Genomic DNA, 54,293 nt, shown 5'->3' with positions numbered 1-54,293 from the left:
ACTCCGGCTCGATGCTCCTGGGGCTGCTCCTCTCCGCGTCCGCACTGACCCTCAGCGGTCAGTTCGCGCCGCAGGAGGTGAGCCAGGGTGGTGCCGGGACCGAGTCCAGCCTGCTGCCGACCCTGTTGCCGATCATCGTGCCGCTCTCGATCCTGATCGTGCCGTTGGCCGACCTGGTGCTGGCCGTGATCCGGCGTACCAGGCGGGGTCAGCGCTTCTACCAGCCCGACAAGCAACACTTGCACCACCGGATGCTGGAGATCGGCCACAGTCACCGGCGCGCGGTTCTGATCATCTGGCTCTGGGCCGCGCTGATCGGCTTCGGCACGGTGCTGGCCTCGCTCTATGCGAGCCCGGCCGTCGCCGCATTGATCGGGCTCTGGTTCCTGCTTACCGTGGTGTTGACCTTCGTGGTGCCGAAGTTGAGCGGAATCGACCCGGTCTGATCGGGCTGAACCCACCCCGGTTGGAGCCGTTAGGTGAGCTTGTGCTAATTTTCACAAGCGCCCCGAGTTCGCTCGCGGCACCGAATCCGCCCTCCACCAGAACGGCCGCCATGATGACGACCGCGACGCAGAAGCCCGTAACTACGGGCCGTCGCGCGTTGTTCGCCGCGGCCGGTGCGGGAGCGTTGATCGGCCTGATCGCCGCCGTCGTCGGTGGCTTTGTGGCTGGCAGCGATGCCGCCTGGGGGGCTGTCGTCGGCACCCTGATGGTGCTGGTCGTCTTCGGTGGTGGGGCGCTGCTGGTCGATCTGGTGGCCGGCGTGCTGCCGCAGGCTTCGTTGCTGATCGCCCTGCTCACCTACGTGCTGCAGGTGGTCGTGATGGCGCTGATCTTCCTTGCTCTCAGCCGCGGTGGCGCCCTCGACGACGCCCTCGACCGACGGTGGCTGGGTGGGGCCGTGATCGCCGGGACCTTTGCTTGGTTGGTCTCTCAGATCGTGGTTTCCACGCGGCTGCGCCTGCCGGCGTACGAACTCACCGAACCGGGTGCGCGATGACCGCCCGCGACTGCTATTCTGCGGTGCGCGATGGCACACCAGAATCCCTCGTCTGCGAATCCAGGCGACCACAACGACGGCCCCAAGGGCGACCCTTGGCACGCTTTCGGCTACATGGTCTCCGGAGTCTTCGTCTACGGGCTAGCGGGTTGGGCCCTCGATCAGTGGCTGGGAACGACGTTCCTGGTGGCGATCGGGATCCTGCTCGGTGCAGGGTTCGGCCTCTATATGACCTGGTCCAGATTCAACCGGCCATCCGCAAACTAAGACTTGCCGCAGTGCAACTGACACAGGAGACACCGTGAGTTCGATCGCGACGTCCGTGACGCGTGCCGAGGGCTTCCAGGCCCCGGGCCCTGGAGACTTCAACCTCCCGCCGATCGGTCCGGACAAGACGTTTGAGTTCCTCGGCCAGGAGATGTACCTCGGCGTTACCAAGCCGATGCTCCAGCTGGTTCTCGTAGCCGGCGTCGTATTCGTCTTCTTCTGGGCCGCCTCGCGCAAGCGGGCCATGGTTCCGAGCCGCCTGCAGTACGTGGGCGAGCAGGGCTACGGCTTCGTGCGCAACGGCATGGCGCGGGACCTGATCGGCAGCAAGGACTTCTTGCCCTTCGTGCCGTACCTGTTCTCGCTCTTCTTCTTCATCCTGCTGAACAACCTGCTGGGCGTCATTCCGTTCTTCCAGTTCCCGACCATGTCGCGGATCGGGTTCGTCTACGCCCTCGCTCTGATCAGCTGGCTGGTCTACATCGGCGTCGGTATCAAGAAGCACGGCTTCCTTGCCTGGCTGAAGCTGATGTGTGTCCCCAGTGGCGTCAGCCCCGCGATGTACCCGCTGCTGATCCCGCTCGAGTTCATGTCGAACATCATCGTTCGCCCGGTCACCCTGGCGCTCCGTCTGTTCTGCAACATGTTCGCCGGCCACATGCTGCTGATCCTCTTCGCCCTCGGTGGCGAGTACCTGATCATGGAGATGTCGCTCGCCTACGCGCCGGTCGGCATCGTGGCGTGGCTCCTCTTCGGGATCGTGACTGTGTTCGAGATCCTGGTCCAGGTCCTTCAGGCCTACGTCTTCGTGCTCCTGAACGCCATGTACATCCAGGGTTCGCTCGCTGACGAGCACTGAGCTCCAGACGCTTCACCTCCTCACCCCAAGTTTTCCAACAAGGAAATAACCGAAAGGAAACAGCCGTGCTTGCTATGGCTATCGAAGGCAACTTCAACATGATCGGCTACGGCCTTGCCGCGATCGGCCCCGGTGTCGGTATCGGTCTGATCTTCGCCGCTTACATCAACGGTGTCGCCCGTCAGCCGGAGGCCCAGAGCCGCCTGCAGACCATCGCCATCCTGGGCTTCGCGCTCGCTGAGGCACTCGCGATCATCGGTATCGCCCTCGCGTTCGTTCTCTGACCCAGCTGACGTAGGACCCGGAAGAAGGACCTGCCCATGCAGACTCTGACCATCAGTGCGGCGGGGGGCGAGCTCAACCCGCTCATCCCGCACCCGATCGAGATCATCCTTGGTCTCGTTATGTTCGCGATCCTGTTCTTCGCGGCCAAGAAGTTCATCGTGCCGAACTTCGAAGCCACCTTCGCCGAGCGCACCACGGCGATCGAAGGCGGACTCGCTGCTGCTGAGACGAAGCAGGCTGAGGCCGACGCCAAGCTCGCCGACCTCGAGGCTCAGCTGTCCGAGGCCCGGCACGAGGCTGCTCGCATCCGCGAGGAGGCACGCGAACAGGGTGCCGCGATCGTCGCCGAACTGCGTGCTCAGGGTCTGAGCGAGCAGGCCCGCATCGTCGAGGCGGGCAAGGCACAGATCGAGGCCGAGCGCCAGCAGGCGGTCACCTCGCTCCGTGCCGAGGTCGGCTCCTTGGCCACTGGTCTGGCCGGTCGTATCGTCGGTGAGAGCCTGGACGACGAGGCTCGCCAGAGCCGCGTGGTCGAGCGCTTCCTCGCCGAGCTGGAGACCAACCAGAGCGGAGTCAACTGATGCAGGTTCGTGGTGCTTCCGCAGATGCCCTGGCCGCCCTCACCGGTGAGCTCGAGGAGCGTCTGCAGGGTGGGACCGACTCCGCCCGAGTAGGTGGGGACCTCTTCGGAGTCTCCCAGCTGCTCCGCGGCGAGCCGGGCCTGCGTCGGATCGCCACGGACGCATCGCTTGAGGCCGGCGCCAAGCAGGACCTGGTTCGCCAGGTTCTGACGGGCAAGGTCGACCAGGTCGCTCTTGACCTGGTCGCCTCGGCTGTCGGTCGTCGTTGGACCGCCAGCCGCGACCTCGCCGACGCCGTCGAGCGTCTCAGCGAGGTGGCTGCGGTCCGGACCTCCGGCGATGACTCGTCCCGGCTCTCCGATGAGCTGTTCGAGGTCGAGCAGATCGTGGCTCAGAACCCTGAGCTGCGTGACGCTTTGGCCGACGCGAACCGCTCGACCGACGACAAGGCCGCATTGGTGCGCTCCCTCCTCGAGGGTAAGGCGCTCCCGGCCACCGTCACGCTGGTCCAGCAGTCGCTGGCCGGTACGTACCGCACCGTCGGTGCCGCCTTGCACAGCTACCAGAAGGTGGCTGCCGAGGTGGCCGGAAAGAGCGCGGCGACCGTTCGGGTCGCTCACGCCCTCTCCGCAGCCGACCGCCAGCGCCTGGCCGATGTGCTGAGCGCTCAGTACGGGCGGGCGATCCACCTCAACGTCGTGGTCGACCCCAGTGTCGTCGGCGGCGTACGCGTGGAGATCGGTGACGACGTCATCGATGGCACCGTCGCCGGGCGTCTCGATGACGCCCGTCGCAAGCTCGTCAGCTGATCAGCACAGAGAACAGAACTTCAACCTAAGGAAGAGAGATGACGGAGCTTTCCATCCGTCCGGAGGAGATCCGGGACGCCCTGCAGCGCTTCGTGTCCGAGTACCAGCCCACCAGCGCCAGCAAGGAAGAGGTCGGTACGGTCGCAGAGGCCGCCGACGGCATCGCCCGCGTGTCGGGTCTGCCCTCCGTCATGGCCAATGAGCTGCTCGAATTCGAGGACGGCACCCTCGGCCAGGCCCTGAACCTTGACACCCGCGAGGTCGGTGTCGTGGTTCTGGGTGACTTCGACAAGATCGAAGAAGGCCAGAAGGTCCGTCGTACCGGCACCATCCTGTCCGTGCCCGTCGGTGACGGTTACCTGGGTCGCGTCGTCGACCCGCTGGGTAGCCCGATCGACGGCCTGGGCGAGATCGAGTCCGTCGGTCGCCGCAACCTCGAGGTCCAGGCCCCGGGTGTTATGCAGCGCAAGTCGGTCCACGAGCCGCTGTCGACCGGTATCAAGGCGATTGACGCCCTGGTCCCCGTCGGCCGTGGTCAGCGTCAGCTGATCATCGGTGACCGTGCCACCGGCAAGACGACGATCGCGATCGACACGATCATCAACCAGAAGTCCAACTGGGAGAGCGGCGACCCGTCGAAGCAGGTTCGCTGCATCTACGTCGCCATCGGTCAGAAGGGTTCGACCATCGCCTCCGTGCGTGGCGCGCTCGAAGAGGCCGGCGCGCTGGAGTACACCACCATCGTGGCGTCCCCGGCCTCCGACTCGGCCGGCTTCAAGTACCTCGCTCCCTACACCGGTTCGGCCATCGGCCAGCACTGGATGTACGAGGGCAAGCACGTCCTGATCGTCTTCGATGACCTCACCAAGCAGGCTGAGGCCTACCGTGCGGTGTCGCTGCTGCTCCGTCGTCCGCCGGGCCGCGAGGCTTACCCGGGTGACGTCTTCTACCTGCACAGCCGCCTGCTCGAGCGTTGCGCGAAGCTGTCCGACGACATGGGCGCGGGCTCGATGACGGGTCTGCCGATCATCGAGACCAAGGCCAACGACGTCTCGGCCTTCATCCCGACCAACGTCATCTCGATCACCGACGGTCAGATCTTCCTGCAGTCCGACCTGTTCGCCGCCAACCAGCGTCCCGCCGTGGACGTCGGTGTCTCGGTGTCCCGCGTCGGTGGTGCCGCAATGACCAAGGCGCTCAAGAACGTCACGGGTTCGCTCAAGGTCGACCTGGCGCAGTTCCGCGCCATGCAGGCCTTCGCGATGTTCGCCTCCGACCTCGACGCCGCTTCGCGTCAGCAGCTCGCCCGCGGTGAGCGCCTGATGCAGCTGCTCAAGCAGCCGCAGTACAGCCCGTACGCGGTGGAGGACATGACGGTCTCGATGTACCTGGGCACCAGCGGCAAGCTGGACGTCGTCCCGGTCGCGGACATCCTGCGCTTCGAGTCGGAGTTCCTTGACTTCGTCAAGCGGAGCCACCCGGGCGTGCTGTCGGCCATCGCCGAGTCGCTCAAGTTCGAGGACTCGACCGAGCTGGCCGTCAACGCCGCCTACGACGAGTTCCTCAACCAGTTCGAGACCTCGGACGGTTCCTCGGTCAAGCCGGGTTCCGCCAAGGCTGAGGCGCTGGCTGACGAGGACGTCGAGCAGGAGCAGATCGTCAAGCAGAAGCGGGGCTGACCCATGGCCGTTTCGCTGCGTGAGTACCGTGCACGGATCAAGTCGACCGAGTCGACGAAGAAGATCACGCGCGCCATGGAGCTCATTGCTGCGTCCCGCATCATCAAGGCGCAGAACCGGGCTCAGGCCGCGGCTCCGTACGCCCGCGAATTGACCCGTGCCGTGAGCGCCGTGGCCACGTTCTCCGACGTGAACCACCCGCTCACGACCGAGCCGGAGAACCCGAAGCGGGCCGCGATCCTGGTTGTCACCAGCGACCGCGGCCTGGCCGGGGCCTACGCCTCCAGCGTGCTCAAGGAGGCCGAAGGCCTTCGCGAGAAGCTGGTGGCCGAGGGCAAGTCGGTGGACCTGTACATCTCGGGCCGCAAGGGCGAGGCGTACTACAGCTTCCGTCGTCGTCCGGTCGTCAACGCCTGGACCGGTTTCTCCGATCGGCCCACGGTGGAGATGGCTTCCGAGATCGGTGCCACCCTCGTCGACGTCTTCACCGCTGACGAGGGTGCCGCCGGCCAGGTCGACGAGGTCCACGTGGTCTACACCCGGTTCAAGTCGATGCTCTCCCAGGAACCGACCGCTGTGCGGTTGCTCCCCTTGGAGGTCGTCGAGGGCACTGAGGCGCCTGACGCGGACGAGCTCCTGCCGCTCTATGAGTTCGAACCCTCGGCTGCCGAGGTGCTGGACTCCTTGCTCCCCAAGTACGTCAACAGCCGGATCTACTTCGCTCACCTGCAGGCCGCGGCTTCCGAGCTCGCTGCCCGTCAGAAGGCGATGAAGTCCGCGACGGACAACGCGGAGGAGCTCATCAAGAAGTACACCCGGATTGCCAACCAGGCCCGCCAGGCTGGCATCACCCAGGAAATCAGCGAGATTGTCGGTGGAGTCAACGCTCTTGCCGACGCCCAAGCCGGGAATGAGTGAGAAATGACTGCCACTGTTGAAGAGACTGTGAGCGTTGGGGGCGGCGTCGGTCGCATCACCCGCGTGATCGGCCCGGTCGTGGACATCGAGTTCGCGGCCGACGAGATGCCCGCCATCTACAACGCACTGAAGACCGACGTCACCATCGGCGACGTGACCACCGAGCTCACGCTCGAGGTTGCTCAGCACATCGGTGACGGCATGGTCCGTGCGATCTCGATGCGGTCCACCGACGGCGTCGTCCGGGGCGCGCAGGTGCGCGACACCGGCGACTCGATCACCGTTCCCGTGGGTGACGCCACCCTCGGCAAGGTGTTCAACGTCACCGGTGAGGTGCTGAACCTGGAGCCGGGCGAGAAGTTCGAGGTCAACGAGCGGTGGGGCATCCACCGCAAGGCCCCGTCCTTCGACCAGCTCGAGTCGAAGACCCAGATGTTCGAGACCGGCATCAAGGTCATCGACCTGCTCACCCCGTACGTGACCGGTGGAAAGATCGGTCTGTTCGGTGGTGCCGGTGTCGGTAAGACCGTTCTGATCCAGGAAATGATTGCCCGTGTGGCCAAGAACCACGGTGGTGTGTCGGTGTTCGCCGGTGTCGGCGAGCGCACCCGTGAGGGTAACGACCTGATCGAGGAGATGAAGGACGCTGGCGTGTTCGACAAGGTCGCCCTTGTCTTCGGCCAGATGGACGAGCCCCCGGGCACCCGTCTTCGCGTTGCGCTGTCGGCTCTGACCATGGCGGAGTACTTCCGCGATGTTCAGAACCAGGACGTACTGCTCTTCGTCGACAACGTCTTCCGGTTCACCCAGGCCGGTTCCGAGGTCTCGACCCTGCTGGGTCGGATGCCTTCGGCCGTGGGTTACCAGCCGAACCTGGCCGACGAGATGGGTCAGCTGCAGGAGCGGATCACCTCGACGCGTGGTCACTCGATCACCTCGATGCAGGCGATCTACGTCCCCGCGGATGACTACACCGACCCGGCTCCGGCAACGACGTTCGCCCACCTGGACGCCACCACCGAGCTCTCGCGTGAGATCGCCTCGCTGGGTATCTACCCGGCCGTGGACCCGCTCACCTCGACCTCGCGGATCCTGGACCCGCAGTACATCGGTCAGGCTCACTACGACGCCGCCATTCGCGTGAAGCAGATCCTCCAGCGCAACAAGGAGCTGCAGGACATCATCGCGATCCTCGGTGTCGACGAGCTCTCCGAAGAGGACAAGATCATCGTGTCCCGTGCTCGCCGGATCCAGCGCTTCCTGTCGCAGAACACCTACGTTGCCAAGCAGTTCACCGGCATCGAGGGTTCGACCGTGTCGGTCGCCGACACGATCGAGGCGTTCAACCAGATCGCCGATGGCGACTGGGACCACGTGGCCGAGCAGGCGTTCTTCATGTGTGGTGGCCTCGACGACGTCGAGCGTAACTGGGCCGAGATTCAGAAGAGCCTCTGATGAGCGAGTCCGGTACCAACGCGCTCCAGGTCGAGCTGGTTGCGGCCGAGCGTCTCGTGTGGTCGGGGGCGGCCAAGATGGTCGTCGCCCGCACCACCGAGGGTGACGTCGGTGTGCTTCCCGGTCACGCACCCCTGCTCTCGGTTCTGGTGGAGGGCGTCGTCGACGTCACCACCGTCGAGGGTGAGACCTGGGTGGCTGCGATCGACGCCGGCTTCCTCTCGGTAGCCGGTGACCGGGTCTCGATCCTGTCGGAACGGGCCGAGATGTCGCACGAGATCGACCTGGAGAAGGCGCGTCACGACCTCGAGCGTGCACATGCCGCAGGCGAGAACGACGACGAGGCGACGGCTGCTGTCCGCAGCGCCGAGGCTCGGATCCGGGCGGTCGAGAAGGCCTCCTGAAAGTTCCACAACGCTATGCCCTAGAGTGACGCTACTTCAGCGTCACTCTTCGGGTATTTATGGGAGGTCGTATGCCACTGTGGCAGTGGGTCGTCGACATCGTCGTCGTCCTTCTGGTGGTGCTTGTTCTCTACGGACTGGCACTCGTTGTCCGGCGTCGTCTGCTCTCGCGCGAAGGTGGCACTTTCGAACTCAGTTATCGCGCCCGATCCTCACGGATCGGGCGCGGCTGGGTTCTCGGCCTCGGACGGTACGCCGGCGATGAACTGCAGTGGTTCCGGATCTTCTCGCTCTCACCGCGCCCTGGCCGGGTCTGGAAGCGTTCGGGCCTCTCCTTCGAAGGTCGTCGCGAACCCGTCGGCCACGAGGAGCTCGCGCTCTACGCCGAACACGTGATCGTGGTGCTTCGTGAGGGTCAGGTCGACCTCGAACTCGCCCTCGGGCCGGCGTCACTGGTCGGTTTCCAGTCCTGGCTCGAGTCCGCCCCGCCAGGTACGGACTGGGACCGCGATCGTCTGCGCTGAGCGCACAACGGCCGCTTGAACCAGCAGTTCAAGCGGCCGTTCTCGAACACCTCTCAGTGCAGGTTCGGGGTGCGCGCGATGAGCTCCTTCCGCTGCACCTTTCCGGTCGCAGTCCGGGGCAGTTCGTCGACGAAGAGGAACTGCTTGGGGATCTGGTAGCCCGCGAGGCGCTCGGCGCAGTGGGCGCTCAGCTCGGCCGCGGTCGCCGGGTGTGCGGTCGAGATGATGGCGGCGCAGACCTGCTCACCCCATCGCGGGTGAGGTACGCCGTAGACGGCGCAGTCGGTGACGGCAGGATGGTTGAGCAACACCTCCTCGACTGCGCGCGGATGAACGTTCTCGGCACCTGTCTGGATCATGTCGTCGGCACGCCCGACGAGGTAGAGGAAGCCCGCTGCATCCCGGTACCCGACATCGCGGGTGTTGAGCCAACCGTCGATCAGGACGCCACCGGTGGGATCGTCGGTGCCGATGTAGCCCTGGGTCAGGCAGGGGGTCCGGAGCCAGAGTTCGCCGACCTGACCGTGCTGAAGGATTCCTCCCGTTCCTGGCTCGCGGATCTCTAGTTCGACCCCGACGCCTGGACGTCCCGCGGAGGCGAGACGTTCTCGGCCCGGGCCTTCGAGTTGGTGATCGGCGTTGGCGAGGAAGCTCACGCCGCCACCCGTCTCCGTCATGCCGTAGACCTGAGAGAACTCACAGCCGAGCACCTCGATCGCCTCGGCCAGCAGTTCCGGCGCGATGGGTGAGGCGCCATAGCCGATATGGGAGAGGTGGGGGAGCGGACGAGGGGCATGACGCAGCTCAGCAACCAGGGCCTGGATCAGGGTGGGAACCAGGATGGCGTGGGTGACCTCCTGGTTGCGCATGGTGTCGACCAGGGCCGCCGGTGCGGCGTTGTCGGTGTAGACCAGGGTTACGCCACCCTTGAGGCTGTACAGGGTCCAGGTGGCGCCCGCGACATGGAAGGTCGGTGGGACGATCAGCGCGCGGTCGCCAGGCGAGAAGTGGTGAACCTCCGCGTGCACCATCGTTGCTTCCACTGCTGCGCGCGTGAGCGGAACCGCCTTCGGCGTACCGGTGGAGCCGGAGGTGAAGTAGATCATCGCTTCGGCCTCCTGGATCTGCGGAGTGCGCGACTCCCGTACCGGCTCGATCGCACTCCACGGGGTCCCTCCAGGACCGGCAATGCTGGTGGCATCGGGGTGGATCTGCTGGGCGGCCGCCGCGAACCGTTGGTCGGCGATCAGATGGTCAAGTCCGACGACCTGGCTCGCGGCTTCGAGTTCGGCCTGTGGCATCCGCCAGTTCATCCCGACCAGTGCGGCTCCGACTCGCCAGGAGCCGAGCAGGCTTGGGGCGTAGTGCACGGTGTTGGGCCCGAGCCAACCGATCCGGCTGCCGTTCCTGATGCCCTGGTGGTGGAGGTAGGTCGCGACCTGGTCTGCTGCTAGGTTCAACTGCGCCCAGGTGAGCTGTTCGTTCGGATCGAGGACGGCGACGTCGTCCGGGCGGGTCTGAGCATAGTGGCGGACGGCCTGGTCGATGGTGGCATCGGTCGGAGGCGAGGCGTTCATGCGTAGTCCTTGGGGTCGGGGACGATTCGTCCTGGCTCTTTCGGTGGGCGGGAGGAAGTGAGACTCATGGTGAAGAGAGCAGACGCGTACAGGGGGCGTGCTCCCAGGCCATGAAGCGCGAGAGCACGGAAGACGCACTGTTGCGGGCTGCACGCGAGGTGTTTGCGGAGAAGGGTTTCTTCAACGCGAAGATCACTGACATCACCACGGCTGCGGGACGTTCTGCGGGGTCCTTCTACACCTACTACGAGAACAAGACGCAGATCCTCGATGCACTGCTGGACGATTTCACCCGGCAGGTCACGCAGGCGTCGCTGGCGAACCGGTCTGAGGACGCCTACCAGGACATCGCCGGCATAGTGGGTGCCTTCTGGACGGCCTTCCGGGAGCACCGTGGGGAGATGATTGGTCTGTTCGGCCTGAAGATGACCGATGCGAGCTACGCGGAGCGGTGGCGCGGGGTCCGTGCACTCGGTATCGAGGGGATCGCCGCGAGATTGGCGGCGGCGCAGCGTGCTGGTCATCTTCGGGACGCAGACGCGCAGGTGGTCGCATCTGCGCTGCTCTCGATGATGGAGTCGTTCGCCTGGACCTGGATCGCTGACGGGGGAGACCAAGGTGTACCTCCGCTGGACGACGAGGCGGCTATCGCCACGGTCAGCAACCTTTGGTATCGGATGGTTTACGGCCCGCTGTCGGGGGAGCCTACGCCGCGTTGAGTTCGGCATGGAGAACCTCTGCTCACCAAGCGAGAGTGTCGTAGGTTCCGCGAAAGTAGAGCAGCGGACGTCCCGTCGTGCGCACGGCGGTGTGCTCGACCTGACCGACGACGATGTCGTGGTCACCCTGCGCAACGACGTCGTACCGGCGGCAGTCGATGTGGACCAGGGCGCCTGCGAGGTGCGGCGCACCATTGGTTCCGGGCTGCCAGCGTCGACCGGCGAACTTGTCGTCGTTGCGTTGGGCGAACTGCGCGCTGACGTCCTGTTGAGACTCTCCGAGGACATTGATCGAGAACGCCTCGGCACCTTTCATCCGTTGCCAACTCGTGGAGCCGCGTGAGGCGCAGAAAAGCACCAGGGCCGGCATCAGGGACAGCGAGCTGAACGATTGGCAGGTGAAGCCGACGGGTGCGTTGTCGACGATGGCGGTGACGACGACGATCCCCGACGCGAACCGGCCCATCGCATCGCGGAAGTCGGTTTCGACGTAGGTGGCTGCGGGTTCTTCTGGGTCGACCAGGTGCAGGGCTGCGGCGGACATCGGGTTTCCTTCGGCTCTGGGGGAGGGACTTGACCTGCCTCTAGATTGAATCTAAATTCAAATTCAGTCAAGAGGAGGAAACATGGAACTTGGATTGCTGTCCCTGGGTGACTGGCTGCCCGACCCGGTCGCGGGCACTCGCGTCTCGCAACAGCAGCGGCTACGGTCGATCGTCGACCTGGGCGTGGAAGGTGAAGAACTGGGCTTCGACATGGTGGCGGTCGGTGAGCACCATTTCAACGACTACATCGTCTCCTCGCCGCTGATGATTCTCGCGGCGATCGCTTCCCGGACGAGCAGGATCCGGCTGGCGACAGCGGTGACCCTGATGCCGCTGCACGACCCGGTCCGGCTGGCAGAGGACTTCAATACGCTCGATCAGCTCTCTGGTGGCCGCGCCGAGCTGGTCCTGGGCCGAGGGATCTCGAGCGACGGCTACGCGGAGTTCGGTGTCGAGCCTGCCGCGGCGCGCGAGGTCACGGTCCAGAAACTACAGTTGCTTCGCGGGCTGTGGTCGGAGCGAGAAGTGACGTGGAACGGTGCCCATCGCCCGGCGCTGTCGGCAGTGGAGATCCAACCGCATGTCCTTCAGCCTGACCCCCGGGTTTGGATGGGGACCGGGATGAGTGAGGACTCCGTGCGGTGGACGGCAGAGCTGGGAATGCCCTTGATGCTGCCAAGCATCTTCAAGCCGGCTGAGGAGTGGCGGGACCTTGTGGCGCTCTATCGTCAGCTGATGGCTGAGTCCGGCAAGGGCGCGAAGGCGTTCGTCGGCGCGTGCAGTCACGTTCATATTGCGCCGACGAGTCAGGAGGCGCGCGACTCGTGGCGTCCGTATCTGACGGGATACGCCGAGTGGGCCAATCGGATGCGCAAGAGCGACGTCCGGGTGGACTTCGATCGGATCGTCGCTGGTCCTGCGGTATGCGGATCGCCGGCGGAGGTCGCGGAGCGGCTGCTCTCGTTGAAGGAGGCGCTCCAGCCGGACATTCATCTCTCTGTGTTTGATATCGGCGGGCTGCCGGCACCCCGCGTCTCGGCGAACCTCGAACTCTTCGCGTCCGAGGTGATCTGGAAGATCCGCTGAGATCGGTTCCATGATTCCGTGGCCGCATGGCGCGCTGATCTGCCAAGGTGAGCGCATGGCGCAATGGAGCAAGGATGAACTGGAGCAGGCGTTCGCCGGGTACACGGCCGCTGTCGACAAGAGCGTGAAGACAGGCGACTGGGAGCACTTCGTGCAGTGCTTCACCCCGGACGCGACCTACGTCGAACATGCCTACGGGAATTTCTCCGGGCATGAGGAGATCCGCACCTGGGTCACCCGGACCATGGGAAGCTTCCCGGCCACGGAGATGACCGAGTTCCCCGCGAAGTGGGTCACTGTCGACGTCGACAAGGGTTGGGTGATCTGCGAGATCGACAACCCGATGCGCGACCCCGGGGACGGCTCCAAGTTCGCCCAGTCGAACATCACCATCTTGCGCTATGCCGGGAACGGCCTCTTCGGTGAGGAGGAGGACGTCTACAACCCGATGGACTTCATGTCCGAGGTGAGCGCCTACGTCCAGCGGTGTGCTGAGTTGGGGACCCTTACCGACGAGGCCCGCCGGTGGGCCGAGCGGTTCGGGGTCTCGTTGCCGCCGAGCCCGGAGCAGGAGAGCTGATCGCGCGACCTGAACACACGACGAAGGCCCCCGATCCGCAGTCCTGCGGTCGGGGGCCTTCGCGTTGCCTGGTCGGCTCACGTTCTCCGCTCGTGCCTCGCGGCGGGGGCTCACCCTGCGTGGTCGGCCGGCTCACGTTCTCCGCTCGTGCCTCGCGGTGGGGGCTCACCCTGCGTTGCCTGGTCGGCTCACGTTCTCCGCTCGTGCCTCGCTACGAACGCTCACCTCCGGGCACCCAGAGCACATCGCCGGTGGCGCGGTTGGCGTGCCGGGCGAGGATGAAGAGCAGGTCCGAGAGTCGGTTGAGGTACTTGATAGCCAACAGGTTCATCGTCTCCGCGTGGTCGGCGTAGGCGGCCCAGCCGTCACGCTCGGCGCGGCGGACGACGGTGCGTGCGACGTGGAGGTGTGCCGCCCCCGGAGTGCCGCCGTTGAGGATGAAGGAGCGCAGGTTCGGCAACTGCTCGTTGTACGCGTCGCACCAGGCCTCGAGGCGGTCGATGTACTCCTGCTCGATCCGCAGCGGCGGATACTCGGGGTCGGCGACCACCGGGGTACAGAAGTCGGCGCCGACATCGAAGAGGTCGTTCTGGATACGGGTCAGCACGGTGACCACGTCGGCGTCGAGGCTGCCGGTGGCCAGCGCGACGCCGATGAAGGCGTTCGCCTCGTCGACGGTCGCGTAGGCCTCCAGGCGGAGGTCGTTCTTCGACGTCTCGCTCATGTCACCCAGGCGGGTGGTGCCGGCGTCGCCGGTGCGGGTGTAGATGCGGGTCAGATTCACCATGTCTGCAGCGTATCGGGCGAATCATCTGCGGAAATCCGGGTACTGAGGCAACCAAAGTCGGTCTCGACGCGTCATAGAGGGTGACGGAGGCCGTTACTACGAGGAACGGAACGTCAGCACGTTCAAGGGTCAGCACCGTCACGAAGGCGTATCGGGCGCCTTCGCAACCGGGAGGGATGAGAGATGGACATCATCAGCACAGGCGAGACGCTTCGGCTCGCCGGGGAGTTCGACGTCCGATCCACCACTGAGGTCCGCGACGCTATCCACCAGCACCTCTTCGCCGAGAACCGTGACCTGACGATCGACCTCACCGAGGTCACCGTCGTCGACCAGACGGCTTTGCGTGTGCTTGCCGCCGCCACTCGGCTCGCCGAGCGCCGTGGTCGGCAGGTGATCCTGCGGGGTGCGGGTCCTGCGGTCCGGCGGATGCTGCACATCACCCATCTGATCCGCGTCGTCGAGCTGGAGCGCGCTGCCCGGATCGCCTGAGGTCGCGATCGCCCGGGCCTGGCTGTACCTAGCCCCTGCGCGCGGATACCGCGACGTGGCGTGTGCCACATCTCGGATAGGTTAACGAACCCTCACCAAAGGCTCTAGGCTCAAGCCATGACCGAAGCTACCCCTGCCAAGGACCGTCCTTGGGTGATGCGGACCTACGCCGGGCACTCGACGGCGGAAGCGTCCAACGCGCTCTACCGCAACAACCTCGCCAAGGGCCAGACCGGCCTCTCGGTCGCCTTCGACCTGCCGACGCAGACCGGCTACGACCCGGACTCGTCGCTCGCCCGTGGCGAGGTCGGCAAGGTAGGGGTCCCGGTTCAGCACCTCGGCGAGATGCGGAAGCTCTTCGCCGACATCCCGTTGACCGACATGAACACCTCGATGACGATCAACGCCACTGCGATGTGGCTGTTGGCGATGTACCAGGTCGTGGCCGAGGAGCAGAACCCAGACCTGAGCGCCGAAGAGGTCGCCGCGCAGTTGGCGGGCACCACCCAGAACGACATCATCAAGGAGTACCTCTCGCGAGGTACCTATGTCTTCCCGCCCGAGCATTCGCTACGCCTGATCAGCGACATGATCGTCTACACGGTCCACAACATCCCGAAGTGGAACCCGATCAACATCTGCAGCTACCACCTGCAGGAAGCGGGGGCCACGCCCACCCAGGAGCTCGCCTACGCGCTGTGCACGGCCGTTGCGGTGCTCGACCAGGTGAAGAACTCCGGGCAGGTCTCCGAGGCCGACTTCGAGAAGGTCGTCGGCCGCATCTCCTTCTTCGTCAACGCCGGCGTCCGCTTCGTGGAGGAGACCTGCAAGATGCGGGCCTTCACCCGGATGTGGGACGAGATCACTCGTGAGCGCTACGGCGTCACCGACCCGAAGATGCGCCGCTTCCGCTACGGCGTGCAGGTGAACTCGCTCGGCCTCACCGAAGCGCAGCCGGAGAACAACGTGCAGCGGATCGTGCTCGAGATGCTGGGCGTCACCCTGTCCAAGAACGCGCGCGCTCGCGCGGTACAGCTGCCGGCCTGGAACGAGGCACTCGGTCTGCCCCGTCCGTGGGACCAGCAGTGGTCGCTGCGCCTGCAGCAGGTGCTCGCCTTCGAGTCCGACCTGCTCGAGTACGACGACATCTTCGAGGGCAGCCATGTGATCGAGGCGAAGGTTGCCGAGCTCATCGCCGGCGCCAAGGCCGAGATGGACCGGGTGCAGGCCATGGGCGGAGCGGTCGCCGCCGTCGAGGCCGGCTACATGAAGTCCGAACTGGTCGCCTCCCATGCGCGGCGTCGGGCCCGGATCGAGGCCGGCGAGGAGATCATCGTCGGTGTCAACAAGTTCGAGACCACCGAGGTTTCGCCGCTCACTGCCGACCTCGACGGTGCGATTCAGACCGCGGACCCGGCTGCTGAGCAGGCGGCGATCGCGAGCGTCCAGGCGTGGCGCGAGCAGCGTGACGACTCCGCGGTGAGCGCCGCGCTGGCTGCGCTCGCCGCGGCGGCGAAGACCACGGAGAACCTGGTTCCGTTCACCCTGGCCGCGGCCCGGGCGGGCGCGACGACGGGGGAGTGGGCCGCCACCCTGCGTGAGGTGTTCGGCGAGTTCCGGGCGCCGACCGGGGTCAGTGGCGCGGTCGGCGTCGCTGACGCGGGTGCCGAGCTGACGGCGGTCCGCGAGCAGGTGCAGCGCACCGGTGACGAGTTGGGCGGCCGTCTGCGGTTGCTCGTCGGCAAGCCCGGCCTGGATGGCCACTCCAACGGCGCCGAGCAGGTGGCGGTCCGGGCGCGCGACGCCGGCTTCGAAGTGATCTACCAGGGCATCCGGCTGACCCCCGAGCAGATCGTCGCGGCAGCTGTCGCCGAGGACGTCCACTGTGTCGGACTCTCGATCCTGTCGGGCTCGCACATGGAGCTCGTCCCGGAGGTACTCAAGGGGCTCGAAGCGGCTGGCATGGGTGACGTTCCGGTGATCGTCGGCGGCATCATTCCGGAATCGGACGGCAAGCAGCTGATCCGGCTCGGTGTTGCGGCGGTCTACACGCCGAAGGACTTCGGTCTGACCGAGATCATGGGCGGGATCGTGGAGGTCATCCGCAAGGCCAACCAGCTCGACTGAGTCGGCTCTTCAAGAAACGGCCCGCACCCACGAAAGTGGGTGCGGGCCGTTTACGTCAGGCGGGACGCAACGTCCAGATGGTGACACTCGTCACGCAAGGTTAGGCAAACCTCATTCCGTCCCCTACTCTGTTCTTGTGGGCAAGAAAGACGCGAAGACCAAGAAGGACAAGACCCGTCCTGGCAAGAAGGTCAAGCTCAAGACGGGCAAGCTGAAGAAGCTGCCCAAGAAGAAGATGCCCAAGTCCAAGTGCTGCAGCTCGAAGCCGCAGTGCAAGCGTTGCCCCATCCGGATGCTCAAAGAAGGCACGCTCCCTCCGGGCTACACCGTCAAGCGTCGTAAACTGGTCAAGATCGACAAGCCGTCGAAGAAGTTCGCCGAAGCCGCTTGAGGTGCCACTGCGCCTCTCGGTAACCAGGAGGCCCAGTGACCGCCGCCCGTTTTGCTGCTCAGCTCAACGATCAGATCGGCAACGAGCTCGCCGCTCACAACCAGTACCTCGCCTGCGCCGTCCACTACGACGCGATGACCATGCCGCAGATGGCTGCCTTCTTCTATGGTCAGGCCCTGGAAGAGCGCGCCCACGCGATGATGATGGTCAAGTACCTGCTCGACACCGACTGCGAGGTGAAGATCCCGGGGGTCGAGAGCCCGATCAGTAGCTTCGAGGGTGTCGTGGCGCCGGTAGCGCTCGCGCTGGAGCAGGAGAAGCGGGTCACCGAGCAGATCAACGCCCTGCTCCGCACCGCTCGCGAGGAGAACGACTTCGCCTCGGAGCAGTTCATGGCCTGGTTCATCAAGGAGCAGGTCGAGGAGGTCGCCACGATGAGCGACCTGCTGACCGTCGTCGAGCGCAACGTCGACGACATTGAGGACATCGAGGACTTCATCGCCCGCGAGCAGAGCAGCGGGGGCGACGACCCGATGGCGCCGCGGCAGGCCGGGGCCTGAGGTAGGACGCCCGATGGCCCGGATCATCATCGTTGGTGCCGGCGTCATCGGGCTGAGCTGTGCCGTCCGGCTCCTTGAGGAGGGCCACCGCGTCGACATCCTGGCGCGGGACCTGCCACTGGAGACGACCAGTGCGGTAGCCGCCGCGCTCTGGTATCCCTACCGGGCATGGCCTCAGGAGCAGGTGACGGCATGGGCCGCCGCCAGCTATCGACGGTTCGCCGACCTGGCTGTGGCTGACGACGCCGGCGTCGAAGCCGGGGTCCGGCTGCTCCCCGGCACCGAGCTGCTGAGCACGACCGCGGCCGATCCGTGGTGGCGCTCCGCCGTGCCCGAGCTGGAACGGGTCGAGCCGACTCGCGGATTCGCAGACGGGTGGAGCTTCGTGGCCCCGGTGATCGACATGCCGGTCTACCTGGCCTGGCTACGGACCCGGGTGGAGTCGCTCGGCGGAACGGTAACCCGCGACAACCTCAGCCACCTTCCCGACGGCGCGGACGCCGTCGTCAACTGCTCGGGGCTCGGCGCCCGGCACCTTGCTGCCGACCCTTCGGTGCTCCCGGTCCAGGGGCAGGTGGTCGTCGTCGAGCAGTTCGGCCTGGACCGCTGGTGGCTGGACTCGGCGGGACCGACCTACGTCGTGCCGCGGGGTAGCGAGGTGATCATCGGCGGCACCGACGTCGAGGGGGAGTGGAGTCGCACTCCCTCGCCCGAGACCGCCCGCTCCATCCTGCAACGTGCCGAGCGGCTGGTGCCCGAGGTGGCCGAGGCCCGGGTTCTCCGGCACAAGGTGGGTCTGCGCCCTGGACGACCCGCGGTTCGGGTGGAGCGCCAAGGGCACGTCGTGCACTGCTACGGCTTGGGTGGTGCCGGCGTGACACTCTCGTGGGGCGTCGCCGACGAGGTGGTCTCCCAGCTCCGCTGACGGCGGCGTGCGGCTCAGAGACGGCTCGAGCCCCTGCCGTGAACACGGCAGGGGCTCGAGCGTTGAGCTAGACGCTGATCAGCGCTTCAGGTCGAAGCGGTCCAGCTCCATGACCTTGACCCACGCGGCGACGAAGTCGTTGACGAACTTCTCCTTGGCGTCGTCGGCGGCGTAGACCTCAGCGAGGGCACGCAGCTCCGAGTTCGAGCCGAGGATCAGGTCGACCCGCGAAGCGGTCCAGCCGTTGGACGAGGTGAAGAGCTCCTCGGTCGCGTCGGTGGCGGTCCACTCCTGGTGCTCCAGCAGGTTGACCAGGAAGTCCTGGGTCAGCTCGCCGGGGCGCGCGGTGAAGACGCCGGTCTTCGAGCCGTCGAAGTTGGTGTCGAGGACACGCAGACCGGCGATCAGCACGGTCATCTCCGGGGCGCTGACGGTGAGCAGGTTCGCCCGGTCGAGGAGCAGGTACTCGGTGGCTGCCTTGCTCTTCTTGGACAGGTAGTTGCGGAAACCGTCGTAGCGGGGCTCCAGGAAGTCGAACGACTCGACGTCGGTCTGCTCCTGGGTGGCGTCGGTACGGCCGCCGGTGAACGGCACGGTGACCGCGCTACCGGCAGCGGCCGCTGCCTGCTCCACGCCGACGCCGCCGGCGAGGACGATGAGGTCGGCCAGCGAGACCTGCTTGGCCTCGGTGTCGAACTCAGCCTTGATCTGCTCCAGCGCAGCGATCACCTTGGCGGTGCGCTCCGGGTTGTTGGCAGCCCAGCTCTTCTGGGGCTCCAGACGGATCCGCGCACCGTTGGCACCACCGCGCTTGTCGGAGCCGCGGTAGCTGGCAGCCGACGCCCAAGCGGTGGCGACCAGCTCGGAGACGGTGAGGCCGCTGGCCACGATCTTCTGCTTCAGGGTGGCGACGTCGCCGTCGTTGATCAGCTCGCCGACCTGGGCGGGGAGCGGGTCCTGCCAGATCAGGTCCTCGGCCGGAACCTCGACGCCGAAGTAGCGGCTCTTCGGGCCCATGTCGCGGTGGGTCAGCTTGAACCAAGCCCGACCGAACGCGTCAGCGAAGGCGTCCTGGTCGTCCTTGAAGCGCTTCGAGATCTCCGCGTAGATCGGGTCGTAGCGCAGCGCCAGGTCGGAGGTGAGCATGCGCGGCTCGCGCTTGCCCTCGCCGAACGCCTCGGGGACCAGGTCCGCGCCGCCGTTGTTGACCGGGCGCCACTGCTGGGCGCCGGCCGGCGAGTGGAAGAGCTCCCACTCGTAGGCGAACAGGATGTGGAAGAACTCGTTGTCCCAGCGGGTCGGGTGGTAGGTCCAGGTGACCTCCAAGCCCGAGGTGATCGCGTCGATCCCCTTGCCGGAAGCGTGGGTCGACTTCCAGCCCAGGCCCTGCTGCTCGATCGGTGCAGCCTCGGGCTCGGGGCCGACGAGCGCTGCGTCGCCAGCACCGTGGGTCTTACCGAAGGTGTGACCACCGGCGATCAGGGCGACGGTCTCCTCGTCGTCCATGCCCATCCGGCGGAAGGTCTCGCGGATGTCGATGGCGGAGGCCAGCGGGTCCGGGTTGCCGTTGGGGCCTTCCGGGTTGACGTAGATCAGGCCCATCTGGACGGCGGCCAGCGGGTCGTCGAGGTCGCGCTCGCCGGTGTAACGCTTCTCGTCGAGCCACTCGGTCTCGGGACCCCAGTAGACGTCGGCGTCCGCCTCGTAGACGTCGGGGCGTCCGCCGCCGAAGCCGAAGGTCGGGAAGCCCATGTCCTCGAGCGCGACGTTGCCGGCGAGGATCATCAGGTCGCCCCACGAGAGCTTCTGGCCGTACTTCTTCTTGACCGGCCACAGCAGGCGGCGGGCCTTGTCCAGGTTGCCGTTGTCCGGCCAGGAGTTCTGCGGAGCGAAGCGGTGCTGACCGTGACCGGCGCCGCCTCGGCCGTCGCCCGAACGGTAGGTGCCGGAGGCGTGCCACGCCATCCGGAGCATGAGGCCGCCGTAGTGACCGAAGTCGGCCGGCCACCAGTCCTGGGAGTCGGTCATCACAGCGGCGATGTCGGCCTTGACGGCGGCCAGGTCGAGGCTCTCGAACTCGGCGCCGTAGTTGAAGCCCTCGTCGTGCGGGTTACCGACGGTGGGGTTCTTGGCCAGGATCTTCAGGTTGAGCTGGTTCGGCCACCAGACCTTGTTGGAGTCGCTCTGCGCGGGGAGCGGCTGGCCGTGCATCACGGGGCAGCCTCCAGCAGCGCCTTCCTGGTTGAGGTCGGCGAGCTCGGCGTCGTTCTTCTCGGACACGGAAATCCCTTCGGTTCTGCGGGTGTGATGGTGGGGATCAACTTGCGGTCTGACAGTTGGGGCAGCGGCCCCAATAGATGACCTCGGCCTCATCGATGGCGAAGCCGTGGTCGTCGGAGGCGGTCAGGCAGGGGGCGTCGCCGAGGGCGCAATCGACATCTGCGATCGCGCCGCAGCTGCGGCAGACGATGTGGTGGTGGTTGTCACCGACTCGGGATTCGTAGCGAGCGACCGAGCCGGAGGGCTGGATCTTGCGGAGCAGACCGGAGCCGGCCAACGTGTGGAGCGAGTCGTAGACAGCTTGGTGTGAGACCTCGGGTAGTGAGGCGCGCACGGCGCCGATCAAGGTCTCGGTGTCGGCGTGCGGATGCGTGTGTACGGCGTCGAGTACTGCGACTCGCGGCTTGGTGACCCGCAGGCCGACCTCGCGAAGCATCTCTTGCAGTTCCACGTCTGTTGCCACGTGGTGAATCCTGCCCTCTTTTCTTGAAAGAGTCAAGAAAAGAACTGGAGTGGTTCAGGAAAACCCTAGCGGTTCGCGCGGGCGGACCGGCGCCGGGCGAGCGGGACCACCAGAGCGAGGGCCAGCGCCGCTCCGGCGATCATTCCAGCCAGGCCCCAGCTTTCGCGGTAGCCCGCGGCAACCGCGACGCCGGCCGCCGTGGCGACTGCCATCACGAAGACCGCCATCGCGATCCGGAACAGGAACTCGGAGAGCCAGAGCTGAAGGAGGGTGCGTGGTGGTCGAGGTGACCCCGCGGCGGCCGCGGTCCCGGTTGCAGGAGCGGGGTCGGCGGTCACTGGTTGAACGTCGGTGACCGCGCTCGGGTTGAGTGGGCCGTAGATGTGCGGGTAGGTATCGTCGCCCACCTGATCCTCGCGCCAGGGGGAGCTCAGCAGGTCGGTGTCGATGGTGAGCAGGACGAGCTCGCCCTGATGCCCGCGGTAGAAACGGCCGAGAACGCCGGCGACCTGGTCGGCGCGCGAGGCGTGCAGGAATCCTTCGTCGTCCAGGGTGCGCCCGAGCGTCGACCACGCGTAAGAGCCGGCAAGTTCGGCTGCCTCCCACCGGGCCTTCTCTGCAATGTGGAAGATCAGCAACGTTGCCTCCGGGCCGGAGTAGGCGAGGTGGGGCGAAGTCGAGGCGTCATCATGGCTGCCGCCGATCGTACCCAGGTGCGGCGCAGCGCGTGCCCGATAGGCGAACGGGCCCCGAGGGGCCAGATCAGGAGGGTTCGGGGAGTCGGCGCAGGATCTCGGCGAGGACGGTGTCGACGCTGTCGAAGCGGCCATCCATGTGGTCGAGTCGAGTGTCGATCCCGTCGAGTCGGCCGTCGATCCCGTCGAGTCGAGTATCGATCCCGTCCAGGCGCCGGGTGTGGTCGGCGAGGGTGGTCTGCACCTCGCCCACCATCTCGTAGAGCGAGTGCGTGTCATTCTCGAGGCGAGCGACGCGCAGGCTCATGGCGGGATCCGAGGTCATGGCTGTCACGCTACGTCGGGTTCGACGGATTGTCAGGGGTGCGGATCGGATCTGTGGAGAAGTGATCGCGCCGACCCTCAGAACAGTCGGTCGTCCGCGTTGTCCAGGCCGCGCAGAGCGTCGTAGTCGACGACGACGCACTGGATGCCGCGATCCTCGGCGAGCGTGCGCGCCTGGGGCTTGATCAGTTGCGCGGCGAAGATGCCGCGGACCGGGCCCTTGGCGGTGAGCAGGGGGTCGCGGTTGAGCAGTTCGAGGTACCGGGTGAGTTGCTCCACACCGTCGATCTCGCCGCGCCGCTTGATCTCCACCGCCACGGACTGGCCGCCGTCGTCGCGGCACATCAGGTCGACGGGGCCGATCGCCGTCGGGAACTCGCGCCGGACCAGGGTCAGGCCCGGGGTGATGGTTCCCGGATGCTCGGCCAGCAACTCCTGGAGGTGTTTCTCCACCCCGTCCTTCTGCAGGCCGGGGTCGATGCCCAGTTCGTGTTGGCTGTCGTGGTGGATCTCGTCGAGCAGGATGCGCAGGGTATCCGGTGTCTGCCCCTTCGGTGCACGGGCGGTGACGACCCACTCGATCTGGCCGTCCTCGGTGACGCCCTCCTGCACCGTGCACGGCGGCGACATCCAGTTCAACGGCTTGTAGGAGCCGCCGTCGCTGTGCACCAGCACGGATCCATCGGCCTTGAGCATCAGTACTCGTGGGGCCATCGGAAGGTGGGCCGACAGGCGGCCGGCGTAGTCAATCTGGCAGCGCGCCACAACGAGTCTCACGGACCCGGAGCCTACCTGCCCTCGAATTGGTCGGGGTGAACTGGTCAAGTGGCCCAGATCATAGTTACTAACTGTTAACAAACGTGCGATCCTTTCGCGCATGACTCAGACCACACCCGAGCAGATCACCAGCACCTTGGTTCTGCCGTATCTCAACCACGCTGTGCGTATGTACGAGGCCGGCTACGCCTCGCGCGATGACATCGACGCCGCCATGCGCTTCGGCTGTGGCTACGCGGCGGGTCCGCTGACCGTGCTCGATGAGCTGGGTCTGGACGTCGTCCGCGACGCCCTGGCGGCCCGCTTCGCCGAGACCGGCGACAACCTGCACAAGCCTGCCGATCTGTTGCAGAAGCTGGTCGCCGAAGGTCGGCTCGGGGCGGCGTCCGGTCGCGGCTTCCACACCTGGGCTGACGGAGCCGTCGTCGCGGACGCCGAGACCCCCTCGGCCGACGACGCTCCTGCGCTGCGCCACGAGATCCGCACCGTCGGCGTCGTGGGTACCGGCACCATGGCCTCCGGCATCGTTCAGGTCTTCGCCCAGGCCGGCTACGACGTGGTCTTCGTCGGTCGTTCCGCCGACAAGTTGGACGGCGTCGTTGCTGGGATCACCAAGGCGCTGGACAAGGCGATCGAGAAGGGCAAGCAGGACGCCGCTGGGAAGGACGCCGTGCTGGCGCGGCTGACCGGTGCCACCCAGCGCGAGGCGCTCGCGGACGCGGACATCGTCGTCGAGGCGATCGCTGAGGACCTGCAGCTCAAGCTGGATCTGTTCGCCGACCTCGACCGGATCTGCAAGCCCGGTGCGATCCTGACCACCACCACCTCGTCGCTGCCGATCACCGAGCTGGCTTCGAGCACGTCGCGCCCCGAGTTCGTGATCGGGATGCACTTCTTCAACCCGGCCGCGGTGATGAAGCTGGTCGAGGTGGTCACCACCACCCTGACCTCGCCCGAGGTCGACGAGACGGTGCGCGCACTGAGTGCCAAGGTGGGCAAGGTTGCGGTCTCGTGTGGGGACCGCGCCGGTTTCATCGTCAACGCGCTGCTCTTCCCGTACCTCAACGATGCCATCACGCTGCACGAGGCGGGCGCCGGTCTGGTCGAGATCGATGACGCGATCAAGGCCAACACCGGTCACCCGATGGGTCCCTTCGCGCTGCTCGACGTCGTCGGCAACGACGTGTCGCTGGCGATCCAGAAGGAGCTGTTCGCCGAGTTCAAGGAGCCGGGCTTCGCACCCGCCGCGCTTCTTGAGCAGGTCGTCGCCGAAGGCCGCCTCGGCCGCAAGACGAAGGCCGGCTTCCACAGCTACGCCTGATCGAAGCTGACAAGGCCCCACCACCAACTGCGTGGTGGGGCTTTGTTGTTCCCTGCTCCGGCCGATACTGAGGACATGGTGAAGAGGTTTGCTGTCCTGATCGTTGCTGTGCTGTGTCTAGGGATCGGGAACGCCGGAATCGCCGCGGCCGACCGTTCGCTGCCGCCGGTCGACGTCGACCTCGACTACCAGTTGGGTGGCGCCTCCGAACCGGCCGACAACGTCGGCATCGTGGCCCGCGATCGGCGGGCGCGGCCGGCTGCCGGGGCCTGGAACATCTGCTACGTCAACGGTTTCCAGACGCAGCCCGATGAGAAGGTGCTCTGGCGCAAGCACCCCCGGCTGATCCTGCGACGCCAGGGCCGACCGGTGGTGGACAGTGCCTGGGGCGAGCAGTTGCTCGACATCCGGACGCCGGCCAAACGGCGCGCCCTGGCCCGGATCGTGGGGCGTTGGATCGACGGTTGCGCTCGGCGCGGCTTCGACGCCGTCGAGTTCGACAACCTGGACTCCTTCAGTCGCAGCCGAGGTCTGATCGCGCCCCGACAGGCCAAGCGGTTCGCCCGGATGCTGGTGACCCGTGCGCACCGTGTGGGGCTGTCGGTCGGGCAGAAGAACTGGTCGGAGTTCGACGGTCGCAAGGTCGGCTTCGACTTCGCCGTCAGTGAGCAGTGTGGACGGTACGACGAGTGCGGTGCCTACGTCCGGCACTATGGCCGGGCGGTCCTGGTTATCGAGTATCGACGTCGCGACTTCGAGCGGAGCTGCGCCGCCTACGGGGACCGGTTGGCGATCGTGCTGCGGGACCGTGCGCTGGCTGCCGACGGGCGTCGCGCGTGGTGCTGAGCGCCGGGCTCGATAGGCTCGGAGACAGCGTTCGCCCGAGGTAAGGAAGTGCCAGTGCTACACCACACCACGCTGGGGGAGTCAGGTCCGCGGGTGGTGTTCTGCCACGGCCTCTTCGGCCAGGGTAAGAACTGGACGACGATCGCCAAGGCGCTCGCCGACTCCTATCGGGTCACTCTGGTGGATATGCCCAACCACGGTCGTTCGGCGTGGACCGAGCATCTCGATCTGGTGCAGGCGGCCGACCAGGTCGCCGAGCTGCTGGACGCCGCGGAGCCGGTCGCACTGGTCGGCCATTCGATGGGCGGCAAGATCGCGATGCTGCTGGCGCTGCGGCACCCGCACCTGGTGGAGCGGTTGGTGATCGTGGACATCGCGCCGGTCGACTACCCGAGTGGCAGCGAGTTCGCCGGCTACATCTCGGGCATGCAGGCCCTCGACCTCGGCGCGCTCAGTACCCGGGCGCAGGCCGACGAGGCGCTGATCCCGAGCGTGCCCCACCCGACGGTCCGGAGCTTCCTGCTCCAGAACCTGCGTCGCGACGGCGACAGTTGGCGCTGGCAGCCGAATCTGCAGCTCCTCGGCGACGAACTACACCAGGTCACCGGTTGGCCCACGGCTGCCCTCGAAGGCGTTGAGCCCTATCCGGGCCCGACGCTCTGGGTCGGCGGCGCCCGCTCGGCCTACGTCGTTGATGAGTACGCCGGCGTCATGCAGCACTGGTTCCCGCGGGTCCGCCGGGTCACGGTCAAGGAGGCCGGACACTGGGTCCATTCGGAGCAGCCCGAGATCTTCATCGGCATCCTGCGAAGATTTCTCGACTCACCTGCAACGCAGGGCCCTGCTCCGGCGTGAGTAGGGCATGGAACTGGACACGACCCTCACCTTCGAGGAGTGGGTCGCCTCACGGGTGAGTGCCTTGTTGCGCTTCGCCTGGTTGGTCACCGGGTCGCAGCACGAGGCAGAAGACGCTTTGCAGACCGCGCTGGCGAAGGCCTGCGCCGATTGGGACAGGATCGGTGGCCGCGACGAGGTCGACGCCTACGTGCGTCGGATGATCGCCAACGCCCACGTCTCGGCATGGCGCAGGTTCGGGCGGTGGCAGTCGCCGGCGGCCGACGTCCGGGCGCCGGGAGCGACTGCGATCGCCGGGGTGGATGCCGGTGTCGTCGAACGCGACCTGGTCTGGCGGGTCTGCAGCACTCTGCCGCGGCAACAGCGTGCGGCGGTGGTGCTGCGCTACTACGAGGACTACGACACCGCGGAGATCGCGCGGATCCTCGACTGCGCAGAGGCGACGGTCCGGTCTCACCTGCATCGGGCGCTCGCCCGGTTGCGGAGCGAACTCGAACGAGGTGGCGACGATGGGTGAGCGGAACAATGACGAGAAGACCCGCGACGTCGAGGAGGTGCTGCGCCGCGGCCTTCACGCCAACGCGGAGCGCGTCGACCTGACGGCGGCGCCCCGGCTGGCTGGAATCCGACCGGGCGCGGGCCGACGGAGGTGGCGAACCCCGTTGCTCGCCGCGGCCGCGGTTGCCCTCCTGGTCGGTGGTGGACTGGCGCTCGGCCAACGGGCGGACGAGGGAAGGTCGCCGGCAGCGGACCGCGCGGCCGACCCGGTGGCTACGCCGGGCGGCAGCGACCCGGGCTGGCGTACCGAGTACTGGAGGAGTGTTGCGGTCGAGGTGCCGGATTCATGGGGTTTCGGGGGCGCACCCTTCGAACTCAGTCCCGGTTCGCTGGCCGCCTGCGCGCCGTCGGCGATGGTCCGTGCCGACGGCGAGCGCGACTGGGAACAGCGGGACGCCGGCGGCTATGTGGGCCGGCCGATCATGCTGACGGATGCCTGCCAGGGTTATCAGGACGGCGCTGAGTTCACGCCACCTGCGCCCTACCTCTGGTTCGATGCGGGCGTCGGGGAAGGCACCGTGCGGTTCGACGGCGGCTTCGTGCAGCAGACCGTGGTGGTCGACGGCGTGAAGTTGACCGTAGGGAGTACGGATGCCGGGTTGCGCGAGCGGGTCCTCGAATCGGCCCGAGCGGAGACGCCGTGCGCTCCGACGGTCGACCAGGACCGGGAGCCCTGGCCGGCGCCGTCGGCTGCTGGGCGGGAGATCGCCACGATGCGGGTGTGCGCCTATCGGGTGGACAGGTCCCGGCCCGAAACCGTGGCCGAGCCACAGCTCAGTACCGCCATCGAGGTGGGAGATTCCGCGACTCGACGGTACCTGGACGCGCTGCGCGGCCGTGAACAGGCGCGCGACCAGTGCCCGAGGCTCGACGTCGCCGAGAGCGAGTGGGTGGTGCTTGAGTTGCTCGACGACACTGGTGCCGTCCTGCGCCGTGACGTGGTCCACCTGGCGGGCGACTGTGCCGGAGTCGATGTCGGCGCCCGGGGGCTGGCGAACCTGGTGACCTCGAAGCTGACGCCGGCGATGGTGCGTCCCTGGGCGGTGGCGAGCATCCCCGCGACGGTCTACGGTCCGAGCGGCGGCAAGGGCGCGCTCCTGGAGTCGTTCATCGGTCCGCAGGGCTGACGACCACAGCAGAACGCGCCCACCGCCAGGAGGCAGTGGGCGCGTTCTGTGCTTCGCGTCAGGGTGAGGTCACTCGCCGGCCGAGAACCCGGCGACCACGTCCCGCAGGGCACCCAGTTGGGCAGCGATCGCGTCACGGCGCTTGGTCATCTGCTCGACCTCCGCGCGGATGCCGGCCAGCTCCTTCTCCGCCTCGGCGATGCCGGTGGTGTTGATCGCCTCCGCCTGGCTACGGGCCGCGGTGACGATCTGCTCGGCCTCGCGACGGGCTCGGGCGAGGCTGGAGTCGGCCTCGGTCTGCGCCTGCTGGCGGACCGTGGTGGCCTGGGTGTTCGCCTCAGCGGCACGCTCCTCCGCAGCGGTGGCCCGCTGCTCGGCCTCGTCGACCAGCCGCTTGGTCTCGTTGGTGGCGCTGGCGTGGTAGTCCGCCGCCTCCTTGGCGAGCCGCTCCTTCTCCACGGCCAGGGTGCGCCGGGCCTCCTGGACCTCGCGGTCGGCGGCGGCGCGGGCCTTTTCGGCCTCACGCTGCGTGGTCACCCGCAGGTCGTTGGTCTCCTGCTGGGTGGCGAGGCGCAGCTGGTCGGACTCGCGCTTGGCTGCGGCGATCAGATCGGCGGCCTGGGCCTGAGCGATCTTGATCTCCTGCTGTGCCTCGCCCAACATCCGGGCGCGCTGCTCGTCGAGCTCCGCGAGCTGGACGCTCCGCATGTCCTCGGCCTCGCGCGACGCCTCGGCACGGATCGTCTTCGCGTCGCGCTCGGCCTGGTCACGGATCTCGGCGGCGGTTCGGGCCGCGGCCATCCGGATGTCGTCGGCCTCCTCCTCGGCGAGGCGGAGCAGCTCGTTGGCACGTCCACCGAGGCTGGCGTAGGTGGGCTTGTCGCTCGCCTGCAACTTCTCGTTGAGGGCCGCGACCTGCTTCTCCAGTTCGATCACGCGCTGCTCGGAGAGGCCGAGGCTCTTGCCGAGGCCGCCCTTCTCGGTGAGCAGTTGGTGGAGGGTGGCGTCGACGGCGTCCTTGTCGTAGCCGCCACGGCGCACCAGCGGAAGGTTGGGGACGCCGGGACCCGCCGCTGCGGGCCGGGGCGCTGCGGGTGCTGCGGCCGGATTCGCTGCCGGGCGGGCGGCCGGCTGAGCGGCCGGGGTAGCCGGCGGGCGGGCCGGGGTCGCTGCGTTCGGCTTCACCGCCGGGATCACCTGAGTGCGATCCTCAGGACCCACCGGCTTCGAGCCCGAGGCCTCTTTGTCGAAGATGGACAGTCCTTCGTCACTCATGTTGGCTCGGCTTCCTTAGTTCGTCGGTCAGGCAATGGGTCAAGTGTGTCGGATGCACGAAAGCGGAGACACCCCGGCTCGCGATTGAATCGCGAACCGGGGTGTGAAATCAGCAGTATGCGAAGGATCAGACGCCGCGGAAGCGGTTGATCGCCTCGAGGTGCTCCTCGCGCATCTCCGGGTTGCGGACACCGAGGCCCTCTTCCGGGGCCAGCGCCAGGACGCCGACCTTGCCCTGGTGCTTGTTGTGGTGCACGTCGAGAGCGGCCTGGCCGGTCTCCTCGAGACGGTAGGTCCGCGACAGGGTCGGGTGGATCTTGCCCTGGGCGATGAGGCGGTTGGCCTCCCACGACTCGCGGTAGTTGGCGAAGTGGCTGGAGATGATCTTCTTGAGGTTCATCCACAGGTAGCGGTTGTCGTACTCGTGCATGTAGCCCGAGGTCGAGGCGCAGGTGGTGATCGTGCCGCCCTTGCGGGTGACGTAGACCGAGGCGCCGAACGTTTCGCGGCCCGGGTGCTCGAAGACGATGTCGATGTCTTCGCCGCCGGTCAGCTCACGGATCGCCTTGCCGAGGCGCTGCCACTCCTTGGGGTTCTGCTTGGTGCCTTCGTCGTTCCAGAACTTGAAGTCCAGCTCGGAGCGGTTGATCACCTTCTCCGCACCCATGCTGCGGACGATCTGGGCCTTCTCCTCGTTGGAGACCACGCAGATCGGGTTCGCGCCACCGTTGAGGGCGTACTGGGTGGCGAAGCCGCCGAGACCACCGGAGGCGCCCCAGATCAGCACGTTGTCGCCCTGCTTCATGTTGCCGCCGTTGGCGGAGACGAGCTGGCGGTAGGCGGTGCAGTTGACCAGACCGGGGGAGGCGGCCTCTTCCCAGGTCAGGTGCTCAGGCTTGGGCATCAGCTGGTTGGCCTTGACCATCGCCACGTCGGCGAGGCCGCCGAAGTTGGTCTCGAAGCCCCAGATCCGCTGGGACGGGTCGAGCATCGTGTCGTTGTGGCCGTCGGGAGCCTCGAGCTCGACCGAGAGGCAGTGCGCGACGACGCGGTCGCCCGGCTTCCACTTGGTGACGCCTGCGCCGACGGCGAGGACCACGCCGGAGAGGTCGGAGCCCACCACGTGGTAGGGCAGGTCGTGTCGGGCGCCGAGGTCGGACTCGCGGCCGTAGCGCTCGAGGAAGCCGAAGGTGGAGACCGGCTCGAAGATCGAGGTCCACACGGTGTTGTAGTTGATCGCGGAGGCCATCACGGCCACGATCGCCTCGCCGGGGCCGAGCTCCGGCATGGCCACCTCGTCGAGGTGCAGGGACTTGCGGGGGTCCTTCTCCTTCGACGACATGCCCTCGAACATGTCGACCTCGTCCTTGTGCACCGTGACGGCCCGGTAGGACTCGGGGAGGTCGAGGGCTGCGAAGTCCTGAGTGGTCGCGTCCTCGGCGGTGATCGCATCGAGAATGTGCTGCACGGTGATCCTCCTGGACCAGATCGGCGTTGTTAACGTCTGATAACCGGAGAATGTAGTCGCAGTGACGGCTCAGTGGGACGTGTTCCGCGTCACGCCCCTGGTATTTCTGGGGCGTGACGCGTGAAATTGCTACCGGAACGTATGACCGGTATGCGAGATGCCGTCTCGCCTGGTGTCAGTGAGCAGCGTTTGCGGGCTCGACGAGCTCGACCAGGACGCCGCCGGCGTCCTTGGGGTGGATGAAGTTGATCCGCGAGTTGGCGGTACCGCGGCGCGGCTCGTCGTAGAGCAGCCGCAGGCCACGGTCGCGGAGCACGGCCGAGACGGCGTCGATGTCGACGACCCGGTAGGCGAGCTGCTGCAGGCCGGGGCCACTGCGGTCGATGAACTTGGCGATCGTCGACTCGTCGTTGAGGGGAGCGAGCAGCTGGATGCAGGAGTCGGTCTCGCCGACGCCGACCATCGCCTCGCGAACGCCTTGGGCCTCGTTCACCTCTTCGTGACGCACGGTCATGTTGAAGTTGTCGCGGTAGAAGGCGATGGCCACATCGAGGTCGGGAACAGCGATCCCGACGTGGTCGATCGCGATGAAGAGGTGTTCAGGCACGGAAAGCGGTGAAGTCATGGGGCACATCGTCGCGTGCGCCGTGCAGGCGCGCGAGTGAGTGTGATCTGTTCGACACAACTCGTCATCGCGGACTTCTTGCTAATGAACGCTAACCGGTGGGTACTCTCGGCATCATCCACACATCGTGCTTGTTCATCGTGCTTGTTCACAGGAGGAACCATGTCCGGATCCGTCATTGTTGCTGGGGCCCGTACGCCCGTGGGTCGTCTGCTCGGCGGCCTCAAGGATCTCTCGGGAGCAGACCTCGGCGGTATCGCCATCAAGGGTGCTCTGGAGAAGGCCGGAATCTCCGGTGAAGCTGTTGAGTACGTGATCATGGGTCAGGTCATCCAGGCCGGCGCCGGCCAGATCACCGCGCGTCAGGCAGCGGTCAAGGGTGGCGTGCCGATGGATGTGCCCGCGCTGACCATCAACAAGGTCTGCCTCTCCGGCATCAACGCCATCGCGCTGGCCGACCAGATGATCCGCGCCGGTGAGCACGAGATCATCGTGGCCGGCGGCATGGAGTCGATGACCAACGCTCCGCACCTGCTGCCGAAGTCGCGGTCGGGCTTCAAGTACGGCGACACCACGCTCGTCGACTCGATGGCCTACGACGCTCTCTATGACCAGTTCACCCAGCAGGCGATGGGCAACCTGACCGAGCAGTACAACCAGACCGGTGCCGCGCTGACCCGCGAGGAGCAGGACGAGTTCTCCGCCCGCAGCCACCAGCTGGCCGCTGCCGCGCAGAAGAACGGCCTCTTCGACGAGGAGATCGTGCCCGTCGTGATCCCGAGCCGTCGTGGCGACGTCACGGTCGCTGCCGACGAGGGCGTCCGTGGCGACACCACTGCCGAGTCGCTGGCCGGACTGCGTCCTGCCTTCGCCAAGGACGGCACCATCACCGCCGCTTCGTCGTCGCAGATCTCTGACGGTGCCTGCGCTGTCGTCGTGATGAGCAAGGCCAAGGCCGAGGAGCTCGGTCTGGAGTGGCTCGCCGAGATCGGTGCCTCCGGCCAGGTGGCCGGCCCGGACTCCACCCTGCAGTTGCAGCCGGCCCGTGCGATCCAGAAGGCTGTCGAGAAGGAGGGCATCTCCGTCTCCGACATCGACCTGTTCGAGCTCAACGAGGCCTTCGCCGCCGTGGGCATCCAGTCCACCCGCGAACTCGGCATCGACGCGGACAAGGTCAACGTCAACGGTGGCGCGATCGCGATCGGTCACCCGGTCGGTATGTCCGGTGCCCGGATCGTGCTGCACCTGGCCCTTGAACTGAAGCGCCGCGGTGGCGGCACCGGTGCTGCCGCGCTCTGTGGTGGCGGCGGTCAGGGTGACGCGCTGATCATCCGCGTGCCCAAGGCCTGAGCTGAACCGGAGCGACGCGTCAAGATGAACCGCCGCTTCACGATCGCGGTCCCCGAGTTGGTCGAGAAGGCCCGCTCGGGGGACCCGCGGTCGATCGGTCGCCTGATCTCTCTGGTCGAGGAGGCCTCGCCGCTGCTGCGTGAGGTTACTCAGGCGCTGATTCCGCATACCGGCCACGCTCGGGTGGTCGGCATCACCGGTGCGCCTGGCGTCGGTAAGTCCACCTCGACCAGTGCCTTGGTCACCGCGCTGCGGGCCCAGGGCAAGCGGGTCGCGGTGCTCGCCGTCGACCCGTCCTCGCCGTTCTCCGGCGGGGCGTTGCTCGGCGACCGGATCCGGATGTCGGAGCACGTCCTGGACCGGGACGTCTTCATCCGGTCGATGGCCTCGCGAGGTCATCTGGGTGGTCTGTCGTGGTCGACGCCGCAGGCGATCCGGGTGCTCGACGCCGCCGGGTTCGACGTGGTTCTGGTGGAGACCGTCGGGGTAGGTCAGAGCGAGGTCGAGGTGGCCGGTCTCGCCGACTCGACCATCGTATTGCTGGCGCCGGGGATGGGCGACGGTATCCAAGCGGCGAAGGCAGGGATCCTGGAGATCGGCGATCTCTACGTGGTCAACAAGGCGGATCGCGAGGGTGCGCACACGGTCCGCCGCGAGCTGCGTGGTGCCCTCGCGCTGTCGGCACGTGCCGAAGGCGCGTGGCAGCGGCCGGTCCTGATGACCACCGCCCAGGACGGCGGGGGAGTCGTGGAGGTGGTAGCCGCGCTGGATGAACACGCCGCGTGGCTGCAGAGCTCGGGGGAGCTTGTGGCGCGACGGCGGCGGCGGGCCCGTGAGGAGGTCGAGGCGATCGCGGTGGCGACGTTGCGCGCCCGATGGGCGCAGCTCCGGGAGGCGTCGCTGCTGGACAGCCTGGCCGGCGACGTCGCCGACCGAGAACTCGATCCGTACGCCGCAGCTGATCAGCTGCTGGCGACCTAGGCTCGCTGCCGGTACTAGGGCGCGCCTCCCTCACTCCAGGTACAGGATGGGCTAGAAATGGCCCCGTACTGTGCGTACCTGCCGTGCGCAAAGCCAAGAGGAATGGAGACTGACATGGACGCCAAGAAGGGCGTGCTGCTCGTCGTGGTGGTGTTCCTCGGCTTCTACATGTTCAAGGACCCGTCCGGGTTGGCCGATCTCTCCAGCTCCGCGATGAGCGGCGGTTGGGACCTGGCGACTCAGTTCTTCGACGCGACGATCCGCTTCATCAACGAGCTTTCCTGAGCGCCGATGGGTCTTGTCCGGTCACTGTCGGACCCCAACATCCGCAAGCACCTGCTGCGTGATGAGGGGGAAGTGATCGTCGACGAGGTGATGCATCACTGGGTGATGTACATCCTGCCGGTGGTCGAGGTGATCGCTGCCGTCGCGTTGCTGGTCGCGGTCCCGTTCGTGAACATCAAGCTGGGGTGGTTCGTGCTGGTGGTGATGGCTCTCCTGCTGGGCCACGCCGTCTGGCGCACGTTGGCCGTCCACCGGGATCGGTTCGTGATCACCAACATGCGGGTCTTCCGGGTGCACGGGGTGCTGTCTCAACAGCACGCCACCATGCCGCTGAGCCGGATCCTGGACATTACCGTGGTCAAACCGTTCCACGGCCGGATCCTGGGGTTCGGGCACTTCGTCTTCGAGTCCGCAGCCCAGGAGCAAGGCCTGCGCGACATCCGTTACGTGGCTCGGCCGGACGAGCGTGACCTCGCCATCCAGCGAGTCGTTCAGCGTTCCGGTCTGCGTGGACCGAAGGTCAACTGAAGGAGGCATAGATGGCCCTGCCTTTCGATCCCATCGATGAGGCTGCCCGGCAGTGGGGACTGCGTTGGGACGGCGTCCCGGCGATGCATGCGGTCACCTCGCTGATGCGCGTCCAACAGTTGATCCAGGGCCGCCTCGACACGGCGCTCAAGCCGCTCGGGCTGACCTTCGCCCGCTACGAGGCGCTGGTCCTGCTCAGCTTCTCCTCCCGTGGCTCGTTGCCCTTGGGCAAGATGGGCGAACGGCTCCAGGTGCACCCCACCTCGGTCACCTCGATCGTGGCTCGGTTGGTCGCGCAGGGGCATGTGGAGCGGGTCCCGCACCCGGACGACGGGCGCGCGGTGCTGGCCGAGATCACCCCGTCTGGTCGGGCGATCGTCGAGTCGGCGACCAAGGCGCTGCTGGAGATCGACTTCGCCTTGGAGGCGCTGGACGAGGACCGGCTGGTCCAGCTCTCTGAGCTGCTACGTCCGGTCCGCCGGGCGGCGGGGGACTACTGAGCATGATCGACCGTCTCGGGGGCGGACTCGCGGCTCTGGCGCTCTCCGCCGTCGCGCTGGCAGGCCTCGCCCACGCTGACGCGGCCAGCGACGGGCCGTTCGCGGCTGCCGCCGAGCGGATCTCTGGAAGTACCGATCATCGGGACCCGACCAGGCTCACCGCCGGACTCTGGAGCGATGAGCTCGCGCCGTCGGATGAGGGTCATTTCTTCGCCTATGACCGGGTCGAGGAGAACACCACCGTCCACTTCGCAGCCTTCGCGGCGGCCGGCGCAGGGGACAGCATCACCATCGAGACCTTCGCCGGCGATGTCAGCTGTGGCTCGGCCAGCGCGAGTTCGCCGTACAGCAGCAACGGTCCCGAGCGGGTTTTCGGCGCGACCGTGCTGATCGGGAAGCAGGGCAGCAGCGACGACTGCGTGAACCAACGCGAGGGCCTTCGGATCGTGGTCAGCCGGGGCGGCTCGACCGGCGATCTCGACCCGTTGCCGATCCGGATCAAGGTGGTCGAGGAACAACGCCTGGCCGATCAGCAGGAGCATCTCGACCCCGAGCGCGGCAGCCTGCCCGAGCCGCCCGACGTCGATCCCTCCTTCGCAGCTCCCGACGGGTCGACGACCCGTGAGATCCGTCAGGGTGAGGTTCAGTACGTCCCGGTCGACCTCGATTGGGGAGAGGGCCTCGACGTCGAGGCGACTACCGCCTCGATGGCGGAGCAGAAGATCGACACGGGTTTCTCCGGCCCAGAGCTGACCGTCGACCTGCTCTCTCCCTTAGGTGTGCCGATTGATGACGGGCTCGCTGACGGCGACCCTGCCGAGTCGCTCTCGAGCGACACGTCGACAACGGTCACCGCAGGGTTGGCGCCGGTCGGTTACCGGAACCGCTTCACCAGCGACCTTCCCTATCTGCCAGGGCGATACTGGGTGGTGGTCAGTCTCTCCGGTGCGGCGGCCGACGCCGAGCCGGTACAGATCAGCTACCGGCTGCGGGTCGGAGCGAACGGGAAGCGGAGCGGGGTACCGACCTATCGGGGCGGTGACCGGCCGTTCCTGATCGGTCCCGACACCTGGGCAACCGACCCGTCGGGTGCCACCAACGCTGCTGCCGAGAGTGTGGACGGGTCTTGGACGTCGACGCGGCGTTGGGCCGCTGTCGGGCTGGGGCTCGTCGGAGTGCTCTGTGTCGCCCTCGGCGGCAGCCGACTGATCTGGCGGGGCTAGCGCGCTCGGGTCACCAGAGCAGGACGGCGCCGACCAGCGCGGCCACACCGACGAGAAGCAGCAGCAGCCCTGAGGTGAGTGTGCGGTCTCCGGCCGAGCGCGAGGACGCAGGCATGGGCATGGTGTGGTGCCGCTCCACCCGGGTGGCGGCAGCACCGTCGAGTCGGGTGGGCGCGGGGCCGTAGGGCATCTGCGCGCTCGTCGACGGCACGTGGGTCGGCTGTTCGTGGCCGGCGCCGAACCGGTCGGTGACGGCGATCGCCTCGCCGGGCTCCGGTGGCAGGTTCAGGAGTCCACTGGTAGCGAGCGCGGCGCGCAGCTCCCCAGCCGTCGCCGGTCGATCGGCGGGCGCGGCCGCGAGAGCGGGGCGCAGCAGTTCGATCAGCTGGGCCTCGGGAGTGTCGGTCGCCTGGGCGGCCGGCTGCGGCGGGGCCGGCTCAGCAGGCGGCCGCTGCCCCGTCAGCATCTCGATCGCCACCGCTGCGACGGCGTAGAGATCGGCGCGCGGATCGGGGTCGGCGCCGTGCCACTGTTCGGGCGCCATGTAACCGGGGGTGCCGATCGCCATCGAGGCGCGGGTCATCCGGGGCTCGTCGACGGGTGCGGCGATCCCGAAGTCGGTGAGCCGCAGGTGGGGCCGGCCGGTGCCGGTCGGCTCGAGCAGCAGGTTGGCGGGCTTCACGTCGCGGTGCACGATGCCCGCCCCGTGGACGGCTTCGAGTGCCTGCAACAGCTGGTCGGTCAGCTCCGCAACCCAGCGCACGGGCAGAGCCCCGTGGCTGCGCAGCAGATCGGCCACCGACCCACCGCGCACGATCGGCATGGTGAACAGCACCCGGTCGTCCATTCCGGCCCAGGACTGGGGCGTCACCACGTGGTGGTGGTCGATCCGCATCGACTGCTCGCGCATGAAGCGGAGCAACGAGCCGGCGTCCGACTGTTGCAGGATCTTGGCGGCCTTGACCTGCCCGTCGTGGGCGTCACGGATCCGCCACACGGTGCCCATGCCACCGCTCGCGATCGGCTCGAGGAGCTCGAAGCGTCCCGCGAAGTAGTCGTTCATGCCCGCCGTGCACCGCCGGTCGGGGTGGCGTTCACGACCAGGGTCTGACCGGTCACGAAAGCAGACGCCTGGCTGCCGAGGAAGAGCACCGAGGTGGCCAGGTCCTGGGTGGTTCCGGTGCGCTGGGTGTGGACCCTGGTCAGCACGGTGGCGCCGTCCCCGGCCGCGGCCTGGGCGCTCGCGGGCCGGGGGATCGGAACTGCGGAGGCGACACAGTTGACCCGGATCCCGTCGCTCCCGAAACGCCGGGCCATCCGGGTCGTCGCCGCGACCAGCTCGGTGTGCGCCTGTTGGGGTCCGTGGGCCAGGGCCAGCCATCGGCCGAACTGGTGGGTGTTGATCACCGCGGCACCGCCGCGCATCGGGCTCTGTGCCAGCTGACGGCGGAGCCGGTGGGTCAGCTGCTCCGGGCCGACCAGGCCGAGCCGGACGGAGTGGTCGACGAACTCGCGTTCCTGGGCATCCGAGGTGCGCGGCACCCGGGCACCTGCGGCGTGGACCAGGATGTCCAGGGAGCTCTGTTCCCCGGCGATCCGGTCGATCGAGTCCGGGTCGGTGAGATCCAGGCGGGCGTAGCGCAGATGGCGGAGGCCGCGGTCGTAGGCGGAGGCCAGTGACTCGGTACCGGTGATGGTCACCTCGGCACCAGCCCGTGCGAAGGCGAGAGCCACCGCACGTCCTAGGCCACGGGTTCCACCGGTGACCAAGACCTGTCGTTCATGGAAATCGAACGTTGTTGCGCCCACCGAGAAGCTCCTTGCCACCCCCGCCCGCCTGCTGTGGGCGGGGTCATACGTCCGCGCCATCATGCCAGAACTCGCCCAATGCCGCCCTGGTCGACTCGCCCTCGCGCCATCGGGAATGATGGGACCTATGAGCCAGCAGCCGTTCTCCCGCCCGGGCGCCATCGACCTCTCCGGCCTCTCCGCGCCGGGTGCCGCCGGTGCGGCGCCGTCCGGTGGCGGCGTCACGTCGGCCTACGCGGTCGACGTCACCGAGCAGAACTTCCAGACCGTCCTTGAGTCTTCCCGGACCGCTCCCGTGGTCCTGGTCTTCCACTCGCCGGTGCAGTCCCCGGCCAGCACCCAGATGGCCGACGACGTGGTCACCGCGGTGGCCGAGCACGAGGGCCGTTTCCTGGCAGCCGTCGTCAACGTCGACGCCGTGCCGGCGATCGCCCAAGCGATGCAGATCCCGCAGGTGCCGCTGATGCTGGTGCTGTTGGACGGACGGCCGGCCACGCAGCCGATGCCGGGTCCGATCTCGCTCGACGAGCTGCGTGCGCTCTTCACCCAGCTCGCCCAGCAGCTGACCGCCCAGGGCATCACCGGGCGCCACCAGCCGCGCCAGGCAGAGGTGGCCGAGGGCGAAGAGGCCCCGGTCGACCCGCGCTACGCCGCGGCCCAGGACGCCCTCGGCGACGGCGACATCGAGCGCGCGGTCGCCGAGTACCAGAAGCTGGTCGACGCCAACCCGGCCGACGCCGAGGCAGCGGCCGGCCTGGCGATGGCCAAGGTGCTGCTCCGGACCACCGGGGTCGACCTCAACGAGGCCCGCGCAGCGGCTGCCAACAACCCCAACGACGTCGACGCGCAGACCCTGGTCGCCGACCTGGACATGCTCGGCGGCCACGTCGAGGACGCCTTCAACCGTCTCGTCGACCTGATCCGCCGGGTCTTCGGCGACGATCGGGACAAGGCCCGCACCCACCTGCTCGGCCTCTTCGCCGCTGTCGGCAACGACGACCCGCGGGTGATCCGGGGCCGCAGCAACCTGGCCTCCGCGCTCTTCTGAGCCCGCACTCAGATAGCGGTAGTTCACTGTCACCCAGCGACAGCGAACTACCGCTATCTCGTTTCCTGGCTCAGAGCCGCCGACCGGACTCGGTGTAGCGCGGACCGCCGTCGAGTGCGGCGAGCGCGGCCTTGATCCGGCGGGCGGTGAAGTCGGCGGCGCGTTCATCGATCTGCTCGACGGTAAGGAACTCCGCGCCACGGATCTCGCGGGCCTCGGGCTGGATCTGTTCGACGATCCCGGGGGAGTGCACGCCGCCGTCGAAGACCAGGCAGACGGCGTCGTCCCAGCCACCCCACGGCGGCAGCCAGTCGGTCAGCACGATCTCACCAGCGGGGATGGTGAGCGCCAGCTCTTCCTCGATCTCGCGGCTCGCGGCCAGGTGCGGTGATTCGCCGACCTCGACGACGCCGCCGGGCAGATCCCAGTCACGCTTGTAGGTGAGGTGGCACAGCAGGACCCGGCCCTCGGTGTCGCGGATCAACATCTGGCCGATCGCGCGCTTGCGGGGCAGGAACGAGTTGAGCAGCGACCGGAAGGCCTGCGGGTCGTTGACCGGGGGATCGGTGGAGATCCGGGCGAGCACCACGATCTCGGTCGCCTCGCCGTGCCCCGGTGCCTGGCGGCTGACGCCTTCGCGGATCAGTCCGGCGCGGGTGGCTACGCGGAGCGCGCCCTCGTTCTCGGCTGCCACCCGGCATTCGATCCGGCCCAGGCCGAGACCGCCCAAGCCGGCGTCGGTCAGAGCCCAGTCGGTGACCAGGCGGACGCCGATGCTGGCCGAGCCGCGGCCACGATGCGCGGCATCGAGGTGCCAGGTGAGCTCGCCGGTCGCAGATCCGTTGCGGCGTAAGGTGATGGCGCCGATCTCCTCGCCGTTGCGGGCGATCGTGAAACGCACCGTGCCGACCTCCGTGGTCGACGGCGACAGGGTCACCGTCCCGTCGGTCAGCTCCGGCAGGTGATCAGTCACGGCGTCAGCCTAGGCCATCGACTTTCGCCGGACCGCTGCTCCCCTCAACGGATCAGGCGCAGCCAGTAGAAGCCGTGAGGCCCCAAGGTCAACAGGTAGGGAGCTTCGGTGATCGGCGGGAACGGCACCCCGCCGAAGAGCTCGATCGTGGTGCGGTCCTGCCATCGGGAGAGGTCGAGGGCGACGGGCTGCGGGAACCGGGAGAGGTTGTTCACGCAGACGATCACCTCGTCCTCGTGCTCGCGCGCGAAGCTCAGGACCGCCGGGTTGGTCCCCCCGAGGTCGGTGAAGTCACCCAGGCCGAAGGCCGGGTGCTGTCGACGGGTGTGGATCATCCGTCGGTTCCAGTGCAGCAGTGAGGAGGTGTTCGCCAACTGTGCTTCGACGTTGACCGCGTGGTGCCCGAAGACCGGGTCCTGGATCACCGGCAGCGGGAGCCGCTCCGGCGTCGCCGAGGAGAAGCCGCCGTTGCGGTCCGGCGACCACTGCATCGGGGTCCGTACGCCGTCCCGGTCGCCGAGCCAGATGTTGTCGCCCATCCCGATCTCGTCGCCGTAGTAGAGGACGGGGGAGCCGGGCAGGGAGAGCAGGAGAGCGGTGGCCAGCTCCAGTTGATTGGTGTCGTTGTCCAGGAGAGGCGCGAGGCGGCGCCTGATCCCGGCGTTGGCCCGCATCCGGGGGTCATGGGCGTACTCGGCCCACATGTAGTCGCGGTCCTCGTCGGTGACCTTCTCCAAGGTCAACTCGTCGTGGTTGCGGAGGAAGACGCCCCATTGGCAACCGCTGGGCAGTTGCGGGGTCTGTTCCAAGATGTTGGTGATCGACTCGCGCGACTCCCGGCGCAGAGCGACGAAGATCTGCGGCATCACCGGGAACTGGAACGCCATGTGGCACTCGGTGCCGATCCAGTCTCCCGATTCGTTGCGTTCCGGACCGAAGTACTCGACGAGTTCGGCCGGGGTCTGGTTGGCCTCGCAGAGCAGGACCCGGTCGTCGTACTTGGCGTCGACGTACGCGCGTACCTTGCGCAGGAAGGCGTGGGTCTCCGGCAGCGACTCGCCGTCGGTGCCGGGGCGTTCGTACAGGTAGGGCACGGCGTCGAGCCGGAAGCCGTCGACGCCGAGGTCCAGCCAGTACGACATGGCGTCCAGCAACGCGTCGTGGACGGCCGGGTTGTCGAAGTTGAGGTCGGGCTGGTGGTGGAAGAACCGGTGCCAGAAGTACTGGCGGCGAACCGGGTCCCAGGTCCAGTTGGAGGTCTCGGTGTCGTGGAAGATGATCCGCGCCTCGGAGTAGAGGTCGTCGGTATCGGACCAGACGTAGAAGTCGCCGTAAGGCCCGGTCGGGTCGCTGCGCGAAGCCTGGAACCACGGGTGTGCGTCGCTGGTGTGGTTCATCACGAAGTCCACGATCACCCGGATGCCGCGGGCGTGCGCGGCGTTGAGGAAGTCCCGGAAGTCGGCCATCGTGCCGACCACCGGGAGGATCTCCGTGTAGTGCGCGACGTCGTAGCCGCCGTCCCGCAGCGGGGAGGTATAGAACGGCGGCACCCACAGGCAGTTGACGCCGAGCCACTCGAGATAGTCGAGCTTCTCGGTCAGGCCCCTGAAGTCGCCGGTGCCGCTGCCGTCCGAGTCGCGGAACGAGCGCACCAGCACCTCATAGAAGACCGCCGTGCGGTACCACTCCGGGTCGCGTCCATGCAGTGACTGGAAGTCGGTCATGGACGCCCCCGATCGGACGCCGAACAGTTCCAAGGTGCGCGCATATCGCCCAGCCTTACGGATCGATCAAGGCTGGGGCAATCTTTGGGCGATTCCGGTCACTGCAGAGCGGCGGTGGCCTTGGTCACCCGCTTGCTGCCGGCCACGCTCTGCCACGACGACGCGTGCGAGATCGAACTGTTCGGGTTGGCGCCGTCGGCGACCAGGTACCAGTCCGCCTGAACCCGACTGTTGGCGAAGTCGACGATCATGCAGCCGGTCCGGATGCCCTCGGAGTACTTGACCCAGGGGTTCGCCAGCAGGTTGTTGGTGTTCAGCACGGTGTCGACCAGGTTCCCCACGCCCGGAGCGAGCTGGTTGATCATGGTCTGGACCGACGGCGAGGCGACACCGGGCGTCACGAACTCGACGCCGGCCGAGACCCGGTCCAGCAGGTAGCTGCTGGTCCGCTTCGGGATCTCGCTGGCGAAGCTCTGGTGGACGTCGCCGGTCAGCACGACGACGCCGTTGATCCTCGCCATCGCGTCGACGATCCGCTGACGCTGGGCCAGGAAGCCGTTCCAGTCCTCGACGTAGAGCTGGGCGAGCGGCTCCTCGAGCTTCGCGGACAGCTCCGGACCGAGCAGGCTGGTGATCTGGCCCGGCACCGAAGCCAGCAGGACCTGCGGGAAGAAGGGCACCTGGTTGCCGAGCACCTTCCACTTCGAGGTGCTGGCCGCCAGGCCGGAGGCGAGCCAGTGCTCCTGCTCGTCACCCAGCATGGTGGCGTTGGGGTCGCTGGAGGCGTTGCCCAGGTAGCCGTAGCCGAGCAGCACGCTCGACGGCGGTTGCGAGCGGAAGCGCCGCTCGTCGAGCATCCACAGGTCGACCTGGTCGCCGAACTTGAGGCGGCGGTTGACCCGCGCCCAGTCGTTGGGGTCGGTGTGCCGGATCGGCAGCCAGTCGAGGAAGGCGCGGCGGCCGGCGTTGGCCCGTGTGGTCCAGTCGCCCTCGGTTGCCGGGTCGTGGTTCTCGGCGCCGTCGCGCCAGGTGTCGTTGGCGATCTCGTGGTCGTCCCAGACCGCGACCATCGGGTGCGCGGCGTGCAGGTCCTGGAGGTTCTCCTCCAGCTTGTAGCAGCCGTGCCGGACTCGGTAGTCGGACAAGGTGATGCATTCGTGGAGCGGCTGCGCGTTGCGGGGGTTCTTCGGGACGTCGCCGAGCACGCCGCCCGGCGCGTACTCGTAGAGGTAGTCGCCCAGGTGCAGCACGGCGTCGAGGTCGGTCCGGGTGGCGAGGAAGCGGTAGGGCACGAACCAGCCCCAGTCGTAGTTGGCACACGAGACCACGCCGAAGCGGACCGGCGCCTGCGACCCCGCGGCTGCGGCGGTCTTGGTCCGGCCGACGCGTGAGGTCGCGCCGAGTGCGCGGAACCGGTACCAGTACCGGGTGGCCGGCATGAGTCCGTCGACGTCGACGTGGACGGTGTGGTCCTGGGCAGCCGAGGTGGAGACGGTGCCGCTGCGGACGATCGTGCCGAACGAGGCGTCGCTGGCCACCTCCCACTGCACGGTGGCGACTCCGCCGACACCGGATCCGGGCACCGCGTCGGCCGACGGCGTGACCCGGGTCCAGATAATCACCCGGTTCGGCAGCGGATCGCCCGAGGCGACGCCATGTACGAAGGGCGCCGCGGCGGCGTAGGCCTGCGGCCAGCGAGCAAGGCTGAGGGCGGCGGCACCGGCACCCAGTCCGGTGAGCAGAGTGCGGCGCGAGATCGATGGCTGGACGACGTCGGTCATGGTGTCCTCGTACTGGTCGGCGGTGCTCCCCAGCTGGACAACGACGATCCCGGTGCCCGGTAACGCTGGGCGCGACGAGGCGGTCCTTCGGTGCCCAGTAGGCTCCGCGGTGTACAGACGTTAACCAGTTCAAGGAGTGTTTTCTCATGGGTGAGTTCGTCAGGCTCGAGGTCAGCGACGGCGTCGGCACGATCAGGATCGACCGGCCGAAGATGAACCCGCTCAACCGGCAGGTGCAGACCGAGATCCGAGACGGCGCCCGCGAGGCGACCGAGCGTGACGACGTCAAGGCGGTCGTGGTGTACGGCGGCGAGCGGGTCTTCGCGGCCGGCGCCGACATCAAGGAGATGGTCGACATGTCCTATGCCGACATGGTCAAGGCGTCGGCCGAGCTTCAGGACTGCTTCAGCGCCATCTCGCGGATCCCCAAGCCCACGGTTGCTGCGGTCACCGGCTACGCCCTCGGCGGTGGCTGCGAGGTCGCGCTCTCCGCCGACCTGCGCTTCGCCGCCGACAACGCCACCTTCGGTCTGCCCGAGGTTCTGCTCGGCGTCATCCCCGGAGGCGGCGGTACCCAGCGGCTGGCCCGCCTGATCGGCCCGAGCAAGGCCAAGGACCTCGTCTTCACCGGCCGCTTCGTGCCGGCCGCCGAGGCGCTGGAGATCGGTCTCGTCGACCGGGTCTTCCCGGCTGACGAGGTCTACGCCGAGGCCGTGAAGTGGGCCCAGCAGTTCAGCGGTGCTGCCGGCTTCGCGATCCGGGCCGCGAAGACCGCGATCGACAAGGGCGGCGAGGTCGACATCGAGACCGGCCTGGAGATCGAGCGTCAGCAGTTCGCCAGCCTGTTCGCCACCGAGGACCGGACCATCGGCATGGAGTCCTTCATCGAGAACGGCCCCGGAAAGGCCAAGTTCGTCGGTCGATGAGGCGCTCGCGTAATAGGGTGCGGCCATGAGTGAGTCCAATCTCGCGCAGGTCCGTATTCGGGTGGCCCAGGTGGTCTGGATCCTTTGCGCGCTCGCTGCCGTCGTACTGGCCCTAGGCGCGCTGACCTATGCGTTGAAGGCGAACGCCGACAACGGGTTGGTGCAGGCGGTCAGGGACGGCGCCGGCTTCTTGGATTTCGGCCTGTTCAGCATGACCAACGGCGTCAAGGAGTTCACCGGCGACAACGCCGACATCAAGAACTCGTTGTTCAACTGGGGTCTGGCCGCCGTGGTCTGGTTGATCATCGGCCGACTCCTGGAGCGCGTGATCCGTCCTTGATCGGCCGCTTCGCTCGATCGCGAGGCGTCGCACCCACCATCCTGATGCAGCACCGCACCTTCACCGGTGCGGTGCTGTGTTCGATTTCGGATCGTCGGGCGCACTGCTCGGGCGAGGTGCGCCCACTCCCTAGAACCGGTTACAGATTCTCGGTGTGACCCCCTTCACAAAAAGGTCTAGACCTGTTGTAGTTACCTGCGAGTACCAAGTGCGCGGCCTCGGAGGGAGGCCGATTGGTGCTCCGGTGGCTCTATGCCGCCGTGTGATGGTCTTGGGAGGCCTATCCGCATGTCTTCTCGTCATTCCTCAACGACCTCGGCCCAGCGTGCCCGACGCGTCGCGGGTGCCGGTGCCGCAGCAGCACTTGTCGTCGCGGGTCTGGGTGCGTACAGCCCGGCCGGCGCGGCGAGCGCGCCGCTCAACTACGAGTGCACCACCCCGCTCGGGGCGCAGACGTTCGTGGCGACGTTCAGTGCGCCGGCGACCGTGCCGGTGGGCGGCTCCGCCGCGCTCAGTACCGCCGTCGTGGTGCCGGAGGCGCTCGCCGGCCAGCTCTATGGCTTGGCCGGGGCGCGCACCCTGTCCGGTACTGCGACCGGGGACGGCACGGCTTCCGGAGTCCCGGTGACGGTCAAGCAGACGATCGCCTCGACCAAGGTCCCGGCGAGCGGTGCGATGAACGTGGTTGCCAAGGGTGGCGTGGCAGTGCCCGCCTCGGTCCCGGTGGGCGCCAAGCTCGAGCTCGCTGCCGGAGATTTCTCGGTCAAGCTGGACGGAAAGCGGGCCGACGGCTCGGGGTCGCTGCTCACCCCTTATGCGATCTCGTGTGTCCAGGTGGCCGGCCAGGATGCGGCGATCGGCACCGTGACCGTGGTCAAGACCGGTTCGAAGACGAAGGTCACCGCCCAGGGCGGCAAGAAGAAGGCGACGATCAAGGTCGTCGTCAAGCCGGGCACCAAGGTGTCGGCCACCGGCAAGGTCAAGGTGACCCTGAGCAAGGGCAAGAAGAAGGTCACCAAGACGGCGACGCTGAAGTCGGGCAAGGCGAATCTGGTGGTGAAGCGGCTCAAGAAGGGCAAGTACAAGGTGGCCGCCGTCTACCTCGGAGACAAGAACGTGAAGGGTTCGAAGGGCTCCGTCAAGGTCACCGTGAAGTGACCGCGCCGACGTCCTCGGACGTGTGTTGAGCATCTGCTCACCTGATGAGGCCCCGCCTGATAGCTTCTGGCGGGGCCTCACGGCGTCGTGTGACGTTCCACACCGGAACCGTGGTTCCGTGAGGCTGACCTAACCGGGTAGCCTCACGATGGGCTGGCCGCGCTGCGGCTCAGGAATCGATTGCACAGGAGGGGCCGTCCAGGCCACAACCACCATGAACATTGTTGTCTGTGTGAAGCACGTGCCCGACGCCACCGCCGACCGGCGGTTCAAGTCGGACAACACCGTTGACCGTGTCGGCGTCGATGGGCTCCTCTCGGAGCTCGACGAATATGCAGTGGAGCAGGCGCTGCAGATCAAGGAGAAGCTGGGCGACGACAGCGAAGTGACCGCTGTCTGCATCGGCCCGGATGGCGCTGTTGACGCCGTCCGTAAGGCCCTCCAGATGGGCGTCGACAAGGGCGTTCACGTCTCGGACGAGGCGATCGCCGGCTCCGACGCGCTGGGTACCTCGCTGGTCCTCGCCGAAGCCATCAAGAAGGTCGGCACCCCCGACATCGTGGTCTGCGGTATGGCCTCGACGGACGCCGGGATGAGCGTGGTTCCGGCCATGCTCGCCGAGCGTCTCGGCCTCCCGCAGGTCACCTTCGCTTCGGTGATCGAGACCCAGGGCGACCAGATCCGGATCAAGCGTGACGGCGACGCCGCCACCGAGGTGATCGGTGCGACCCTGCCGGTCGTGCTCTCGGTCACCGACCAGACCGGTGAGGCTCGTTACCCGTCCTTCAAGGGCATCATGGCGGCCAAGAAGAAGCCGCTGGAGACCCTGACCGTCGCCGATCTCGGTGTGGACGCGGGCCAGGTCGGCCTCGCGGCTTCGTGGTCTGCGGTCGAGGAGACCAACGCCCGCCCGCCGCGCACCGCTGGCGAGATCGTCAAGGACGAGGACGGTTCGGGTGCTGCTGCGCTGGCCGGCTTCCTCGCGTCCAAGAAGTTCATCTGAGGAGTCTGAACATGGCTGAAATTCTGGTTCTGGTTGACCACGTCGACGGCGCGGTCAAGAAGCCGACCCTCGAGCTCCTCACGATCGCCCGCCGTCTCGGCGAGCCGTCGGCCGTCTACATCGGCCCGGGCGACGCTCCGGCCGAGGCGCTGGCCAAGTTCGGTGCCGAGAAGGTCTACGCCGTCAACGACGCCGAGATCAAGGGCTACCTGGTTGCTCCCAAGGCGGAGGTCCTGCAGCAGCTTGTCGCCAAGACCGCTGCCGGCGCCGTGCTGATCCCGTCCTCGGCTGAGGGCAAGGAGATCGCGGCTCGCCTGGCGATCAAGATCGAGTCCGGTCTGATCACCGACGCGGTCGACGTCCAGGCTGGTCCGGTCACCACACAGTCCGTCTTCGCCGGCTCGTACACCGTGCAGGCGAAGGTCACCAAGGGCACGCCGATCATCACGGTCAAGCCCAACTCGGCTGCTCCCGAAGAGGTTGCCGGTGCTGGCGCCGTCGAGGCGTTCGTCCCGACCATCTCGGACGCCGCCAAGGCAGCCCAGATCGTGGCTTCGCAGCCGCGTCAGGCCACCGGACGTCCGGAGCTCACCGAGGCCGCCATCGTGGTCTCCGGTGGTCGCGGTACCGGCGGTGACTTCACCGCGGTGGAGGCGCTCGCCGACTCGCTCGGTGCCGCTGTCGGTGCTTCGCGTGCCGCCGTCGACTCCGGCTGGAAGCCGCACACCTTCCAGGTGGGTCAGACCGGTAAGACCGTGTCGCCGCAGCTCTACGTGGCCAACGGCATCTCGGGTGCGATCCAGCACCGTGCGGGTATGCAGACCTCGAAGACCATCGTCGCTGTCAACAAGGACGAAGAGGCTCCGATCTTCGAGCTGGTCGACTTCGGTGTCGTGGGCGACCTGCACACGGTTCTGCCGGCGCTGACCGACGAGATCAACAAGCGCAAGGGCTGAGTTCGAGGATCGGCTCCGTAGGTAGGACGAGCGAAGCGAGTTCTGCCGGAGGAACGAATCGCAGAATGCTCAGCCAAGGTAAGTACGGCTGAGTTCGAGAAGAACGCCTAGTACGACGTAGAACGCCGCGGCAACCTCATCGGTTGCCGCGGCTTTCTTCGTTCCGCGGCCGGCCCGAAGCCCACTGGGCAGACGCCAGGCCCGCAACGAGCGCTGCGCCACTAGGCTCGGGGTATGAGCACCGAGCAGGAAGTACACGACGTCGCCCGTCGGGCCCGCACCGCGAGTTTCGAACTCGCCGTCGCCACCCGCCAGGTCAAGGACGCCGCGCTGCTGGCGATGGCCGATGCCTTGATCACCAGTGCCCCAGAGATCCTGCGTGCCAACGCCGAGGACGTGCAGCGGGCCAAGGACGCCGGCACCGGTGCGAACCTGATCGACCGGTTGGCCCTCGACGACGCCCGCCTCGAAGGGATGGCCAAGGGCCTGCGCGACGTGGCCGCGCTCCCGGACCCGGTCGGTGACGTGGTCCGCGGCAGCACGCTGGCCAACGGCTTGGAGCTGCGTCAGGTGCGGGTCCCGTTCGGTGTGATCGGGATGATCTACGAGGCTCGTCCGAATGTGACCGCTGACGCCGCTGGGATCTGCCTGAAGTCCGGCAACGCCGTGCTGCTGCGGGGCTCCTCCAGCGCGCGGTCCAGCAACGCGGCGATCGTCGCAGCCCTGCGTGACGCCGTCGCGAGTGCCGGCCTGCCGGCCGACGCGGTCCAGATGGTGCCGGGGGAGAGCCACGACTCGGTCAAGCATCTGATGCGTGCCCGCGGTCTGGTCGACGTGTTGATCCCGCGCGGTGGCGCCGGCCTGATCCGCAGCGTCGTCGAGGAGTCGACCGTGCCGGTGATCGAGACCGGTACCGGCAACTGCCACGTCTACGTGGACAAGGCCGCCGACCTCGAGCAGGCGTTGGCGATCGTGCTCAACTCGAAGACCCAGCGCAACAGCGTCTGCAACGCGGCGGAAGCGCTGCTGGTGCACGCCGACATCGCCGACGAGTTCCTGCCGCGGGTGATCGAGGCGCTGCACGACAAGCAGGTCCTGATCCACGGCGACGACCGGTTCAGCGAGTACGACGGCGTGGTCGCGGTGACCGAGGAGGCCTACGCCGCCGAGTTCCTCGCAGCCGAGATCTCGGCGCGCGTCGTGGACAACGTGGACGAGGCGATCGAGCACATCCGGCGGTACTCGACCGGCCACACCGACGCGATCGTCACCGAGGACCAGGCCGCCGCGCGACGGTTCGTGGCACGGGTCGACTCGGCGGCCGTGTTGGTCAACGCCTCGACCCGGTTCACCGACGGCGGCGAGTTCGGGTTCGGTGCCGAGATCGGGATCAGCACCCAGAAGTTGCACGCCCGTGGCCCGATGGGTCTCCCGGAGATGACCAGCACCAAGTACGTGGTGACTGGCGCCGGTCACGTCCGCTAACTCATCTACTAGGATTCAGGCCATGTCGCTCTCCACCTTCGTTCTCACTGCCTCCGAAGCCTCCGAGCCCGCTCTCAGCCCGTGGGCCGTCGGCGGCATCGTGCTGGCCATCCTGTTGTCGCTCCTCGTCGTGCTGATCATGTTCGGCGCGGGACGTGAGCACAGCTGAGCCAACCTCGGCTCGCCGTCGCGTGGGCGTGATGGGTGGAACGTTCGATCCCATCCATCACGGCCACCTGGTCGCTGCAAGCGAGGTCCAGGCCTGGTTCGATCTCGACGAGGTCATCTTCGTGCCGACCGGCGCACCCTGGCAGAAGGCGGACCGTGAGGTCTCCGATGCCGAACACCGCTACTTGATGACCGTGATCGCCACGGCCGCCAACCCGCGGTTCAACGTCTCCCGGGTCGACATCGACCGAGACGGCCCCACCTTCACCATCGACACCCTGCGTGATCTTCAAACGCGGTTGCCTGATGCTGATCTGTACTTCATCACCGGCGCTGATGCGCTGGGCAACATTTTCACCTGGCGCGATGCGCCAGAACTGTTCAGGCTCGCCCGGTTCGTCGGTTGTACCCGGCCCGGCTACGAGCTTGACGCGGAGATGCTGGCCGACATTCCGTCCGACCGGGTCACCCTTGTGGAGATCCCGGCGCTGGCCATCTCTTCGACCGATTGCCGCCTGCGTAAGCAGCGTGGTGAGCCGGTCTGGTACCTGGTACCTGACGGCGTGGTGCAGTACATCGCCAAGCACGATCTCTACCCTGCGGAGCAAAACTCATGACTGCCACCGATTACGCCCTCAACCTGATCCAGGTCGCCGCCGCGGCCGCCGACGACAAGCTGGCCAACGAGATCGTCGCGTTCGACGTCTCCGAGCAGTTGGCGATCACCGACGCGTTCCTGCTGGCCTCGGCGGGCAACGACCGCCAGGTTCGGGCGATCGTCGACGAGATCGAGGAGAAGCTCCGCGAGCTCGACGCCAAGCCGATCCGCCGGGAGGGTCACCGCGAAGGCCGTTGGGTGCTGCTCGACTACGGCGACATCGTCGTCCACGTGCAGCACGAGGACGAGCGTGAGTTCTACTCCCTCGAGCGGCTGTGGCGCGACTGCCCGTCTATCGAGTTGAAGCTCTCCCGTCCCGCCGCTGAGGGTGACGGCGGCGCCGAGGCATGAGTCGGCGGCTGGTCTGGCTGCGGCATGGTCAGACCGAGTGGAACAACGAACGACGGATCCAAGGACACCTGGATATCGAACTGAGCCAGACCGGCCACGACCAGGCGTCCGCTGCGGGCGCCTGGTTGGCGCATTTCGGCGCCTCGGTGCTGTGGAGCAGCGACCTGGCCCGGGCCCGGCAGACGGCTGCCTACGTGGCCAAGGAGACCGGACTCGATGTGGTCGGTGACGCGCGGTTGCGTGAGTACGACCTGGGTGAGCGCTCCGGGTGGTTCCATGACGACTACCGCGAGCAGTTCCCCGACGAGTACGTCGCCTTCGAGGCCGGCGACTTCTCGGTGGTGCCGGGTGCCGAGACCCCCGAGGTGGTGGCGCGTCGCCTGCGCGCCGTCGTCGGCGACCTGTTGGAGGTGCTCGGCGACGACGAGACCGCCATCGTGGTCTCGCACGGCACTGCGATCCGGACTGCCGTGCTGGCGCTGACCGGCATGGGCCTCGACCTCAACCAACTCCGGGTGCTGAACAACTGCGGCGTCGCCGTTCTGGAGCAGCGCAGCGACGACCCGACCCTGATGCGCCTGTCGGCCTACGGACTCCAGGTTCCCCGACTTTAAGTGGGCCCCCGATTTCACAACTTCCTCACGGTGGGCTAATGTTCTGGTCGTCGGGAAGCGCCGGGAACGGAGCGGAACGAAGCTGGGGGTGTGGCGCAGCTGGTAGCGCACCTGCATGGCATGCAGGGGGTCAGGGGTTCGAGTCCCCTCACCTCCACCAGTAAGCACTGGTCAGAGGCCATGTTCCGAATCCTTACGAAGGGTCCGGAGCATGGCCTCCCAGCATTTACCCAGCACTTTCCCCGAAAAAGTCGATCGGTACGCGGTCACCCTCGGCGGCTCTCGGGTGCTTTCGGACAGGTGCGCCTACCTGTTCGGTATGACTCGATTCAGCATCTCGTCCCGTCCAGTCCAGACCGTCGGCACCAGCACTGCGCTCGAGAAGGCGTTGACGATCCAGGAGCTTGCTGCTGAGCTTCGGGTCACGCCTCAGACGCTGTACGACCTGCGCAGCCAAGGGCGGGGCCCGTCCGGTTTCCGGGTCGGGCGCCATCTGCGGTTTCGTCGCTCGGAGATCGATGCGTGGTTGGCCCGACTCGAGGCCGATGACGCCAAGAACCAAGCGAGTGGTCGCTCGTGAGCCGGCCACGAACACGGATCGGCACTCACGGCACGATCTGGACCAAGAGAGTGGCCAAAGGACGCTTCGTGGCCCACACCCGTGTCCGCGACCTGGACGGTCGCCTGCGCCAGGTCCAAGCCACCTGCAGCTCGCGCAGCGGCGCTGAGGCGCAACTCCGGGAGCGGCTCCAGGACCGACGCGGTTACGGGAGTGGAGGACTGCTGACCTTGGCCAGCCCCTTCACGGACCTGATTGAGCTGTGGCTCGCCGACCTGGAGATCCGCCAGATCGCCGACTCCACCAAGGACAACTATCGCGACGACCTCCGGCTGAGGGTACGGCCCTGGTTCGAGCACTACACGCTCGGTGAGGTCACGACGGGACGAGTGGAGACCTTCTTGAAAGGGGAGGCCGCTGTGTCGTACTCGCGCGCCAAGCACTCGCGCACCGTGCTCAACCAGTTGTTCGCTTTCGCACTGCGCCACGACGCGATCGCGCGCAATCCGGTCCAAGGCACCTCGCCCCTCGCTCGGCCCAAGAACGCAGTACAGGCGATGACCCTGGAGCAGGTGCAAGCCATCCGCCAGGCCGCGGCCGCGTGGCGGATTGGCGCGGGAGTGATGGGGCCGGCTCCCGACGGCCAGGTCAGGGATGCGTGCGAGGTCATGCTCGGCACGTCGGTGCGCCCCGGCGAAGTCCTGGCTCTGCGGCCGTGCGATGTCTTCGAGGGCAGACACGGCTTGGTCGCCTTCGTACGCGGCACGGTGGTCTACCGCAAGGGGAAGGGAACGTTCCGCCAAGATCACCCGAAGACAGACGCCTCGGTGCGGATGCTGCCCGTCGCGGAGTTCGCGGCTGAGGTGATCCGCGCCCGGTTGGCGACGATTGCCCCAGAAGATCACGAGAAGACGATCTTCCACAATCGCAACGGTGGCCCGCTCAGCCTGCACAACTTCCGTCGCACCTTCCGGGAGTTCCTCGTCGACGCCGGGCTAGAGCACACTGGGATCACCCCGCGTTGGTACCGGCGTACCGGAGCTACAGTGATCGCGCGCGGGCTTGGCGTGGATGCTGCCGCGACTCACCTGGGCCACACCTCCAGCGTGGTCACGGAGGGGCATTACATCGAACCGGAGCGAATCCTTGACTTCGGTGCCGCCGAGCTTCTCGAGGCTACGCTGCGCCCGATAGAACCTGACGGCGCGTTGCTCGCCCGCTCTGGCAGCGTAGGCGAGGACGATGTGCTGGATTCGATTGACGGCGTGGTAGCAAACTGCGGAGATGGTGAAGGCGGCTGACCCGAGTTCCCCCGTTCGGCAATGAACGAATGCGCTCGTGTGACGGAATCAAACGGGTCACGATGAGTTCGCAGGTAACGCCATCGATCGCTGCCGCAACAACAGATCGGGCGTGCACGTCCAGCCCAACACTCGTACGTTCGGTGAAGACTGGGCCTCTGGCAAATGTCGGTTAGGCCGAGCAGGCGGCCCCTGCTCGCTATCCCATGAATTAAGTGGGTGAGGCCCCGGCCCGTAACCCGTTAGTCACGCCGGGTCACGACGTAGGGTCTAGTTGCGCTTCCCGACGAGGACCTCACGATAGAAGACCTTCTTGCCTGGAGTGGGTGGCTTACCTAGGCGCTTATCTGGATCGCCCTCCGCTGCATCCAACCACTTTGTCGGCTTCTCCTTGGGGTCGAACAGTTCAGGGCGGCGTTTCATTTGTTGGTACCACCCTCGGACCAGCTCAGCGGTCGCCGGGGCCACGAGGCCATTTGTGGCGGCCAAGAGGATTCGACGGGCCGTCACAACGTCGGTTGGCGTCGCGTCGACTAGGCGGATCTGCCAACCCTTGGACTTGATCCACTCGAGATCAGAAGCCGCGAGCTCGCCAGCGGGAACACCCGTCAGGTCGCGGAACTCCTCGGCCCTCGCAGCGAGGGCTCGATCGATCGCGACTTGCTGCTCGTTCGCTTTGGACGGCTTCCCCCACCCTGGCGCCGTCTTTCCTCCGCCGGCGCAGGCATGGGCCGACTGCCCCCTGGCACGGTGACGCTGCACTTTGCCCTTCGGCGTCAGTGCCACCTTCTTTCCGCAGGTACCGCACTCAACACCCCGTGTGGGTCCCGCGGCAGGGGGTGTCCGCTTCGGCTTCGCCCTGGATTGACGCGGCGTCGGTTTGGTAGGGAGAGGCTCGGCGGTCTGTCGCCGCGGCTTACTCAACTTGGCCACGGCCTCGGACGGAAGAGTTGCGGCGTCGATTGTCTGATTGATCTCTGTCGTGGTCGCCGTGGGAAAGAACTTGAGGAAGTAGGTGAGCGCGTCGCTGCGAGACAGCATTGGCTGCAACACGCGCAGCTTCGCTAGTTCTGCGTCCAAGCGCGACGGGGAGATTTCCTCGGTTGGCGTCCGTCCCTTCGTCATAGCGACGATGCTAGCGGGAGGCATCGACATTCGGGTCGGAATGGGTCTTCGCAGGCCACGGAGCGCGCGCGGGTGCTTCTATAGATCGTCAAGTCGATTAGACCGCCATTTCGAGGTTCCTTCGTCGGGGTTGGCCACGGCGTCCGAGGCCAACAGGAGTCGGAAGAGCTCTCGAGTCAGGCAAAGCTTCAGGCAGCGGATGATCGGGTCTGCCCCGAGTTTGGTTGACACCTGACCTGTGGGGATTCCACCTCACAAGC

General features: G+C 67.1%; 60 protein-coding genes and 1 tRNA gene (1 of these 61 running past the window's edge). 44 read left to right on the top strand and 17 right to left on the bottom strand.

Annotated features, from left to right (window positions below):
• The 11 genes from ACLM5J_RS16125 to ACLM5J_RS16075 form a co-directional block, all read left to right on the top strand.
• Nucleotides 1–446: the end of a glycosyltransferase family 4 protein gene (locus ACLM5J_RS16125; RefSeq protein WP_413657494.1), read on the top strand. 679 nt of this gene lie to the left of the window's left edge; 446 of the gene's 1,125 nt are visible here — the last part of the coding sequence; its start codon lies off the left edge, out of view; the stop codon is at nt 444–446.
• Nucleotides 447–559: 113 nt separating this feature from the next.
• The gene (locus tag ACLM5J_RS16120; RefSeq protein WP_413657493.1) at nt 560–1,003 is read left to right on the top strand and encodes a hypothetical protein; all 444 of its coding nucleotides are present in this window, start codon (nt 560–562) and stop codon (nt 1,001–1,003) included.
• A gap of 301 nt (nt 1,004–1,304) precedes the next feature.
• The gene (gene atpB, locus ACLM5J_RS16115; RefSeq protein ID WP_413657492.1) at nt 1,305–2,129 is read left to right on the top strand and encodes a F0F1 ATP synthase subunit A; all 825 of its coding nucleotides are present in this window, start codon (nt 1,305–1,307) and stop codon (nt 2,127–2,129) included.
• A 74-nt stretch (nt 2,130–2,203) separates the two neighbouring features.
• On the top strand, nt 2,204–2,413 hold the full coding sequence (gene atpE / locus ACLM5J_RS16110; protein ID WP_343990743.1) for an ATP synthase F0 subunit C: 210 nt from the start codon (nt 2,204–2,206) through the stop codon (nt 2,411–2,413).
• Nucleotides 2,414–2,449: 36 nt separating this feature from the next.
• Entirely contained in the window at nt 2,450–2,995 is a 546-nt protein-coding gene (locus ACLM5J_RS16105; RefSeq protein WP_413657491.1) for a F0F1 ATP synthase subunit B, read from the top strand.
• Entirely contained in the window at nt 2,995–3,804 is an 810-nt protein-coding gene (locus ACLM5J_RS16100) for a F0F1 ATP synthase subunit delta (RefSeq protein ID WP_413657490.1), read from the top strand. The genes ACLM5J_RS16105 and ACLM5J_RS16100 overlap by 1 nt, the downstream gene beginning before the upstream one ends.
• 38 nt (nt 3,805–3,842) lie before the next feature.
• Complete coding sequence (gene atpA / locus ACLM5J_RS16095; protein ID WP_413657489.1) at nt 3,843–5,483, top strand: F0F1 ATP synthase subunit alpha; 1,641 nt, start codon at nt 3,843–3,845, stop codon at nt 5,481–5,483.
• 3 nt (nt 5,484–5,486) lie between these two features.
• The gene (locus ACLM5J_RS16090) at nt 5,487–6,401 is read left to right on the top strand and encodes a F0F1 ATP synthase subunit gamma (protein WP_413657488.1); all 915 of its coding nucleotides are present in this window, start codon (nt 5,487–5,489) and stop codon (nt 6,399–6,401) included.
• A gap of 3 nt (nt 6,402–6,404) precedes the next feature.
• Nucleotides 6,405–7,856, top strand: coding sequence for a F0F1 ATP synthase subunit beta (atpD, locus tag ACLM5J_RS16085; RefSeq protein ID WP_413657487.1), 1,452 nt, complete (start codon nt 6,405–6,407; stop codon nt 7,854–7,856).
• The gene (locus ACLM5J_RS16080) at nt 7,856–8,260 is read left to right on the top strand and encodes a F0F1 ATP synthase subunit epsilon (RefSeq protein ID WP_413657486.1); all 405 of its coding nucleotides are present in this window, start codon (nt 7,856–7,858) and stop codon (nt 8,258–8,260) included. Before atpD ends, ACLM5J_RS16080 begins: the two co-directional genes overlap by 1 nt.
• A 71-nt stretch (nt 8,261–8,331) precedes the next feature.
• Entirely contained in the window at nt 8,332–8,784 is a 453-nt protein-coding gene (locus ACLM5J_RS16075) for a DUF2550 domain-containing protein (protein WP_413657485.1), read from the top strand.
• A gap of 53 nt (nt 8,785–8,837) precedes the next feature.
• Here ACLM5J_RS16075 and ACLM5J_RS16070 read toward each other — a convergent pair whose 3' ends face one another.
• Entirely contained in the window at nt 8,838–10,361 is a 1,524-nt protein-coding gene (locus ACLM5J_RS16070; RefSeq protein ID WP_413657483.1) for a class I adenylate-forming enzyme family protein, read from the bottom strand.
• Between the two features lie 110 nt (nt 10,362–10,471).
• Here ACLM5J_RS16070 and ACLM5J_RS16065 point away from each other — a divergent pair, with 110 nt between their 5' ends.
• Nucleotides 10,472–11,080: a TetR/AcrR family transcriptional regulator gene (locus ACLM5J_RS16065; protein ID WP_413657481.1), complete on the top strand. Its 609-nt coding sequence runs from the start codon at nt 10,472–10,474 to the stop codon at nt 11,078–11,080.
• Between the two features lie 22 nt (nt 11,081–11,102).
• On the opposite strand, the gene ACLM5J_RS16060 is transcribed toward ACLM5J_RS16065, so the two are convergent.
• Nucleotides 11,103–11,624, bottom strand: a complete 522-nt coding sequence (locus ACLM5J_RS16060) for a flavin reductase family protein (RefSeq protein WP_413657479.1) — start codon at nt 11,622–11,624, stop codon at nt 11,103–11,105.
• An 82-nt stretch (nt 11,625–11,706) separates the two neighbouring features.
• On the opposite strand from ACLM5J_RS16060, the gene ACLM5J_RS16055 reads away from it, so the two are divergent.
• Entirely contained in the window at nt 11,707–12,711 is a 1,005-nt protein-coding gene (locus ACLM5J_RS16055; protein WP_413657478.1) for an LLM class flavin-dependent oxidoreductase, read from the top strand.
• A 55-nt stretch (nt 12,712–12,766) separates the two neighbouring features.
• Nucleotides 12,767–13,291 carry a nuclear transport factor 2 family protein gene (locus ACLM5J_RS16050; protein ID WP_413657477.1) on the top strand — a complete coding sequence of 175 codons (525 nt, stop codon included), beginning with the start codon at nt 12,767–12,769 and terminating at the stop codon, nt 13,289–13,291.
• 211 nt (nt 13,292–13,502) lie between these two features.
• Here the strand turns inward: ACLM5J_RS16050 and ACLM5J_RS16045 are convergent, their stop codons facing one another.
• The gene (locus tag ACLM5J_RS16045; protein ID WP_413657476.1) at nt 13,503–14,078 is read right to left on the bottom strand and encodes a cob(I)yrinic acid a,c-diamide adenosyltransferase; all 576 of its coding nucleotides are present in this window, start codon (nt 14,076–14,078) and stop codon (nt 13,503–13,505) included.
• A gap of 183 nt (nt 14,079–14,261) precedes the next feature.
• Between ACLM5J_RS16045 and ACLM5J_RS16040 the strand changes: the two genes are divergently transcribed.
• The 5 genes from ACLM5J_RS16040 to ACLM5J_RS16020 all read left to right on the top strand — a co-directional run bounded on the left by ACLM5J_RS16040 (nt 14,262) and on the right by ACLM5J_RS16020 (nt 18,573).
• Complete coding sequence (locus ACLM5J_RS16040) at nt 14,262–14,570, top strand: STAS domain-containing protein (protein ID WP_413657475.1); 309 nt, start codon at nt 14,262–14,264, stop codon at nt 14,568–14,570.
• 117 nt (nt 14,571–14,687) lie between these two features.
• On the top strand, nt 14,688–16,697 hold the full coding sequence (locus tag ACLM5J_RS16035; RefSeq protein ID WP_413657474.1) for a protein meaA: 2,010 nt from the start codon (nt 14,688–14,690) through the stop codon (nt 16,695–16,697).
• 136 nt (nt 16,698–16,833) lie between these two features.
• Nucleotides 16,834–17,088, top strand: a complete 255-nt coding sequence (locus ACLM5J_RS16030; RefSeq protein ID WP_413657472.1) for a hypothetical protein — start codon at nt 16,834–16,836, stop codon at nt 17,086–17,088.
• A gap of 35 nt (nt 17,089–17,123) precedes the next feature.
• Nucleotides 17,124–17,648, top strand: a complete 525-nt coding sequence (locus ACLM5J_RS16025) for a ferritin (RefSeq protein ID WP_413657470.1) — start codon at nt 17,124–17,126, stop codon at nt 17,646–17,648.
• A gap of 13 nt (nt 17,649–17,661) precedes the next feature.
• Nucleotides 17,662–18,573 (top strand): FAD-dependent oxidoreductase, encoded by a 912-nt coding sequence (locus tag ACLM5J_RS16020; RefSeq protein ID WP_413657469.1) that lies wholly within the window; start codon nt 17,662–17,664, stop codon nt 18,571–18,573.
• Between the two features lie 78 nt (nt 18,574–18,651).
• Here the strand turns inward: ACLM5J_RS16020 and katG are convergent, their stop codons facing one another.
• From katG to nucS, 5 genes are all read right to left on the bottom strand, one after another.
• The gene (katG, locus tag ACLM5J_RS16015) at nt 18,652–20,784 is read right to left on the bottom strand and encodes a catalase/peroxidase HPI (RefSeq protein WP_413657559.1); all 2,133 of its coding nucleotides are present in this window, start codon (nt 20,782–20,784) and stop codon (nt 18,652–18,654) included.
• A 106-nt stretch (nt 20,785–20,890) separates the two neighbouring features.
• Entirely contained in the window at nt 20,891–21,289 is a 399-nt protein-coding gene (locus tag ACLM5J_RS16010; RefSeq protein WP_413657558.1) for a Fur family transcriptional regulator, read from the bottom strand.
• A gap of 92 nt (nt 21,290–21,381) precedes the next feature.
• Nucleotides 21,382–21,954 carry a DUF952 domain-containing protein gene (locus ACLM5J_RS16005; protein ID WP_413657468.1) on the bottom strand — a complete coding sequence of 191 codons (573 nt, stop codon included), beginning with the start codon at nt 21,952–21,954 and terminating at the stop codon, nt 21,382–21,384.
• A 124-nt stretch (nt 21,955–22,078) separates the two neighbouring features.
• Nucleotides 22,079–22,336: a hypothetical protein gene (locus ACLM5J_RS16000; RefSeq protein WP_413657467.1), complete on the bottom strand. Its 258-nt coding sequence runs from the start codon at nt 22,334–22,336 to the stop codon at nt 22,079–22,081.
• 77 nt (nt 22,337–22,413) lie between these two features.
• Complete coding sequence (gene nucS, locus ACLM5J_RS15995; protein WP_413657466.1) at nt 22,414–23,112, bottom strand: endonuclease NucS; 699 nt, start codon at nt 23,110–23,112, stop codon at nt 22,414–22,416.
• 100 nt (nt 23,113–23,212) lie between these two features.
• Between nucS and ACLM5J_RS15990 the strand changes: the two genes are divergently transcribed.
• The 5 genes from ACLM5J_RS15990 (at nt 23,213) to ACLM5J_RS15970 (ending at nt 27,819) form a co-directional block, all read left to right on the top strand.
• On the top strand, nt 23,213–24,433 hold the full coding sequence (locus tag ACLM5J_RS15990; RefSeq protein WP_413657465.1) for a 3-hydroxyacyl-CoA dehydrogenase NAD-binding domain-containing protein: 1,221 nt from the start codon (nt 23,213–23,215) through the stop codon (nt 24,431–24,433).
• Between the two features lie 75 nt (nt 24,434–24,508).
• Entirely contained in the window at nt 24,509–25,279 is a 771-nt protein-coding gene (locus tag ACLM5J_RS15985) for an endo alpha-1,4 polygalactosaminidase (protein ID WP_413657464.1), read from the top strand.
• A gap of 48 nt (nt 25,280–25,327) precedes the next feature.
• The gene (locus ACLM5J_RS15980) at nt 25,328–26,134 is read left to right on the top strand and encodes an alpha/beta fold hydrolase (RefSeq protein ID WP_413657463.1); all 807 of its coding nucleotides are present in this window, start codon (nt 25,328–25,330) and stop codon (nt 26,132–26,134) included.
• A 7-nt stretch (nt 26,135–26,141) separates the two neighbouring features.
• A complete protein-coding gene (locus ACLM5J_RS15975) occupies nt 26,142–26,651 on the top strand; it encodes a SigE family RNA polymerase sigma factor (RefSeq protein ID WP_413657462.1) in 510 nt (169 codons plus the stop codon).
• On the top strand, nt 26,644–27,819 hold the full coding sequence (locus tag ACLM5J_RS15970) for a hypothetical protein (protein WP_413657461.1): 1,176 nt from the start codon (nt 26,644–26,646) through the stop codon (nt 27,817–27,819). The genes ACLM5J_RS15975 and ACLM5J_RS15970 overlap by 8 nt, the downstream gene beginning before the upstream one ends.
• A 69-nt stretch (nt 27,820–27,888) precedes the next feature.
• Here ACLM5J_RS15970 and ACLM5J_RS15965 read toward each other — a convergent pair whose 3' ends face one another.
• The 3 genes from ACLM5J_RS15965 to mce form a co-directional block, all read right to left on the bottom strand.
• A complete protein-coding gene (locus ACLM5J_RS15965) occupies nt 27,889–29,094 on the bottom strand; it encodes a hypothetical protein (protein ID WP_413657460.1) in 1,206 nt (401 codons plus the stop codon).
• Nucleotides 29,095–29,221: 127 nt separating this feature from the next.
• Entirely contained in the window at nt 29,222–30,562 is a 1,341-nt protein-coding gene (gene ccrA / locus ACLM5J_RS15960) for a crotonyl-CoA carboxylase/reductase (protein ID WP_413657459.1), read from the bottom strand.
• Between the two features lie 175 nt (nt 30,563–30,737).
• Nucleotides 30,738–31,187 carry a methylmalonyl-CoA epimerase gene (gene mce / locus ACLM5J_RS15955; RefSeq protein ID WP_413657458.1) on the bottom strand — a complete coding sequence of 150 codons (450 nt, stop codon included), beginning with the start codon at nt 31,185–31,187 and terminating at the stop codon, nt 30,738–30,740.
• A 162-nt stretch (nt 31,188–31,349) separates the two neighbouring features.
• Between mce and ACLM5J_RS15950 the strand changes: the two genes are divergently transcribed.
• From ACLM5J_RS15950 to ACLM5J_RS15925, 6 genes are all read left to right on the top strand, one after another.
• The gene (locus tag ACLM5J_RS15950; RefSeq protein ID WP_413657457.1) at nt 31,350–32,537 is read left to right on the top strand and encodes an acetyl-CoA C-acetyltransferase; all 1,188 of its coding nucleotides are present in this window, start codon (nt 31,350–31,352) and stop codon (nt 32,535–32,537) included.
• 24 nt (nt 32,538–32,561) lie between these two features.
• Nucleotides 32,562–33,518 carry a methylmalonyl Co-A mutase-associated GTPase MeaB gene (gene meaB, locus ACLM5J_RS15945; protein ID WP_413657456.1) on the top strand — a complete coding sequence of 319 codons (957 nt, stop codon included), beginning with the start codon at nt 32,562–32,564 and terminating at the stop codon, nt 33,516–33,518.
• Nucleotides 33,519–33,632: 114 nt separating this feature from the next.
• Nucleotides 33,633–33,803 carry a hypothetical protein gene (locus ACLM5J_RS15940; protein WP_413657455.1) on the top strand — a complete coding sequence of 57 codons (171 nt, stop codon included), beginning with the start codon at nt 33,633–33,635 and terminating at the stop codon, nt 33,801–33,803.
• A 6-nt stretch (nt 33,804–33,809) separates the two neighbouring features.
• Nucleotides 33,810–34,331, top strand: a complete 522-nt coding sequence (locus tag ACLM5J_RS15935) for a PH domain-containing protein (RefSeq protein ID WP_413657454.1) — start codon at nt 33,810–33,812, stop codon at nt 34,329–34,331.
• Between the two features lie 11 nt (nt 34,332–34,342).
• Nucleotides 34,343–34,831, top strand: coding sequence for a MarR family winged helix-turn-helix transcriptional regulator (locus ACLM5J_RS15930; protein WP_413657453.1), 489 nt, complete (start codon nt 34,343–34,345; stop codon nt 34,829–34,831).
• Nucleotides 34,832–34,833: 2 nt separating this feature from the next.
• Entirely contained in the window at nt 34,834–36,054 is a 1,221-nt protein-coding gene (locus ACLM5J_RS15925; protein WP_413657452.1) for a hypothetical protein, read from the top strand.
• A gap of 10 nt (nt 36,055–36,064) precedes the next feature.
• On the opposite strand, the gene ACLM5J_RS15920 is transcribed toward ACLM5J_RS15925, so the two are convergent.
• The gene (locus ACLM5J_RS15920) at nt 36,065–37,117 is read right to left on the bottom strand and encodes a serine/threonine-protein kinase (RefSeq protein ID WP_413657451.1); all 1,053 of its coding nucleotides are present in this window, start codon (nt 37,115–37,117) and stop codon (nt 36,065–36,067) included.
• Complete coding sequence (locus ACLM5J_RS15915) at nt 37,114–37,923, bottom strand: SDR family NAD(P)-dependent oxidoreductase (protein ID WP_413657450.1); 810 nt, start codon at nt 37,921–37,923, stop codon at nt 37,114–37,116. The genes ACLM5J_RS15920 and ACLM5J_RS15915 overlap by 4 nt, the downstream gene beginning before the upstream one ends.
• A gap of 67 nt (nt 37,924–37,990) precedes the next feature.
• Here ACLM5J_RS15915 and ACLM5J_RS15910 point away from each other — a divergent pair, with 67 nt between their 5' ends.
• Entirely contained in the window at nt 37,991–38,911 is a 921-nt protein-coding gene (locus ACLM5J_RS15910; RefSeq protein WP_413657449.1) for a tetratricopeptide repeat protein, read from the top strand.
• A gap of 70 nt (nt 38,912–38,981) precedes the next feature.
• Here ACLM5J_RS15910 and ACLM5J_RS15905 read toward each other — a convergent pair whose 3' ends face one another.
• From ACLM5J_RS15905 to ACLM5J_RS15895, 3 genes are all read right to left on the bottom strand, one after another.
• Nucleotides 38,982–39,884: an NUDIX hydrolase gene (locus tag ACLM5J_RS15905; protein WP_413657448.1), complete on the bottom strand. Its 903-nt coding sequence runs from the start codon at nt 39,882–39,884 to the stop codon at nt 38,982–38,984.
• 44 nt (nt 39,885–39,928) lie between these two features.
• Nucleotides 39,929–41,608 carry a maltose alpha-D-glucosyltransferase gene (gene treS, locus ACLM5J_RS15900; RefSeq protein ID WP_413657447.1) on the bottom strand — a complete coding sequence of 560 codons (1,680 nt, stop codon included), beginning with the start codon at nt 41,606–41,608 and terminating at the stop codon, nt 39,929–39,931.
• 98 nt (nt 41,609–41,706) lie between these two features.
• Entirely contained in the window at nt 41,707–43,389 is a 1,683-nt protein-coding gene (locus tag ACLM5J_RS15895; protein ID WP_413657446.1) for an alkaline phosphatase D family protein, read from the bottom strand.
• A gap of 146 nt (nt 43,390–43,535) precedes the next feature.
• Here ACLM5J_RS15895 and ACLM5J_RS15890 point away from each other — a divergent pair, with 146 nt between their 5' ends.
• The 13 genes from ACLM5J_RS15890 to ACLM5J_RS15830 all read left to right on the top strand — a co-directional run bounded on the left by ACLM5J_RS15890 (nt 43,536) and on the right by ACLM5J_RS15830 (nt 52,908).
• A complete protein-coding gene (locus ACLM5J_RS15890) occupies nt 43,536–44,315 on the top strand; it encodes an enoyl-CoA hydratase/isomerase family protein (RefSeq protein WP_413657445.1) in 780 nt (259 codons plus the stop codon).
• A gap of 25 nt (nt 44,316–44,340) precedes the next feature.
• Nucleotides 44,341–44,655, top strand: a complete 315-nt coding sequence (locus ACLM5J_RS15885; RefSeq protein WP_413657444.1) for a hypothetical protein — start codon at nt 44,341–44,343, stop codon at nt 44,653–44,655.
• A 288-nt stretch (nt 44,656–44,943) separates the two neighbouring features.
• On the top strand, nt 44,944–45,813 hold the full coding sequence (locus tag ACLM5J_RS15880) for an Ig-like domain repeat protein (RefSeq protein WP_413657442.1): 870 nt from the start codon (nt 44,944–44,946) through the stop codon (nt 45,811–45,813).
• Between the two features lie 214 nt (nt 45,814–46,027).
• Nucleotides 46,028–46,816 (top strand): electron transfer flavoprotein subunit beta/FixA family protein, encoded by a 789-nt coding sequence (locus ACLM5J_RS15875; protein WP_413657441.1) that lies wholly within the window; start codon nt 46,028–46,030, stop codon nt 46,814–46,816.
• An 11-nt stretch (nt 46,817–46,827) separates the two neighbouring features.
• A complete protein-coding gene (locus tag ACLM5J_RS15870) occupies nt 46,828–47,772 on the top strand; it encodes an electron transfer flavoprotein subunit alpha/FixB family protein (RefSeq protein WP_413657440.1) in 945 nt (314 codons plus the stop codon).
• A gap of 234 nt (nt 47,773–48,006) precedes the next feature.
• A complete protein-coding gene (locus ACLM5J_RS15865; protein ID WP_413657439.1) occupies nt 48,007–49,257 on the top strand; it encodes a glutamate-5-semialdehyde dehydrogenase in 1,251 nt (416 codons plus the stop codon).
• Nucleotides 49,258–49,279: 22 nt separating this feature from the next.
• A complete protein-coding gene (locus ACLM5J_RS15860) occupies nt 49,280–49,426 on the top strand; it encodes a hypothetical protein (RefSeq protein ID WP_413657438.1) in 147 nt (48 codons plus the stop codon).
• Nucleotides 49,413–50,042, top strand: coding sequence for a nicotinate-nucleotide adenylyltransferase (gene nadD / locus ACLM5J_RS15855; RefSeq protein WP_413657437.1), 630 nt, complete (start codon nt 49,413–49,415; stop codon nt 50,040–50,042). Before ACLM5J_RS15860 ends, nadD begins: the two co-directional genes overlap by 14 nt.
• A complete protein-coding gene (gene rsfS, locus ACLM5J_RS15850) occupies nt 50,039–50,434 on the top strand; it encodes a ribosome silencing factor (RefSeq protein WP_413657436.1) in 396 nt (131 codons plus the stop codon). The genes nadD and rsfS overlap by 4 nt, the downstream gene beginning before the upstream one ends.
• Complete coding sequence (locus ACLM5J_RS15845; protein ID WP_413657435.1) at nt 50,431–51,048, top strand: histidine phosphatase family protein; 618 nt, start codon at nt 50,431–50,433, stop codon at nt 51,046–51,048. The genes rsfS and ACLM5J_RS15845 overlap by 4 nt, the downstream gene beginning before the upstream one ends.
• Nucleotides 51,049–51,132: 84 nt before the next feature.
• Nucleotides 51,133–51,208: transfer RNA gene (locus ACLM5J_RS15840), tRNA-Ala, on the top strand.
• Nucleotides 51,209–51,259: 51 nt separating this feature from the next.
• On the top strand, nt 51,260–51,628 hold the full coding sequence (locus ACLM5J_RS15835; protein ID WP_413657434.1) for a helix-turn-helix transcriptional regulator: 369 nt from the start codon (nt 51,260–51,262) through the stop codon (nt 51,626–51,628).
• Between the two features lie 209 nt (nt 51,629–51,837).
• On the top strand, nt 51,838–52,908 hold the full coding sequence (locus ACLM5J_RS15830) for a tyrosine-type recombinase/integrase (protein ID WP_413657433.1): 1,071 nt from the start codon (nt 51,838–51,840) through the stop codon (nt 52,906–52,908).
• Between the two features lie 270 nt (nt 52,909–53,178).
• Here the strand turns inward: ACLM5J_RS15830 and ACLM5J_RS15825 are convergent, their stop codons facing one another.
• Nucleotides 53,179–54,033 (bottom strand): hypothetical protein, encoded by an 855-nt coding sequence (locus tag ACLM5J_RS15825; protein ID WP_413657432.1) that lies wholly within the window; start codon nt 54,031–54,033, stop codon nt 53,179–53,181.
• Between the last annotated feature and the right edge of the window lie 260 nt (nt 54,034–54,293).

Origin of the sequence: Nocardioides sp. Bht2, from assembly GCF_047308515.1 — a bacterium.
Lineage (GTDB): Bacteria > Actinomycetota > Actinomycetes > Propionibacteriales > Nocardioidaceae > Nocardioides.
Note: the sequence above shows the minus strand (reverse complement) of the source record. Positions and strands in the feature narration are given on the sequence as shown.

Bases quoted from the DNA above. Each gene is read 5' to 3' on its own strand.
- ACLM5J_RS16120 (WP_413657493.1), top strand. From the start codon at position 560: ATGACGACCGCGACGCAGAAGCCCGTAACTACGGGCCGTCGCGCGTTG.
- atpE (WP_343990743.1), top strand. From the start codon at position 2,204: ATGGCTATCGAAGGCAACTTCAACATGATCGGCTACGGCCTTGCCGCG.
- ACLM5J_RS16105 (WP_413657491.1), top strand. From the start codon at position 2,450: ATGCAGACTCTGACCATCAGTGCGGCGGGGGGCGAGCTCAACCCGCTC.
- ACLM5J_RS16100 (WP_413657490.1), top strand. From the start codon at position 2,995: ATGCAGGTTCGTGGTGCTTCCGCAGATGCCCTGGCCGCCCTCACCGGT.
- atpA (WP_413657489.1), top strand. From the start codon at position 3,843: ATGACGGAGCTTTCCATCCGTCCGGAGGAGATCCGGGACGCCCTGCAG.
- ACLM5J_RS16090 (WP_413657488.1), top strand. From the start codon at position 5,487: ATGGCCGTTTCGCTGCGTGAGTACCGTGCACGGATCAAGTCGACCGAG.
- atpD (WP_413657487.1), top strand. From the start codon at position 6,405: ATGACTGCCACTGTTGAAGAGACTGTGAGCGTTGGGGGCGGCGTCGGT.
- ACLM5J_RS16080 (WP_413657486.1), top strand. From the start codon at position 7,856: ATGAGCGAGTCCGGTACCAACGCGCTCCAGGTCGAGCTGGTTGCGGCC.
- ACLM5J_RS16075 (WP_413657485.1), top strand. From the start codon at position 8,332: ATGCCACTGTGGCAGTGGGTCGTCGACATCGTCGTCGTCCTTCTGGTG.
- ACLM5J_RS16070 (WP_413657483.1), bottom strand. From the start codon at position 10,361: ATGAACGCCTCGCCTCCGACCGATGCCACCATCGACCAGGCCGTCCGC.
- ACLM5J_RS16065 (WP_413657481.1), top strand. From the start codon at position 10,472: ATGAAGCGCGAGAGCACGGAAGACGCACTGTTGCGGGCTGCACGCGAG.
- ACLM5J_RS16060 (WP_413657479.1), bottom strand. From the start codon at position 11,624: ATGTCCGCCGCAGCCCTGCACCTGGTCGACCCAGAAGAACCCGCAGCC.
- ACLM5J_RS16055 (WP_413657478.1), top strand. From the start codon at position 11,707: ATGGAACTTGGATTGCTGTCCCTGGGTGACTGGCTGCCCGACCCGGTC.
- ACLM5J_RS16050 (WP_413657477.1), top strand. From the start codon at position 12,767: ATGGCGCAATGGAGCAAGGATGAACTGGAGCAGGCGTTCGCCGGGTAC.
- ACLM5J_RS16045 (WP_413657476.1), bottom strand. From the start codon at position 14,078: ATGGTGAATCTGACCCGCATCTACACCCGCACCGGCGACGCCGGCACC.
- ACLM5J_RS16040 (WP_413657475.1), top strand. From the start codon at position 14,262: ATGGACATCATCAGCACAGGCGAGACGCTTCGGCTCGCCGGGGAGTTC.
- ACLM5J_RS16035 (WP_413657474.1), top strand. From the start codon at position 14,688: ATGACCGAAGCTACCCCTGCCAAGGACCGTCCTTGGGTGATGCGGACC.
- ACLM5J_RS16020 (WP_413657469.1), top strand. From the start codon at position 17,662: ATGGCCCGGATCATCATCGTTGGTGCCGGCGTCATCGGGCTGAGCTGT.
- katG (WP_413657559.1), bottom strand. From the start codon at position 20,784: ATGCACGGCCAGCCGCTCCCCGCGCAGAGCGACTCCAACAAGGTCTGG.
- ACLM5J_RS16010 (WP_413657558.1), bottom strand. From the start codon at position 21,289: ATGCTTCGCGAGGTCGGCCTGCGGGTCACCAAGCCGCGAGTCGCAGTA.
- ACLM5J_RS16000 (WP_413657467.1), bottom strand. From the start codon at position 22,336: ATGACCTCGGATCCCGCCATGAGCCTGCGCGTCGCTCGCCTCGAGAAT.
- ACLM5J_RS15990 (WP_413657465.1), top strand. From the start codon at position 23,213: ATGACTCAGACCACACCCGAGCAGATCACCAGCACCTTGGTTCTGCCG.
- ACLM5J_RS15985 (WP_413657464.1), top strand. From the start codon at position 24,509: ATGGTGAAGAGGTTTGCTGTCCTGATCGTTGCTGTGCTGTGTCTAGGG.
- ACLM5J_RS15975 (WP_413657462.1), top strand. From the start codon at position 26,142: ATGGAACTGGACACGACCCTCACCTTCGAGGAGTGGGTCGCCTCACGG.
- ACLM5J_RS15970 (WP_413657461.1), top strand. From the start codon at position 26,644: ATGGGTGAGCGGAACAATGACGAGAAGACCCGCGACGTCGAGGAGGTG.
- ACLM5J_RS15965 (WP_413657460.1), bottom strand. From the start codon at position 29,094: ATGAGTGACGAAGGACTGTCCATCTTCGACAAAGAGGCCTCGGGCTCG.
- mce (WP_413657458.1), bottom strand. From the start codon at position 31,187: ATGACTTCACCGCTTTCCGTGCCTGAACACCTCTTCATCGCGATCGAC.
- ACLM5J_RS15950 (WP_413657457.1), top strand. From the start codon at position 31,350: ATGTCCGGATCCGTCATTGTTGCTGGGGCCCGTACGCCCGTGGGTCGT.
- meaB (WP_413657456.1), top strand. From the start codon at position 32,562: ATGAACCGCCGCTTCACGATCGCGGTCCCCGAGTTGGTCGAGAAGGCC.
- ACLM5J_RS15940 (WP_413657455.1), top strand. From the start codon at position 33,633: ATGGACGCCAAGAAGGGCGTGCTGCTCGTCGTGGTGGTGTTCCTCGGC.
- ACLM5J_RS15935 (WP_413657454.1), top strand. From the start codon at position 33,810: ATGGGTCTTGTCCGGTCACTGTCGGACCCCAACATCCGCAAGCACCTG.
- ACLM5J_RS15930 (WP_413657453.1), top strand. From the start codon at position 34,343: ATGGCCCTGCCTTTCGATCCCATCGATGAGGCTGCCCGGCAGTGGGGA.
- ACLM5J_RS15925 (WP_413657452.1), top strand. From the start codon at position 34,834: ATGATCGACCGTCTCGGGGGCGGACTCGCGGCTCTGGCGCTCTCCGCC.
- ACLM5J_RS15920 (WP_413657451.1), bottom strand. From the start codon at position 37,117: ATGAACGACTACTTCGCGGGACGCTTCGAGCTCCTCGAGCCGATCGCG.
- ACLM5J_RS15915 (WP_413657450.1), bottom strand. From the start codon at position 37,923: ATGGCGCGGACGTATGACCCCGCCCACAGCAGGCGGGCGGGGGTGGCA.
- ACLM5J_RS15910 (WP_413657449.1), top strand. From the start codon at position 37,991: ATGAGCCAGCAGCCGTTCTCCCGCCCGGGCGCCATCGACCTCTCCGGC.
- treS (WP_413657447.1), bottom strand. From the start codon at position 41,608: ATGACCGACTTCCAGTCACTGCATGGACGCGACCCGGAGTGGTACCGC.
- ACLM5J_RS15895 (WP_413657446.1), bottom strand. From the start codon at position 43,389: ATGACCGACGTCGTCCAGCCATCGATCTCGCGCCGCACTCTGCTCACC.
- ACLM5J_RS15890 (WP_413657445.1), top strand. From the start codon at position 43,536: ATGGGTGAGTTCGTCAGGCTCGAGGTCAGCGACGGCGTCGGCACGATC.
- ACLM5J_RS15885 (WP_413657444.1), top strand. From the start codon at position 44,341: ATGAGTGAGTCCAATCTCGCGCAGGTCCGTATTCGGGTGGCCCAGGTG.
- ACLM5J_RS15880 (WP_413657442.1), top strand. From the start codon at position 44,944: ATGTCTTCTCGTCATTCCTCAACGACCTCGGCCCAGCGTGCCCGACGC.
- ACLM5J_RS15875 (WP_413657441.1), top strand. From the start codon at position 46,028: ATGAACATTGTTGTCTGTGTGAAGCACGTGCCCGACGCCACCGCCGAC.
- ACLM5J_RS15870 (WP_413657440.1), top strand. From the start codon at position 46,828: ATGGCTGAAATTCTGGTTCTGGTTGACCACGTCGACGGCGCGGTCAAG.
- ACLM5J_RS15865 (WP_413657439.1), top strand. From the start codon at position 48,007: ATGAGCACCGAGCAGGAAGTACACGACGTCGCCCGTCGGGCCCGCACC.
- ACLM5J_RS15860 (WP_413657438.1), top strand. From the start codon at position 49,280: ATGTCGCTCTCCACCTTCGTTCTCACTGCCTCCGAAGCCTCCGAGCCC.
- rsfS (WP_413657436.1), top strand. From the start codon at position 50,039: ATGACTGCCACCGATTACGCCCTCAACCTGATCCAGGTCGCCGCCGCG.
- ACLM5J_RS15845 (WP_413657435.1), top strand. From the start codon at position 50,431: ATGAGTCGGCGGCTGGTCTGGCTGCGGCATGGTCAGACCGAGTGGAAC.
- ACLM5J_RS15835 (WP_413657434.1), top strand. From the start codon at position 51,260: ATGGCCTCCCAGCATTTACCCAGCACTTTCCCCGAAAAAGTCGATCGG.
- ACLM5J_RS15825 (WP_413657432.1), bottom strand. From the start codon at position 54,033: ATGACGAAGGGACGGACGCCAACCGAGGAAATCTCCCCGTCGCGCTTG.